Source organism: Nocardia sp. GP40, from assembly GCF_050434125.1.
Lineage (GTDB): Bacteria > Actinomycetota > Actinomycetes > Mycobacteriales > Mycobacteriaceae > Nocardia > Nocardia albiluteola.
Genome location: NZ_JBNPVW010000023.1, coordinates 1 through 55,718 on the forward strand (window position 1 = coordinate 1; position 55,718 = coordinate 55,718).

The 55,718-nt window shown below is 69.5% G+C and carries 58 protein-coding genes and 3 tRNA genes; 32 read left to right on the forward strand and 29 right to left on the reverse strand.

Features of this window, described 5'->3' with window-relative positions:
• Positions 1–119 precede the first annotated feature (119 nt).
• Positions 120–401 carry a hypothetical protein gene (locus ABH933_RS41885; RefSeq protein ID WP_429428127.1) on the reverse strand — a complete coding sequence of 94 codons (282 nt, stop codon included), beginning with the start codon at positions 399–401 and terminating at the stop codon, positions 120–122.
• A 204-nt stretch (positions 402–605) separates the two neighbouring features.
• Between ABH933_RS41885 and hemB the strand changes: the two genes are divergently transcribed.
• The 5 genes from hemB to ABH933_RS41910 all read left to right on the forward strand — a co-directional run bounded on the left by hemB (position 606) and on the right by ABH933_RS41910 (position 3,676).
• Positions 606–1,586 carry a porphobilinogen synthase gene (hemB, locus tag ABH933_RS41890; protein WP_429428129.1) on the forward strand — a complete coding sequence of 327 codons (981 nt, stop codon included), beginning with the start codon at positions 606–608 and terminating at the stop codon, positions 1,584–1,586.
• 43 nt (positions 1,587–1,629) lie between these two features.
• Positions 1,630–2,163, forward strand: a complete 534-nt coding sequence (locus ABH933_RS41895) for a hypothetical protein (protein WP_429428131.1) — start codon at positions 1,630–1,632, stop codon at positions 2,161–2,163.
• A 411-nt stretch (positions 2,164–2,574) separates the two neighbouring features.
• Positions 2,575–3,111 carry a hypothetical protein gene (locus tag ABH933_RS41900; RefSeq protein ID WP_429428132.1) on the forward strand — a complete coding sequence of 179 codons (537 nt, stop codon included), beginning with the start codon at positions 2,575–2,577 and terminating at the stop codon, positions 3,109–3,111.
• Complete coding sequence (locus tag ABH933_RS41905) at positions 3,108–3,347, forward strand: hypothetical protein (protein ID WP_215915613.1); 240 nt, start codon at positions 3,108–3,110, stop codon at positions 3,345–3,347. Before ABH933_RS41900 ends, ABH933_RS41905 begins: the two co-directional genes overlap by 4 nt.
• Positions 3,348–3,454: 107 nt before the next feature.
• Positions 3,455–3,676, forward strand: a complete 222-nt coding sequence (locus tag ABH933_RS41910) for a hypothetical protein (protein WP_215915614.1) — start codon at positions 3,455–3,457, stop codon at positions 3,674–3,676.
• Positions 3,677–3,682: 6 nt separating this feature from the next.
• Here the strand turns inward: ABH933_RS41910 and ABH933_RS41915 are convergent, their stop codons facing one another.
• A complete protein-coding gene (locus ABH933_RS41915; protein WP_429428134.1) occupies positions 3,683–4,102 on the reverse strand; it encodes a hypothetical protein in 420 nt (139 codons plus the stop codon).
• Between the two features lie 262 nt (positions 4,103–4,364).
• Here ABH933_RS41915 and hemL point away from each other — a divergent pair, with 262 nt between their 5' ends.
• The 6 genes from hemL to ccsB all read left to right on the forward strand — a co-directional run bounded on the left by hemL (position 4,365) and on the right by ccsB (position 10,899).
• Positions 4,365–5,702 carry a glutamate-1-semialdehyde 2,1-aminomutase gene (gene hemL / locus ABH933_RS41920; protein WP_429428136.1) on the forward strand — a complete coding sequence of 446 codons (1,338 nt, stop codon included), beginning with the start codon at positions 4,365–4,367 and terminating at the stop codon, positions 5,700–5,702.
• A 278-nt stretch (positions 5,703–5,980) separates the two neighbouring features.
• Positions 5,981–6,586 (forward strand): histidine phosphatase family protein, encoded by a 606-nt coding sequence (locus ABH933_RS41925; RefSeq protein ID WP_215915962.1) that lies wholly within the window; start codon positions 5,981–5,983, stop codon positions 6,584–6,586.
• An 83-nt stretch (positions 6,587–6,669) separates the two neighbouring features.
• On the forward strand, positions 6,670–7,251 hold the full coding sequence (locus tag ABH933_RS41930; protein WP_429428138.1) for a TlpA disulfide reductase family protein: 582 nt from the start codon (positions 6,670–6,672) through the stop codon (positions 7,249–7,251).
• A gap of 193 nt (positions 7,252–7,444) precedes the next feature.
• Positions 7,445–8,290, forward strand: a complete 846-nt coding sequence (locus ABH933_RS41935) for a cytochrome c biogenesis CcdA family protein (RefSeq protein ID WP_429428140.1) — start codon at positions 7,445–7,447, stop codon at positions 8,288–8,290.
• A 3-nt stretch (positions 8,291–8,293) separates the two neighbouring features.
• A complete protein-coding gene (gene resB / locus ABH933_RS41940; RefSeq protein ID WP_429428142.1) occupies positions 8,294–9,925 on the forward strand; it encodes a cytochrome c biogenesis protein ResB in 1,632 nt (543 codons plus the stop codon).
• Between the two features lie 2 nt (positions 9,926–9,927).
• The gene (gene ccsB, locus ABH933_RS41945) at positions 9,928–10,899 is read left to right on the forward strand and encodes a c-type cytochrome biogenesis protein CcsB (RefSeq protein WP_429428144.1); all 972 of its coding nucleotides are present in this window, start codon (positions 9,928–9,930) and stop codon (positions 10,897–10,899) included.
• 19 nt (positions 10,900–10,918) lie between these two features.
• Here the strand turns inward: ccsB and ABH933_RS41950 are convergent, their stop codons facing one another.
• Both ABH933_RS41950 and ABH933_RS41955 read right to left on the reverse strand, forming a co-directional pair.
• Positions 10,919–11,332 (reverse strand): type II toxin-antitoxin system VapC family toxin, encoded by a 414-nt coding sequence (locus tag ABH933_RS41950; protein ID WP_429428146.1) that lies wholly within the window; start codon positions 11,330–11,332, stop codon positions 10,919–10,921.
• Entirely contained in the window at positions 11,329–11,565 is a 237-nt protein-coding gene (locus ABH933_RS41955; protein ID WP_429428148.1) for a hypothetical protein, read from the reverse strand. Before ABH933_RS41955 ends, ABH933_RS41950 begins: the two co-directional genes overlap by 4 nt.
• A 74-nt stretch (positions 11,566–11,639) precedes the next feature.
• On the opposite strand from ABH933_RS41955, the gene ABH933_RS41960 reads away from it, so the two are divergent.
• Complete coding sequence (locus tag ABH933_RS41960; protein ID WP_429428150.1) at positions 11,640–11,840, forward strand: hypothetical protein; 201 nt, start codon at positions 11,640–11,642, stop codon at positions 11,838–11,840.
• Between the two features lie 7 nt (positions 11,841–11,847).
• Entirely contained in the window at positions 11,848–12,507 is a 660-nt protein-coding gene (locus ABH933_RS41965; protein ID WP_429428152.1) for a histone deacetylase, read from the forward strand.
• A 20-nt stretch (positions 12,508–12,527) separates the two neighbouring features.
• Here ABH933_RS41965 and ABH933_RS41970 read toward each other — a convergent pair whose 3' ends face one another.
• A complete protein-coding gene (locus ABH933_RS41970; RefSeq protein WP_429428154.1) occupies positions 12,528–13,475 on the reverse strand; it encodes a LysR substrate-binding domain-containing protein in 948 nt (315 codons plus the stop codon).
• Positions 13,476–13,545: 70 nt separating this feature from the next.
• Between ABH933_RS41970 and dapA the strand changes: the two genes are divergently transcribed.
• Positions 13,546–14,439, forward strand: coding sequence for a 4-hydroxy-tetrahydrodipicolinate synthase (gene dapA, locus ABH933_RS41975; RefSeq protein ID WP_429428156.1), 894 nt, complete (start codon positions 13,546–13,548; stop codon positions 14,437–14,439).
• 34 nt (positions 14,440–14,473) lie between these two features.
• Here dapA and ABH933_RS41980 read toward each other — a convergent pair whose 3' ends face one another.
• Positions 14,474–14,677 carry a hypothetical protein gene (locus ABH933_RS41980; protein WP_429428158.1) on the reverse strand — a complete coding sequence of 68 codons (204 nt, stop codon included), beginning with the start codon at positions 14,675–14,677 and terminating at the stop codon, positions 14,474–14,476.
• Between the two features lie 70 nt (positions 14,678–14,747).
• Entirely contained in the window at positions 14,748–14,981 is a 234-nt protein-coding gene (locus tag ABH933_RS41985) for a BldC family transcriptional regulator (RefSeq protein WP_040828156.1), read from the reverse strand.
• Between the two features lie 236 nt (positions 14,982–15,217).
• On the opposite strand from ABH933_RS41985, the gene ABH933_RS41990 reads away from it, so the two are divergent.
• From ABH933_RS41990 to ABH933_RS42005, 4 genes are all read left to right on the forward strand, one after another.
• On the forward strand, positions 15,218–15,547 hold the full coding sequence (locus tag ABH933_RS41990; protein ID WP_429428160.1) for a DUF4229 domain-containing protein: 330 nt from the start codon (positions 15,218–15,220) through the stop codon (positions 15,545–15,547).
• A 93-nt stretch (positions 15,548–15,640) separates the two neighbouring features.
• Entirely contained in the window at positions 15,641–15,862 is a 222-nt protein-coding gene (locus ABH933_RS41995; RefSeq protein ID WP_215915637.1) for a helix-turn-helix domain-containing protein, read from the forward strand.
• Complete coding sequence (locus tag ABH933_RS42000; protein ID WP_429428162.1) at positions 15,862–16,446, forward strand: Clp protease N-terminal domain-containing protein; 585 nt, start codon at positions 15,862–15,864, stop codon at positions 16,444–16,446. Before ABH933_RS41995 ends, ABH933_RS42000 begins: the two co-directional genes overlap by 1 nt.
• Before the next feature lie 63 nt (positions 16,447–16,509).
• Entirely contained in the window at positions 16,510–16,899 is a 390-nt protein-coding gene (locus ABH933_RS42005; protein WP_215915639.1) for a phage holin family protein, read from the forward strand.
• A gap of 5 nt (positions 16,900–16,904) precedes the next feature.
• Here the strand turns inward: ABH933_RS42005 and ABH933_RS42010 are convergent, their stop codons facing one another.
• Complete coding sequence (locus ABH933_RS42010; RefSeq protein WP_429428164.1) at positions 16,905–17,774, reverse strand: 1,4-dihydroxy-2-naphthoate polyprenyltransferase; 870 nt, start codon at positions 17,772–17,774, stop codon at positions 16,905–16,907.
• 176 nt (positions 17,775–17,950) lie between these two features.
• Between ABH933_RS42010 and ABH933_RS42015 the strand changes: the two genes are divergently transcribed.
• The gene (locus ABH933_RS42015; RefSeq protein ID WP_429428166.1) at positions 17,951–21,685 is read left to right on the forward strand and encodes an AfsR/SARP family transcriptional regulator; all 3,735 of its coding nucleotides are present in this window, start codon (positions 17,951–17,953) and stop codon (positions 21,683–21,685) included.
• A gap of 106 nt (positions 21,686–21,791) precedes the next feature.
• Here the strand turns inward: ABH933_RS42015 and ABH933_RS42020 are convergent, their stop codons facing one another.
• The 8 genes from ABH933_RS42020 to ABH933_RS42055 all read right to left on the reverse strand — a co-directional run bounded on the left by ABH933_RS42020 (position 21,792) and on the right by ABH933_RS42055 (position 28,432).
• Entirely contained in the window at positions 21,792–22,634 is an 843-nt protein-coding gene (locus ABH933_RS42020) for an ABC transporter permease (protein ID WP_429428168.1), read from the reverse strand.
• Positions 22,631–23,644, reverse strand: coding sequence for an ATP-binding cassette domain-containing protein (locus ABH933_RS42025; protein WP_429428170.1), 1,014 nt, complete (start codon positions 23,642–23,644; stop codon positions 22,631–22,633). The genes ABH933_RS42020 and ABH933_RS42025 overlap by 4 nt, the downstream gene beginning before the upstream one ends.
• A 69-nt stretch (positions 23,645–23,713) precedes the next feature.
• Complete coding sequence (gene menE / locus ABH933_RS42030; protein WP_429428306.1) at positions 23,714–24,844, reverse strand: o-succinylbenzoate--CoA ligase; 1,131 nt, start codon at positions 24,842–24,844, stop codon at positions 23,714–23,716.
• 184 nt (positions 24,845–25,028) lie between these two features.
• The gene (locus tag ABH933_RS42035; protein ID WP_429428308.1) at positions 25,029–25,319 is read right to left on the reverse strand and encodes a DUF3349 domain-containing protein; all 291 of its coding nucleotides are present in this window, start codon (positions 25,317–25,319) and stop codon (positions 25,029–25,031) included.
• Positions 25,320–25,409: 90 nt separating this feature from the next.
• A complete protein-coding gene (locus ABH933_RS42040; protein ID WP_429428172.1) occupies positions 25,410–25,676 on the reverse strand; it encodes a hypothetical protein in 267 nt (88 codons plus the stop codon).
• A complete protein-coding gene (locus ABH933_RS42045) occupies positions 25,676–26,950 on the reverse strand; it encodes an inorganic phosphate transporter (protein ID WP_429428174.1) in 1,275 nt (424 codons plus the stop codon). Before ABH933_RS42045 ends, ABH933_RS42040 begins: the two co-directional genes overlap by 1 nt.
• 99 nt (positions 26,951–27,049) lie before the next feature.
• Complete coding sequence (locus tag ABH933_RS42050; protein ID WP_429428176.1) at positions 27,050–27,433, reverse strand: VOC family protein; 384 nt, start codon at positions 27,431–27,433, stop codon at positions 27,050–27,052.
• 87 nt (positions 27,434–27,520) lie between these two features.
• A complete protein-coding gene (locus ABH933_RS42055; protein ID WP_429428178.1) occupies positions 27,521–28,432 on the reverse strand; it encodes a 1,4-dihydroxy-2-naphthoyl-CoA synthase in 912 nt (303 codons plus the stop codon).
• Between the two features lie 166 nt (positions 28,433–28,598).
• Between ABH933_RS42055 and ABH933_RS42060 the strand changes: the two genes are divergently transcribed.
• The 3 genes from ABH933_RS42060 (at position 28,599) to menD (ending at position 32,101) form a co-directional block, all read left to right on the forward strand.
• On the forward strand, positions 28,599–29,255 hold the full coding sequence (locus ABH933_RS42060; RefSeq protein WP_429428180.1) for a PaaI family thioesterase: 657 nt from the start codon (positions 28,599–28,601) through the stop codon (positions 29,253–29,255).
• An 86-nt stretch (positions 29,256–29,341) separates the two neighbouring features.
• Positions 29,342–29,788, forward strand: coding sequence for a DUF6918 family protein (locus tag ABH933_RS42065; protein ID WP_429428182.1), 447 nt, complete (start codon positions 29,342–29,344; stop codon positions 29,786–29,788).
• Positions 29,789–30,475: 687 nt separating this feature from the next.
• Positions 30,476–32,101 (forward strand): 2-succinyl-5-enolpyruvyl-6-hydroxy-3-cyclohexene-1-carboxylic-acid synthase, encoded by a 1,626-nt coding sequence (gene menD / locus ABH933_RS42070; RefSeq protein WP_429428184.1) that lies wholly within the window; start codon positions 30,476–30,478, stop codon positions 32,099–32,101.
• Between the two features lie 22 nt (positions 32,102–32,123).
• On the opposite strand, the gene ABH933_RS42075 is transcribed toward menD, so the two are convergent.
• Together ABH933_RS42075 and ABH933_RS42080 are read right to left on the reverse strand one after the other, a co-directional pair.
• On the reverse strand, positions 32,124–32,363 hold the full coding sequence (locus ABH933_RS42075) for a hypothetical protein (protein WP_429428186.1): 240 nt from the start codon (positions 32,361–32,363) through the stop codon (positions 32,124–32,126).
• Positions 32,364–32,579: 216 nt separating this feature from the next.
• Entirely contained in the window at positions 32,580–32,798 is a 219-nt protein-coding gene (locus ABH933_RS42080; protein WP_308166318.1) for a hypothetical protein, read from the reverse strand.
• 179 nt (positions 32,799–32,977) lie between these two features.
• Between ABH933_RS42080 and ABH933_RS42085 the strand changes: the two genes are divergently transcribed.
• Positions 32,978–33,556: a TIGR03086 family metal-binding protein gene (locus ABH933_RS42085; protein WP_429428188.1), complete on the forward strand. Its 579-nt coding sequence runs from the start codon at positions 32,978–32,980 to the stop codon at positions 33,554–33,556.
• A 68-nt stretch (positions 33,557–33,624) separates the two neighbouring features.
• Here ABH933_RS42085 and ABH933_RS42090 read toward each other — a convergent pair whose 3' ends face one another.
• Both ABH933_RS42090 and ABH933_RS42095 read right to left on the reverse strand, forming a co-directional pair.
• On the reverse strand, positions 33,625–34,224 hold the full coding sequence (locus tag ABH933_RS42090) for a TetR/AcrR family transcriptional regulator (RefSeq protein WP_429428190.1): 600 nt from the start codon (positions 34,222–34,224) through the stop codon (positions 33,625–33,627).
• A 191-nt stretch (positions 34,225–34,415) separates the two neighbouring features.
• Positions 34,416–35,033: a TetR/AcrR family transcriptional regulator gene (locus tag ABH933_RS42095; protein WP_429428192.1), complete on the reverse strand. Its 618-nt coding sequence runs from the start codon at positions 35,031–35,033 to the stop codon at positions 34,416–34,418.
• 82 nt (positions 35,034–35,115) lie between these two features.
• Here ABH933_RS42095 and ABH933_RS42100 point away from each other — a divergent pair, with 82 nt between their 5' ends.
• Positions 35,116–36,150: an aldo/keto reductase gene (locus ABH933_RS42100; protein WP_429428194.1), complete on the forward strand. Its 1,035-nt coding sequence runs from the start codon at positions 35,116–35,118 to the stop codon at positions 36,148–36,150.
• A 127-nt stretch (positions 36,151–36,277) separates the two neighbouring features.
• Here the strand turns inward: ABH933_RS42100 and ABH933_RS42105 are convergent, their stop codons facing one another.
• Positions 36,278–40,612: a molybdopterin-dependent oxidoreductase gene (locus tag ABH933_RS42105; protein ID WP_429428196.1), complete on the reverse strand. Its 4,335-nt coding sequence runs from the start codon at positions 40,610–40,612 to the stop codon at positions 36,278–36,280.
• A 162-nt stretch (positions 40,613–40,774) separates the two neighbouring features.
• A complete protein-coding gene (locus ABH933_RS42110; protein WP_429428198.1) occupies positions 40,775–41,479 on the reverse strand; it encodes a demethylmenaquinone methyltransferase in 705 nt (234 codons plus the stop codon).
• A 90-nt stretch (positions 41,480–41,569) separates the two neighbouring features.
• On the opposite strand from ABH933_RS42110, the gene ABH933_RS42115 reads away from it, so the two are divergent.
• Positions 41,570–44,740, forward strand: coding sequence for a BTAD domain-containing putative transcriptional regulator (locus ABH933_RS42115; RefSeq protein ID WP_429428199.1), 3,171 nt, complete (start codon positions 41,570–41,572; stop codon positions 44,738–44,740).
• A gap of 237 nt (positions 44,741–44,977) precedes the next feature.
• On the opposite strand, the gene ABH933_RS42120 is transcribed toward ABH933_RS42115, so the two are convergent.
• The 3 genes from ABH933_RS42120 to ABH933_RS42130 form a co-directional block, all read right to left on the reverse strand.
• Positions 44,978–46,387 (reverse strand): serine hydrolase domain-containing protein, encoded by a 1,410-nt coding sequence (locus ABH933_RS42120; RefSeq protein WP_429428201.1) that lies wholly within the window; start codon positions 46,385–46,387, stop codon positions 44,978–44,980.
• A 207-nt stretch (positions 46,388–46,594) separates the two neighbouring features.
• A complete protein-coding gene (locus ABH933_RS42125; protein ID WP_429428203.1) occupies positions 46,595–47,734 on the reverse strand; it encodes a glycosyltransferase family 4 protein in 1,140 nt (379 codons plus the stop codon).
• 114 nt (positions 47,735–47,848) lie between these two features.
• The gene (locus ABH933_RS42130; protein ID WP_429428205.1) at positions 47,849–48,325 is read right to left on the reverse strand and encodes a DUF3592 domain-containing protein; all 477 of its coding nucleotides are present in this window, start codon (positions 48,323–48,325) and stop codon (positions 47,849–47,851) included.
• 39 nt (positions 48,326–48,364) lie between these two features.
• Between ABH933_RS42130 and ABH933_RS42135 the strand changes: the two genes are divergently transcribed.
• Entirely contained in the window at positions 48,365–48,871 is a 507-nt protein-coding gene (locus tag ABH933_RS42135) for a DUF2505 domain-containing protein (RefSeq protein ID WP_429428207.1), read from the forward strand.
• Positions 48,872–48,949: 78 nt separating this feature from the next.
• Here ABH933_RS42135 and ABH933_RS42140 read toward each other — a convergent pair whose 3' ends face one another.
• The 3 genes from ABH933_RS42140 to ABH933_RS42150 form a co-directional block, all read right to left on the reverse strand.
• A complete protein-coding gene (locus ABH933_RS42140; RefSeq protein ID WP_215915665.1) occupies positions 48,950–49,399 on the reverse strand; it encodes a VOC family protein in 450 nt (149 codons plus the stop codon).
• Between the two features lie 54 nt (positions 49,400–49,453).
• Positions 49,454–49,894, reverse strand: coding sequence for a helix-turn-helix transcriptional regulator (locus ABH933_RS42145; RefSeq protein WP_429428211.1), 441 nt, complete (start codon positions 49,892–49,894; stop codon positions 49,454–49,456).
• Positions 49,895–50,080: 186 nt separating this feature from the next.
• Entirely contained in the window at positions 50,081–51,418 is a 1,338-nt protein-coding gene (locus ABH933_RS42150) for a geranylgeranyl reductase family protein (RefSeq protein ID WP_429428213.1), read from the reverse strand.
• A gap of 388 nt (positions 51,419–51,806) precedes the next feature.
• On the opposite strand from ABH933_RS42150, the gene ABH933_RS42155 reads away from it, so the two are divergent.
• Together ABH933_RS42155 and htpX are read left to right on the forward strand one after the other, a co-directional pair.
• Complete coding sequence (locus tag ABH933_RS42155) at positions 51,807–52,823, forward strand: polyprenyl synthetase family protein (RefSeq protein ID WP_429428215.1); 1,017 nt, start codon at positions 51,807–51,809, stop codon at positions 52,821–52,823.
• A 259-nt stretch (positions 52,824–53,082) separates the two neighbouring features.
• Positions 53,083–53,961: a zinc metalloprotease HtpX gene (gene htpX, locus ABH933_RS42160; protein WP_429428217.1), complete on the forward strand. Its 879-nt coding sequence runs from the start codon at positions 53,083–53,085 to the stop codon at positions 53,959–53,961.
• Between the two features lie 184 nt (positions 53,962–54,145).
• Here htpX and ABH933_RS42165 read toward each other — a convergent pair whose 3' ends face one another.
• Entirely contained in the window at positions 54,146–54,637 is a 492-nt protein-coding gene (locus ABH933_RS42165) for a YajQ family cyclic di-GMP-binding protein (RefSeq protein WP_429428219.1), read from the reverse strand.
• A 172-nt stretch (positions 54,638–54,809) separates the two neighbouring features.
• Between ABH933_RS42165 and ABH933_RS42170 the strand changes: the two genes are divergently transcribed.
• The 4 genes from ABH933_RS42170 (at position 54,810) to rpmG (ending at position 55,671) form a co-directional block, all read left to right on the forward strand.
• Positions 54,810–54,890 (forward strand) — tRNA-Tyr (locus ABH933_RS42170).
• 352 nt (positions 54,891–55,242) lie between these two features.
• Positions 55,243–55,315, forward strand: a tRNA-Thr gene (locus tag ABH933_RS42175).
• A 67-nt stretch (positions 55,316–55,382) separates the two neighbouring features.
• Positions 55,383–55,455, forward strand: a tRNA-Met gene (locus ABH933_RS42180).
• 45 nt (positions 55,456–55,500) lie between these two features.
• Positions 55,501–55,671, forward strand: coding sequence for a 50S ribosomal protein L33 (rpmG, locus tag ABH933_RS42185; RefSeq protein WP_011211653.1), 171 nt, complete (start codon positions 55,501–55,503; stop codon positions 55,669–55,671).
• Positions 55,672–55,718: the final 47 nt, after the last annotated feature.

Genomic DNA, 55,718 nt, shown 5'->3' on the forward strand with positions numbered 1-55,718 from the left:
GCCCCCGCCCCCCCCCGCTCGCCCCGCGGGCGGCGGGGGGCCCCCCCCCCCGCCCCCCCCCCCCGCGCCCCCCGGGGCGCCCCCCGCCGGCGGGGCCCCCCCCCACGACGGGTGTGCGCTCAGCGGCGGGTCCGCATCATGTCGCGGACGAGGCGGCAGGTCTTGTCCGAGGGCGGGCGAATGCCGACGAGATCGGCTGTGCGCCTGATCTTTTCGTTGTCGGCCAGGCTTGCGCGGTAGACGCCCGAATCCAGCAGCGCGATGGCCAGCCGCATCGCCTTGAGCCGGCGGTTGTGTGTGACGTACCAGGACCGCGGCCGCCCGGGCGGCAGTCGCCGCTTGGCCAGCGGCACGTACGGCCCCTCGATGAGCGCGAGCTGGATTGCCGAATCTGTGGCCACGAGAACCTCCCCTTGCCGAGCGAAACCGTGCCGAGCGGATACGAAGATCGTTCGAACACATCTTCGATTCTACCTCGTGGCACCGACAAAAACCGCTGCCCAGAACCGCTTTCGCGGCATCGCGCCGGGGTGCTGCGCGGTTGCTCGCGGATGTGACCCGATCCGATGCGGCACGGCCCGGGAGCGCGGCGTATCGTGCGGATCATGACCGGAATGGACCGCCCGCGGCGGTTGCGTCGTACCCCCGCCCTGCGTCGCCTCGTCGCCGAAACCACACTCGAACCAAGGCATTTGGTGCTTCCGATGTTCGTCGCCGACGGGCTCGACGAAGCGCGCGAGATCGGCTCGATGCCCGGGGTGTACCAGCATTCGATGGATTCGCTGCGCAAGGCGGCCGTCGAGGCCGTCACCGCCGGGGTGGGCGGGCTGATGCTGTTCGGGGTGCCGCGTCCGGAGGACAAGGATCCGACCGGCAGCCTGGCCAGCGATCCCAAGGGCATCCTGAACCGCGGCCTGCGCGCGCTGGCCGACGAGGTGGGCGATGCGACCGTGGTCATGGCCGACACGTGCCTGGACGAATTCACCGACCACGGGCACTGCGGCGTGCTGGCCGCGGACGGCTCGGTCGACAACGATGCGACCCTCGAGCGCTACATCGCGATGAGCCTGGCTCAGGCCGAGGCGGGCGCGGACCTGCTGGGCACCAGCGGCATGATGGACGGTCAGGTGGGCGCCATCCGGGCCGGCCTGGACGCCGCCGGGCGGGTGGACACCGCCATCCTGGCGTACGCCGCGAAATACGCCTCCGCGTTCTACGGCCCCTTCCGCGAGGCGGTGGCCTCCTCGCTGCAGGGCGATCGCCGCACCTACCAGCAGGATCCGGCGAACCGCCGGGAGGCCGCCCGCGAGCTGGACCTGGACCTGGCGGAGGGCGCCGACATCGTCATGGTCAAGCCGGCCATGTCGTACCTGGACATCCTGCGCGAGGTCGCCGACCGCTCGACCGTGCCGGTGGCCGCCTACCAAATCTCCGGCGAGTACTCGATGATCACCGCCGCGGCCCAGAACGGCTGGATCGATCGCCGCGGCGCGATCCTGGAGTCGCTCATGGGCATCCGCCGCGCGGGTGCGGACATCGTGCTGACGTACTGGGCGACCGAAGCCGCGCATTGGTTGTCCTCGTGAGTACGGAAATCGTGGCCGCGCGTAAGGCAGCACACTGGCCGTCGTGAATCAGTGGACTCCCCGGGGGCAGCCGATCCCCGATGAGGCGACGCCGGTCGACGTCCGCACCGCATGGCAGTTGTGGTGGGGCGTGGTCGTCCTGGGCGTGCTGCGGCTGATCGTCGGGTCGGTGGGCCGGTACGGGCATCGGCACACCATCGCGCGGAACATCTACGACCAGCTGCACGCCCAGCAGCCCCGGACGCCGCTGTCGACCTACGAGCTGATGGTCACGCTGCTGGTCGTGCTCAGCGTCGTGTTCGGGCTGGGGATCGCGGCCGCGGCGGTGGCCGTGGCGTATCAGCTGCGCCGCGGAAGACTGTGGGCGCGTACGTTGTTCGACGTCGCGACCGTGGTGCTGGTGCTGGGCGGGGTCAATGCCATGTTCGGGCTGGGCATGGTCGCGGGCACCTGGGACATGCTCGCCGGTGCGGCCGCGATCCTGCAGGCGGTGCTCGCCGGGTTTGCGGTATTCCTCTGTCACAGGGCGGAATCCACCATGTACTTCCGAATGAACGGAAATCGGCTGCCGCGGTGAATTTGTCGCGGACAGCCCAGGATGTATGGTGAGGGTTGTCACAGAGGATTTGGGAACCGGGGTTGTTGGTTCGGCGTTCCGCTTCGGATCGCGGGAATCGTTCCGGTGGAGCGGAGGCATAGATGCGAGTCGTGATTCAACAACCGCAAAGCCTTCGGCGCGACGTGCTGGTGCTGAGCCTGTTGCTGCTGTTCGGCCTGCTCACCCTCGCGGTGCTGCTGCTGCCAGGAAAGGTCGGCTGAATCCCGCACACGATCCCCGGATACGCTGCATCTGCTTCGCGCTGATGCGGTGTATGGGCTGTGCGCGGCACGCGAGACGGCTCGCGGCGCGCCCGGTGGGCCCGGAGGAGCCAGCTTGCGTAACCGCGCAGGGCCCTCGGAAGCGCCGCCGATGAGACAGAGGTTCGTGGTGACTGATACCGAAGCCGCACCCACCGTGCGGTTTTCCGAGCCCGGCGCGCGTTGGCGCTCGGTCTCCTACGGGCCCCTGCTGTGTCTGGCCATTCTCGTTGTCGAGCTGGTCATCAGGCGCGGTCCGGTGCACTGGTTCGGGCTCGTGTTCTGCGCCGCGCTGCTGGCGGGCTTCGTAGCGCTGCAGGTGGTAGCCGGTAAGCGGCATGTCAGCGTCGAACTCACCGACACGTCGCTGCGCGCGGGCACCGAGACCGTGTCGCTCGACGCGATCGCGACGGTCTTTCCGGAGCCCGACGAGGAGTCCTGGGACGACGAGGACTGGCAGTCCGCGCGGGCGCTGGGCGAGCTGACCGGGGTGCCGCGACGGCGCAAGGGCATCGGGCTGAAGCTGCGCGACGGCCACCTGCTGCAGGCCTGGGCCCGGGATCACCAGCGCCTGCGCGCGGAGCTGACCGCGGCCCTGGAACGGCTGCCCGAGCGCGGTGCGGATTCCGGCGACGCGACCCCCGACGGCGAGGAGAGTTCACGATGATGCGGCGGATGTGGATAGTCCTGGACGTCGTCGCACTGCTCGTGTGCATCGGCGCGGCCGTCCCGAGCTGGCGCACCGGTGTCGAATCGATCGGATTCGCCGCGTCCGCCGATCAACCCGCCTTCGAGGCGACCCGCTATTCGGGGCCGTGGCTGGGGCTGGCCGCCGTGCTGGTCGCGGTGGCCGGGCTGGCGGTCATCGATCTGGTGGCGCGCTGCGCGGGCCGGGCGCACTGACCCGCGGGATTCGGGCGCACCGGTTAGGCCAACTTTCGGCAACCATCGCAAAAACTGCAACCACAATCGGTATGTCATCGGACGCCGAACGCGCTCACACTGGTGAGATGACCCGCACGCATCCTGTGCGCAGCACCATGATCGCGGTGCTCACCACGGGGGTCATCGGTACCGCCACCGCGGCCCTGGACGTCATGACGGCGAAGGATGCCGGCCCCGCACCCGCGCCCATTGTGCACGCGCCCGTGCTCGAGCTCGTCCCGGCTCCGCTGGATTGCCTGCTGACCAGCGGTTTTGCGCTGTCCTGCCTGGGTGGATCGCGGTCCTGAGGCGGCTCAGTGCCAGTGCTCGTAGATATCGAGCACCCGCGACCCGTGCGTGCCCGGGGCATCCAGGTAGACGATCACGTTGCCGTCCGGGTGGTCGGCCGATTCGAGCAGCAGATCCCGCAGCGAGGCGTGCACGCCGCCGTGCTCGTCGCGGTAGAGGCGGCTGTCCGGCCGCAGCCCCGCACCCATCAGGCTCACCGGCAGGACCTTGCTGACCAGCGCCGGAACCGGCCCGTCGGCCAGGGTGGCGGTCTCGTCGTGCGACAGGCTCACCCCGAGGCGGCCCCGATCGGGCTGGACCAGCGGCAGTGCGACCGCCCGGCCCTGGTCGACCGGCGTGGCCGCCGCGGCCGTCGCGGTCAGCGCGGTCAGCGCGGCGCCGCTCAGGGCGCCGGCAAGGACTGCGCCGAACATCAGGATTCGCATGAGATCTCTCCCGGCCAGGTGTGGTTGACGGACCGAGGGTACGCAGCAGCAATCATCTAGCGATCGATATTGGGCGAAAGGGCATTCCGGCGTGTTGCGGCATTTCGGGCGCCCGGATGTGGGGTGGCTCACCCCACTACACCCTGTCGTCGACGAGGGCGGGCGCTGCTGCGACACTGGTGGTCGTGAGTGAGCGTGCGAGCGAACCAGTGACACAGCGTGCGGAGCTCACGACGGAGCCGAGCGCCAGCGAGGTGCAGTCGTGAGTTCTTCTCCGCGCGCCACTCAGGTCAATGTCCCGATCTCGGCGCAGCTCTTCGACCGCGCCGCCGCGATCATCCCCGGCGGCGTGAACTCGCCCGTCCGCGCGTTCCATTCGGTCGGGGGCACACCGCGATTCATCGCCTCGGCGCGCGGCTACACGCTCACCGACGCCGACGGCAACGACTATGTCGACCTGGTCTGCTCGTGGGGCCCGATGATCCTGGGCCACGCCCATCCGGCCGTCGTCGAGGCGGTGCGGCGGGTCGCGACCGACGGTCTGTCGTTCGGGGCGCCGACCGAGGCGGAGATCGAGCTGGCCGAGGCGATCGCCGGGCGGGTCGAGCCCGTGGAGCGGGTGCGGCTGGTCAACTCGGGCACCGAGGCGACCATGAGCGCGGTGCGGCTGGCCCGCGGCTTCACCGGCCGCAGCAAGATCATCAAATTCTCGGGCTGCTACCACGGGCACGTGGACGCGCTGCTGGCCGACGCGGGCTCGGGCGTGGCGACGCTCGGCCTGCCGACCTCACCCGGCGTCACCGGCGCCCAGGCCGCCGACACGCTGGTGCTGCCGTACAACGATCTGGATGCGGTGGCCGCGGCCTTTGCCGCGCATCCCGGCCAGATCGCCTGCGTGATCACCGAGGCCGCGGCCGGGAACATGGGCACGGTCGCGCCGCTGCCGGGATACAACGCGGGCCTGCGCCGGCTCACCCAGGAGCACGGCGCGCTGCTGATCATGGACGAGGTGATGACCGGATTCCGGGTCAGCCCGTCCGGGTGGTTCGGCCGCGACGGCGTCGCCGGCGATCTGTACACCTTCGGCAAGGTGATGAGCGGTGGCCTGCCCGCCGCGGCGTTCGGCGGGCGCGCCGAGATCATGAACCGGCTCGCGCCGATCGGGCCCGTGTACCAGGCCGGCACGCTGTCGGGCAATCCGGTCGCCGTCGCGGCCGGGCTGGCCACGCTGCGTGCCGCGGACGCCGAGGTGTACGCCGCCCTGGACCGGAACGCCGAGCGGCTGGGCGGGCTGATGTCCGACGCACTGAGCGCGGCCGGAGTCGCCCATCAGGTGCAGTTCGCGGGCAATATGGTGAACGTGTTCTTCGCCGACCAGCCGGTCACCGACTACGCCGCCGCGAAGGCCAGTCAGACCTGGCGTTTCCCGGCGTTCTTCCACGCGCTGCTCGACCGCGGCGTCTACCCGCCGCCCAGTGCGTTCGAGACCTGGTTCGTCTCCGCCGCGCTCGACGACGACGCATTCGACCGGATCGCCGCGGCGATGCCCGCCGCCGCTGCTGCCGCAGCGGCCGCCACACCCGAAGGAACCGACGCGTGAACGAGAGCGCCCAGGATCAGTACGAATCCCCCTCCGCCCCAGCTCTTTCCACCGCTCCGGAAGCGGCCGCGGTAATCGATCGGCCCACTGTGTCCGGCGCAGGCGACCCGCGGCCCGCGACCGGGGCGGCGTTGTCCGGCGCCGTGACGCAGCCCGACGGCCCGTCGGCGTTCTCCGGCGGTGCGGCGGAGAACGCTGGTATCGCGGGTGCGGGCGCCGACCCCGCGACGATCCTGCCCGGTGAGGTCGCCTCGGACACCGAGACGATCGTGCACGTCATGCGGCACGGCGAGGTGCACAACCCGAAGGGCATCCTGTACGGCCGTCTGCCCGGGTTCAGCCTGTCGGTGACCGGACGCGCGCAGGCCGTGACGGTCGGGCGGGCGCTGGCCGACCACGACATCTCGCTGGTGGTGGCCTCGCCGCTGCAGCGCGCGCAGGAGACCGCGGCGCCGATCGCCGCACCGCACGGGCTGATCGTGCGTACCGACGACAACCTCATCGAGGCCGGCAACACCTTCGAGGGCCTGCGGGTCTCGGTCGGCGACGGCGCGCTGCGCAAGCCGCGGCACTGGTGGAAGCTGCGCGATCCGTTCACCCCGTCGTGGGGCGAGCCGTATCTGCAGATCGCGCACCGCATGCTGGCCGCGGTGAACAAGGCACGGGTGGAGGCCGCCGGTCACGAGGCGGTGGTGGTGTCGCACCAGCTGCCCGTCTGGACGCTGCGCCGATTCCTCGAGGGCAAGCGACTGTGGCACGATCCGCGCAACCGGCAGTGCTCGCTGGCCTCGCTGACTTCCCTTGTGTATCAGGGGGATACGTTGATCGACATCGTCTATTCCGAGCCTGCGGGGGAGTCGGACCCACGGGTGACGGGAGCGTGACCGGCACGGAATTCGATGCGACCGCGGGCGATTGCGCCCGCGGCGTGCGAGCGACTGTGTCTCGCAGGCCGATCCGGTGGGTAATGCCGGTCTTGCTGGCCTGTGTGGCACTGGTTGCCGCGCTCGCGGGCTGCTCGACCGGCAGCGATGCCGTCGCGACGGGCGGCACCTTCCAGTTCGTCTCGCCCGGCGGCAAGACCGATATCTTCTACGATCCGCCCGCCAAGCGCGGCACCATCGGCAATCTGTCGGGCCCGGATCTGCTGACGAACAAGACCGTTTCGGTGTCGGACTTCCCGAATCAGGTTGTGGTGCTGAATCTCTGGGGTCAGTGGTGCGGGCCCTGCCGGGCCGAGGCGCCCGAGCTGGAGAAGGTCTACGAGGCGTCCAAGTCGCGCGGCGTGGCCTTCCTGGGGATCAATGTGCGTGATCCGCAGCAGGACAAGGCACAGGACTTCGTCACCTCCAGCCACGTCGGCTACCCGTCGATCTACGACCCCGAGATGCGTAGTCTGCTGGCCCTCGGCGGCAAGTTCCCCACCAGCGTCATCCCGACCACCCTGGTCCTGGACCGGCACCACCGGGTGGCCGCGGTCTTCCTGCGTTCGCTGCTGGCCACCGACCTGCAGCCGGTCGTCGACCGCGTCGCCGCGGAGCCGCAGTGAGCACCTGCCCGGCCGCCCGCCGGGATCGCCGCACTCGGGCGGGCGCCTCCGTCCCGCGCGCGCTCCCGTCGTTCCGGCGTGCTTGCGGCCGGAATCTCGCGGGATCTCTGTGCGGACCCCCGGCGTGCCGGGACGAGCAGACGCCCGGCCGGGATGCCGAGGTGGTTCGGGGGCGCAGCCGAGGTGAGTGGCGATGAGCGTGACTGTGCTTGCGTCCGTGGGGGATTCGTTCCAGCAGGCCGCCGCGACGGGTCCGCTGCTCGTGGCGCTCGGCGCGTGCCTGCTGGCGGGGCTGGTGTCGTTCGCCTCGCCGTGCGTGGTGCCGCTGGTGCCCGGATATCTGTCGTATCTGGCGGGTCTGGTCGGGGCCGAGGCGCCGCCGGTGACCGTGGCCGAGGCGACGGGCAGCAAGCGGGCCCGACGCTCGGGGACCGCGACCGCCGAACGCGGCGGCCGGGCGCGCGTGGCCGGGGCGGCGGGCCTGTTCGTGGCCGGATTCACGGTCGTGTTCGTGCTGGCCTCGGTGACCGTCTTCGGCGTCATTCAGACGCTCAACGTGAATCGTGAACTGCTGCAACGCATCGGCGGCGTGGTCACCATCCTGATGGGGCTGGTGTTCCTGGGCCTGGTGCCCGCGCTGCAGCGCGACACCCGGATACATCCCCGGCGCCTGACCGGCCTGGTCGGCGCGCCGCTGCTGGGCGCGGTCTTCGCGCTGGGCTGGACGCCCTGCCTCGGGCCCACGCTGTCCGGGGTGATGGCGGTCTCCGCCGGGACCGCGGGCGCCACCGCCGTGCGCGGGGTGGTGCTGACCATCGCCTACTGCCTGGGCCTGGGCCTGCCGTTCGTGATCCTGGCGTTCGGCTCGGCCAGTGCGCTGCGCGGGGTGGGCTGGCTGCGCCGCAATTCGCGCACCATCCAGGTGATCGGCGGAATCCTGCTCGTCGCCGTCGGCATTGCCCTGGTCACCGGCATGTGGGACCAGTTCGTGGGATGGGTCCGCAATGTCTTCGTCTCCCAAGCGACCCTCCCGATCTGACTTATGACTGCAACCATCACCGCCCCCGAGGCCCCCGCCCGCCCGCCCCGCCAATCGCCTGTGCGCCGCATCCTGGCGATGCTCCGCAACACCTGGCGCGGGCTGACCAGCATGCGCACCGCGCTGATCCTGCTGTTCCTGCTGGCGCTCGCGGCGATTCCGGGCGCCCTGCTACCGCAGCGCAGCCTGAACGCGCAGAAGGTCGACAAGTACATCGCGGACCGCCCGACGCTGGGGCACCTGATGGACCGGGTGCAGCTGTTCGACGTGTTCTCCAGCTTCTGGTTCACCGCGATCTATGCGCTGCTGTTCATCTCGCTGGTCGGCTGCATCGTGCCGCGTGTATTCGATCACTACAGGGCGCTGCGTACGCCCCCGGTCGCGGTGCCGCGCAACCTGTCCCGGCTGCCGCACCACGCCTCGACGGCCGTCACCGAGTCGCCCGTGGAACGGATTGCCAAGGCGCGCAAGCAGCTTCGCGGTTGGCGCGCGGTCGAGCGGGTCAACGGCGACGAGGTCACGCTGTCCGCAGAGAAGGGCTATTTCCGCGAATTCGGCAATCTGGTCTTCCATCTGGCGTTGGTCGGGCTGCTGGTCTCGGTCGCGATCGGAAAGCTGCTCGGCTACGAGGGCAACGTCGTCGTCATCGCGGACGACGGCCCGGGCTTCTGCACGAGCTCGATCGCGGCCTTCGACTCCTTCAAGGCGGGCAATCTCATCGACGGTACCGGGCTGGCCCCGCTGTGCGTGCGCGTCAAGGACTTCCGGGCCGATTACCTGCCCAGCGGCGAGGCGCAGATGTTCACCGCGGACCTTTCGTACCAGACCGGCAAGGATCTGACGACGAACACCTGGCGCGACACCGCCATCCAGGTGAATCACCCGCTGCGGGTGTCCGGGGATCGGGTGTACGTGCAGGGCCACGGCTACGCGCCGACCTTCACGGTCACCTACCCCAACGGCCAGACCCGCACCGAATCCCAGCAGTGGCGCCCGGACGACGGCGCGACCTTCCTGTCCAGCGGCGCCATGCGCTTCGATCCGCCGGCGGGCATGTATTCCTCCGATGCCGAGCAGCGCCAGCATCAGATCGCGATCGAGGGGCTGTTCGCGCCCACCGCGTTCCTGCACGGGAGCCTGCTGACCTCGTCGTATCCGGCGCTGACCGATCCGGCGGTCGCGGTCGACATCTATCAGGGTGAGACCGGCCTGGATACCGGCCGCCCCCAGTCGCTGTTCTCGCTGGATCCGGAGATGATCAAGCAGGGGCGGCTGATGAAGCAGGCGCGGGTGAATCTGAAGCCCGGTCAGTCCACGACGCTGGCCGACGGCACCAAGATCACCTTCGACGGCGCCAAGCAGTTCGCGAACCTGCAGGTGTCCCACGACCCCGCGCAGGGTTGGGTGCTGGTGTTCGCGGTGACGATGATGGCGGGGCTGCTGGTATCGCTGCTCGTGAAGCGGCGGCGCATCTGGCTGCGCGCCTATCCGGACCCCGACGAGACCGCGGACGATAAACGACGTACCGTAGTAGAGATGGGTGGTCTGGCCCGAACCGATCAGGCCGGATGGGGCGGCGAGTTCGACCGCCTGCGCGCCCGCCTGCTTGGCGACTCCGAGAACCCGGGAGAGTAGCAATGCCGATCGACGAGACCATCGCGTCCTACAGTGATCTCGCGTTCAAGTCGGCGATCGTGGTGTACGCCTTGGTCTTCGTGATGCTGCTGGTGCAGTACGCCTCGGCCTACACCCGCAAGGCCGAACAACGCGAGCCGGTCCTGGTGGGCGCGGGCGCCGGTACGCCGCCGGACGTTCCGGGCCGCGTGACGCTGCCGCCGGGCAAGCCGATGTCCGAGCGCGTCGGAAATATGGCCTTCGCCGTGCTTTTCGTGGCGCTGGGGCTGCACATTCTCTCGATCGTGTTGCGCGGCTTCGCGACTCACCGCTTCCCGCTGGGCAACATGTACGAATTCGTGACGATGGCCACCGGCGCCGCCGTCGCGCTGGGCGTGGTGCTGCTGCGGAACGAGCGCTACCGCGGCATGTGGGCCTTCCTGCTGGTGCCCGTGCTGATCCTGATGTTCCTGGCCGGGACCGTGCTGTATGCCGATGCGGCCCCGGTGGTTCCGGCGCTGAAGTCGTACTGGCTGCCCATTCACGTGACGGTCGTCAGCATCGGCAGTGGCGTGTTCCTGGTGGCCGGCGTCGCGAGCCTGCTGTTCCTGCTGCGCCTGGTGCAGCCCGCCGGCGCGGAGTCGGACAACATCCTCGGCGCCGTCGCCCGTCGCCTGCCCGACGCCCGCACCCTGGACCGCCTGGCCTACCGCACCACCATCATCGGCTTCCCGATCTTCGGCACCGGCATCATCCTGGGCGCGATCTGGGCCGAATCGGCCTGGGGTCGCTTCTGGGGCTGGGACCCGAAGGAAACGGTCTCCTTCATCGCCTGGGTCATCTACGCCGCCTACCTCCACGCCCGCGCCACCTCCGGCTGGCGCGAAACCAAGGCCGCCTGGATCAACATCGCAGGCTTCGTCGCGATGCTGTTCAACCTCTTCATCATCAACATCGTGGTGAGCGGCCTGCACTCGTACGCCGGGCTGAACTGAGGGCTTCGACCGTTGTGAGCTAGCCGATCAAGTGAAGGTCCAAGTCCGGTATGGCGAGCATCTTGCACGCCCGCGCGAGCTTGGCATCGCCGGTCACGACGCACGCTTCATGTTCCAGTGCAACGGCCAGGTATGCGCCGTCATAGGGGTTCACATTGTGCCTCCATGCCCACACCATGGTGGACGGCGGCTCGTATGTGCGGATGTCCAGCTGGCGGAACGCCCCGTATGCCGCTTCGGCGACGCGTTGCGTGATCGCGCTGCGCAACGCTTCCCGGTGCAGCACGTGCATGACCTCTAACGGTGTATGCGTGGGTACCAGCAGGGCATCCGCGCTGCGAAGTTCGGCGCGGCAAGCTTCCGCCTGCCGTTCGTCCACGGGTCCTGTGAGTGCTCGGACGAATACGTTCGCGTCGGCGACAATCAGCCTCACTCGGGACGCGCCTCACGGGCGATGTCCGCAAGTTCTTGCAGTGTGGTCTGTGAACCGGCGCCAGCGACCGGGCCGGCGAGGATGTCACGGTTTCGACTCCGGCCGCCCTCCAGCTTGTCCAGCGTTTCCAGTGCGCGCCGGATGACATCCGTAGCGGTTTCCTGGTTATGGGTGAGGCGGGCGATCCGCTCGCCATCCACTCCGGTAGCCCGAAAACTGATCATCTTGCTCATGTCGGACAGCGTAGCGCGAGCGTATGACGTTGTCATACAGATGTCTGTCGGCCACCACGCCATAGACTGCGATCATGCACACCAGTCGCGAGGAACTCCTCGACTCGGTCACAGTCATACCCGAGAGTCGAATTCCGGCTGCGACGGAACTTCCGCCTCAGTTGGAAGGTTTGACCGTTCGTCGTGAGTTCCATTCTGCGGGGTTGTTCAGCGGGGAGCCGGACTTGGCGGTGCGGGCGAAATGGATTGTCCTGGAAGAACTGGCCCAGGACTGACGTCGAGATGTCAGGGGCGGGCGCGGCGCCAGCCGTCTGGTATGTGGCCTACGGGTCGAATCTGCTTGCGGGGCGGTTGAATTACTACGTCGAGGGTGGGCGTCCGGCGGGGGCGGCGCGGACGTATCCGGGGTTTCGGGATCGGACGCCGCCGCGGGATCGGCGGGCGCTGATGTTGCCGGGCACCGTGTATTTCGCGTGGGAGAGTCCGGTGTGGGGCGGGGCGGTGGCGTTCTATGCCGAACGGGCCGTGGATGATTGGCCGCGCGGGGCCGCGGCGCGCGGATATCTGTTGTCCGCGGGGCAGTTCGAGGATCTGCTGGCGCAGGAGATGTATCGAGTGCCCGGGGTCGGTACGGGGGTGGATCTGGACAGGGTGGTTCGCGAGGGCGTCGTGCGGTTGGGGGAGGGCCGGTACGAAACCCTCCGGTATGTCGGTGATGTGGATGGATTTCCCGCGGTGACATTTACCGCGCCGTGGGATCCGGCAACCGTCGAAATCCGCAGGCCCGGGCCGCGATACCTGGGCATGCTCGCGGCGGGACTTCGGGAGTCGCACGGGTGGTCGGCGAATCGGATTCACGCCTATCTCGCCGGACTGCCTGGCGTGCGGGGGTTTTGGGGAGAGATGGAGCTTCGGCAGCTGGTGCTCGCGGCCTTCTCCTGAAGGGTCTCGATCATTGACGCCTATCTCGCGGGCGGATCTGTCGCGCTCGGTTGTTCGGCTGCGGCGGCATGTAATGCGGCGCGGGCGGCAGCGACGATCGGATGATCGCCGCGCCCGCGGCGATAGGCCAGGTGGGTGCGGCGGCGCGCGGACAGGGGGACGAGGCGGACCGGGTCCGGGACCGACAGTGCGCCCAATTCCGGTACCAGCGCCACGCCCTGACCGGCGGCGACGAGCGCCAATACGGTGCCGAAGTCGTCGGCGTGGTGGCGGATGTGCGGCGTGAATCCCGCTGCCTGGCAGGCGCGCACGGTCATGCTGTGGCACAAAGTGCCCGGGGTTCCGGCGATCCAGGTCGAATCGCGGTGTGCGGTCAGGGGTTCGGTGTCCCGGGGATGGTGAGCCGGTGGAGCTTGCGGAGGCGGCGGGGTGGGTGAGCTCAGCGTTGCCAGGTAGACCGTTTCGGTGAGGAATTCCTCGGTGTCCAGGCCGGATTCGGGCTCGCGCGGTACGTAGTCGTATTCCTGTACCAGCGCGATGTCGAGGGCGTGGGCGCGCAGCGCGTCGGGAGCGTTCGCCGGATCGAGTTCGGTGACGAACAGTTCCAGCCGGGGATGGTCGCGGCTCAGGCGCACCAGCGCGGGGGACAGTACGGCGTGAACCGCGGTGGGGAAGGCCCCAATTCGCAGCGTGCCGGTGAGATCGGCACTGGCGGTGGCGAGTTCGGCCGCGGCCTGTTCGAGCACCGCCAGAATTGTGTCGGCATGCTCGGTCAGCCGCAGGGCAGCCGGGGTGAGCCCGACGCTGCGCCCGGTGCGCTCGAGCAACGGCACCCCGGCCTCGCGCTCGAGCGAGGCCAGCTGCTGCGAGACGGCCGAGGGGGTATAGGACAGGGCATCGGCGACCGCCGCGATGGTCCCGCGCCGGGCCAGTTCGCGCAGCAGCCGCAGTCGTCGCACATCGAGCATCAGATCAGCTTATGCTTCTCGGAAGAAACGTGAAATAGACGTAATGTATTCGAGCCCGCACTCTAGGAACATGACACTCCAGGGCCTCTACGTTCCGCTGATCACCCCCTTTACCCGATCCGGCGAACTCGCCGCCGACGACCTGGAGGGCCTGGCCCACCGGGTCCTGGATCGGGGGGCTGCGGGGATAGTCGCCCTCGGAACGACGGGGGAGCCCGCGACGCTGACCGGACCGGAGCGCGGGAGGGTACTGGAGATCTGCGCGGCGGTCTGCCGCGAGCGCGGGGCGGCGCTGATCGCCGGGACGGGCTCGAATTCGACCGCCGACTCCCAGCGGGCGCTGGCCGCCCTCGATGCCGGGGTGGTCGCTGCCGCGCTGGTGGTGGTCCCGTACTACACCCGCCCCTCGGAGGACGGCGTGGTCGAACACTTTCGCCGGCTCGCGGCAGCATCGCCGGTCCCGGTGCTGGTCTACAACGTTCCACAGCGCACGGGACGCCCGCTGAGCGCCGAGACACTGTGCCGACTGGCGGAACTGCCGAACGTGGCCGGATTCAAACACGCGGTGGGCGGGATAGACGAGGCCACGATCGCTTTCCTGGCCCGGGTCCCGGCCGATGTCGCGGTGCTGTCCGGCGACGATCTCTACGCGGCGCCGCTGCTCGCACTCGGCGCCGCCGGTGCGATTCTGGCCTGCGCGAATGTGGCGCCCGGGGCGTATGCCGAGCTGATCGAGGCCTGGCGCGGGGGTGCGATCGCGCGTGCTCGCGAACTTGGCAACCGACTGACACCCCTGGCCGCGGCGCTGTTCGCCGAGTCCAATCCTGTTGTGATCAAAGCAATTTTGGCCTCGCAGGGCCTGATTTCGAGCGCGGCTGTACGCCTGCCTCTACTGCCTGCCAGCGATACCGCGACAGAATCCGCGCTGGCGGCGTGGGACGGAATATCCCCAGCAAATCGTTGAAGTGGACGGTCTGCGGCCGGCACCGCAGGCCGGATCATTCACCGGCGCCGGGATCGCCGTCACGATGCTGGCGCGAGATGCGCCAGAGAAATTCCGGATCGTCGTCGGGGCCTTTGATGGGCCTGCGTTGCGATGCCGTACGACCGGCGCCGATCTTGTTCGGCCGCTGCGGCCCGAACGCCTTCCAGCACAGCATCGCAACGGCCACCACCGCGATGAGTGCCAACAGGTACGTCACGTCGCTCACCTCCTGTCTTCGAGGGTAATCCGTGTACGTACCTGCGGCACCGCCTACGCGGAAATAGGGACTACACCCGAGTTGCCTCGGTGGTCAGCGACCGGAGAAGCTGCATCACCTCGGTCTCACGGAACCGCCGGTGGCCGCCTGGGGTACGCAATGAGCCCAGTCGCCCGGCGTGTGCCCAGCGGGTGACTGTTTTGGGATCTACGTGGAACAACGCCGCTACTTGGCCGGGGGTCAGGAGGGCCTCCTGGCCGTTGACGGAACCAAACGTGCGGCTCGCCGCGGTGATCGCAGTCATTCGCAAACCTTTCCGTAATCGACAGTCCCTCATCAGATAGCGACATCGTTGCACCGGACCCCCCACGTACTCGAATGATCTAACAATGGTAAAGGGGAAGTAATAGACAAATCGGATAAGCGTACGGCTTCGTGACGTGCCCGAAAGCGCCCGCTGGCGAACATTCAGCGATCTTCGGGGGGTGGTGACTGGCGGCGGGTCGAGTCCGCCCGGGCGCGTCGCTTAGGCTGGTAGGCGTGAGTGAGGCATCCCGACCGGACGACGTTCCCGCTGCCGGGGTCACCGGCTCGGCGGGCCGGCGGCTGGCGCGCAACCTGATCCTGTACACCGTTGCCCGGCTGGCGCTGGTCGCGGTGATCGCCGCTGTCATCGTAGTGGTCGCGCATTTGCTGAATGTGCAGATCCCGGTGGTCGTGGCCCTGCTGTTCGCGCTGATCGTCGCGTTGCCGCTGTCTCTGGTGCTGTTCAAGCGCCTGCGGTCCCGGGTGAACCGGGACATTGCCGCGGTGGACGAGAAGCGTCGCACCAACAAGGCGCAGCTGCGCGCGCGGATGCGCGGCGAGTAGCCGCCGAGATCAATTTTCGCCCGCGGTGAACCCGTGCGGCCATGATGTCAATTTTTGTTGACGACCCGTCGATGTCAACGTAAATTGACATGCATGAGTGAAGCAACGACCCTGGCGGCCGCCGCCGGCAGTCCCGACCCCACGGTCGGCCTGCGCGCGGTGCTGGCACTGCGGCGGTTGCTCGAGCGTCTCGAGGCGATCCAGGTGGCCAATGCCCGCACGCAGGGCTGGTCCTGGCAGGCGATCGCCGATGCGCTCGAGGTCAGCCGGCAGGCGGTCCATCAGAAGTACAACCGGAGAGGCGGGATCCGCTGATGTTCGAGAGATTTGCCAAGGCGGCGCGTTACGCGATCGTGGTCGCGCAGGAGGAGGCCCGCGAATTGCGTTCGCCGGAAATAGATGTCGAGCACGTGCTGCTCGGTATCGCCGCGAGTCCGGACGAGAGCGTTCGGAAGATACTGCAGGACAACGGAATTACCGCCGCAGGCCTGCGTGAATCGCTGTCGGCCGGCCGGTCCGGGCAGCCGCTGGGTGACGACGATGCCGCGGCGCTGCGGTCCATCGGCATCGATCTGGACGCCGTGCGCGAGAGCCTGGAGGCCACGTTCGGCGCCGACGCCCTGGACCGGGCCGTGGCGCCGGAGAAGCCGCGCGGGCGGTTCGGATTCGGCGGCGGCATGAATTTCGGCCACGTCCCGTTCACCCGGGATGCCAAGAAGACCCTGGAATTATCGCTGCGTGAGGCGATTTCGCGCGGTGACGAACGCATCGAGGCCGCGCACGTGCTGCTCGGCGTGCTGCGCGCGGCCAATCCGCGGACCCTGGAGCTGCTCGGCGGCGACGCGGGCATCGAGGCACTGCGCCGATCGGCGCACGATTTGTTGGATCGCGCCGCCTGAATTCGGCGCGAACGGCGCACGTTATGTCCGGTGCCGGGGCGTGGTGACGGTTACCATGACGCCATGGCCTTCCTGCTACGCCTGATCATCAACGCCGTCGCGATCTGGCTCGCCTCGCACTGGGTGCACCACATCGAGCTGATCAGCCCTGCCGATAAGGGCAACACCGGGAAGATCATCGTGGTGCTGGTCGTCGCGCTGATCTTCGGCCTGGTGAACGCGCTGGTCAAGCCGCTGGTCAAGATGCTGTCGCTGCCGCTGGTGGTGCTGACCCTGGGGCTGTTCCTGCTGGTCATCAACGCCCTGATGCTGTGGCTGACCGCCGTGATCACCGAGACCACCTCCTATGGTCTGCGGGTCCACGGCTTCGGCGCCGCGGTGCTCGGCGCCATCATCATCACCGTCGTCAACTGGGTACTGGGCATCTTCGTGCCCGAGGGCGGCCGGAAGTAGCCGGCTCAGAACAGGGTCAGGGCCAGGCCGGTCAGCAGCGACCAGAGCAGCATCGCCAGGCCCGTATCGCGCAGCGACGGAATCAATCCCGGCCCCTGCTGCCCGCCGCGCACCGGCGTGTTCGAGCGCGCGGCGAGCGGGATGGCCAGCAGGGCGAGCAGCGTCCACGGGGTGCGAGCGGCCAGGGCCAGCGTGGCCACGAACGGCACCACCATCAGCACCAGATGCAGTGTGCGGGTACGGGCGTCGCCGAGGCGGACGGCCAGCGTGGTCTTGCCGGTCACCGAATCGGTGGGGATATCGCGCAGATTGTTGGTCACCAGCACCGCGCTGGAGAACGCGCCGACCGCCACCGCGCCGGCCAGGCCGACCCAGTCGATCCGCCGCGCCTGCACGAATTCGGTGCCGAGCACCGCGATCAGCCCGAAGAAGACGAAGACCGCGACCTCACCGAAACCGCTGTAGCCGTACGGCTTACTGCCGCCGGTGTAGAACCAGGCCCCGGCCAGGCACAGGACGCCGACCAGCAGCAGCCACCACGCGGTCGTGATCGCCAGCACCAGGCCGAAGACGGCGCCGAGGCCCAGGCAGGCGAACGCCGCGGCGCGCACCGCCTTCGGCGAGGCCGTCCCGGAGCCGACGAGGCGCAACGGCCCGACCCGCTCGTCGTCGGTGCCTCGGATGCCGTCGGAATAGTCGTTCGCGTAGTTGACCCCGATGATCAGGGCCAGCGAGACCAGCAGCGACAACAGCGCTTTCCACCACACGGCGGCGCCGAGCGAGGCGGCCGCGCCGGTGCCGACGAGGATCGGGGCGATGGCATTGGGAAGGGTCCGCGGACGCGCGCCTTCGAGCCACTGTGCTGCACTAGCCATGCTCGAAGCCTAATGCTGTGCTCCACACTTCGCGTGGCCGGGACGGATCATTATCGGTAGCATTATGTCGATATATCGGAGTATTGTGTGGTGAACGTGACGCGGATCCGTGAGGGGTGGTCCGGGCGCCGCGTGCCCGATAATCAATGGACCGCTCACATACGATGGCGTACGGCATGATTCCTGATCACAGCGGTTCCGCGGGCGCCGGGACGACCGGCAAGCGGATGTCGCACGCCCGGTCGGCCGCGGACCAGGAGGCGGCGCCGTCCTCCCGGGCCGCGAGCTCGTTCGCGGGCCCGCCGTCCGGGGCCGAAAATCCCGTCGGTGCAACGGTGTGCGTGTCGCTGCTGGGTGAGATCGCGCTGAGTCGCGACGGCGTCGCGGGGCGTGCGGCGGTGCCCGGCGCTCGGGCCCGGCTGCTGATCGCGGCCCTCGCCACCCATCCCGGCCGCAGCCGCAGCGCCCAGGCGCTCATCGGGGACGTCTGGGGCGAGCAGCCGCCGCGCGTACCGATGAACGCCCTGCACACCCAGGTCTCGCGGTTGCGTTCGGCGCTGCCGGAGGGCGCGCTCGAGGCCGGTCCGGCCGGGTATCGCCTGATCCTGGCCGAAGAGCAGATCGACCTGACGCTGGCCCGCCGCCTCGAACGCCGGGCCCGCGAGCTGCACGCCGCCGGCGACGACCGGGCCTGCCTGGACCTGGTGGACCGCGCCCGATCGCTGTGGCGCGGCGAGCCCGCCGCCGATCTGCCGCCCGGCCCGGTCGCCGAGGAACTGGCCGACCTGGCCGCGACCCGCTGGGCCGCGCTGGACGAACTGGAGCTGGCCTCCCGCGAGGCGTCCGGCGATCTGGACGGCGCGCTGCGGATGGCGCGCCGTATCGCCGCGGCGCGGCCGCTGGACGAGCCGGCGCACGGCCTGCTGATGCGGCTGCTCGCGGCCTCCGGGCGCGGCAACGAGGCGCTGGAGATCTTCGCGGCCATGCGGGCACGGTTGGCCGATGAACTCGGCGCGGACCCCGGGCCGGCGCTGATCGAGCTCAACGCCGCGATCCTGCGCGGCGAGCCGATGACCGCGCCGCGACCCCCGGGGACCACGCATCGGGCGGCGTCCGAGCCCCCGCGGCCGGGATTCCCGCACGCTGGACTGTCGAATGCCGGATCTCGACAGGCTGCGGCGTCGAGTCCCGGTCCTGTGCAAGGAGGGGCCGCGAATCCCGAGGCCCAGCAGGGTGGATCGTCGAACACCGGTTCCGCCCAGGGCGGGTCCACGAGTGCTGAGACCTGGCAGACCTGGGCCCCGAATACCGGTGCCGCGCACGGTAGCGCCGCCGATGCCGAGGTGTGGCAAACGGGCGGGCCCTGGCACGGCGGGACCACGAGCTCCGCAGCGCCATCCCCGAATACCCTGTCCACCAACGTTTCCGCGCCAGCGGTGATCGGCCTGCGGGCCGCACCCAATCCGCTACTGGGTCGCGATGCGGATCTGGGCGCGCTGCTGGATCTGCTGCACGCCTCCCGGGTGACGACCGTGCTGGGACCGGGCGGCACCGGAAAGACCAGGGTGGCAAACGAATTGGGGCTGCGGGCGGCGGCCGGGGCGGCGGTGGCGCTGATCGAGCTGGCGTCGGTGCGCGCCGCGCCCGAGGATGCTCGCGCCGAGGTGGAGGCCGCCATCAGTGCCGCGCTGGGCGTCGCCGAGGTGGTTCGCGACGCCACCGGCCTGCGGTCTCGCAAGATCGACGGGCGCCAGCGCCTGCGTGATGCCGTGGCCGCGCGCCCCATGCTGCTGATCCTGGACAACTGCGAGCACCTCATCGACGGCGTCGCCGAGGTGGTCGCCGATCTCATCGGAGCCTGCGACCGGCTGACGGTGCTCACGACCAGCCGCGCGCCGCTCGAGATCACTGCGGAGACGGTATATCCGTTGCCGCCGTTGGCGATCGACGCGCACGGGTCGCCCGCCACTGAACTGTTCGAATCGCGGGCCCGCGCGGTGCGGCCCTCGGTGCGCCTGGACCCGGCGGTGGTGGCCCGGCTGTGCCGCACCCTGGACGGGTTGCCGCTGGCGATCGAACTGGCGGCGGCGCGGGCGCGCACCATGAGCGTAGAGGAGATCGACGCGCGCCTCGAGCATCGATTCACGTTGCTGCGCAGCGGGGATCGCACGTCCCCACAGCGTCACCGCACGCTGCACGCCGTGATCGAGTGGAGCTGGAATCTGCTCGGCGAACCGCAGCGCATCGCGCTGCGGCGGCTGTGTCGTTTCCCGGCCGGATTCACCTTCGCCGCCGCGCAGATCGTGGCCGCCGGGCCGGAGGTCGGTGATATCGCCGCCGCCGTGGACGGATTGGTGAGCCAGTCGCTGCTGTCGGTGCTCGAGGACGAGCTCGGCGGCACCCGCTACCGAATGCTGGAAACCGTGCGGGAATTCGGCGAGGAGCAGCTGGCCGCCGCCGGTGAGGCGGAGCTGGTGATGGACCGGATGGCCCGGTGGGCCAGGGATTTCGCCGTCGACGCGTACCGCCGGTATACCGCGCGGGAACAGGTCGGGGTCGTGTTTTCGGTGGCCACCGAGCTGGACAACCTGCTCGCGGTGCTGCGGCGGGCCTGCGACACCGGCGACGCCGAGACCGTCTACACGCTCTTCCCGCTGCCCGCGGTGCTGTGGGCCATCCGTGGGGCGCACGCGGAGCTGATCGGCTGGCTGCCAAGGGTTTCCGCGGTGCCTCCGCCGCCCGCGTGCGCCGTCGAGCCCTTCGACAACCTGCAACTGGGCGCGCACGCCATGCTGGGTCTGCATCTGATGTTCGCCAACGCCGGCATCCGTGAACTCGCCACGCTTCGGGTCCGGCTGCGGCGGCTGCTGCGCACATCGACGACGCTGTCGCGGGGATCGCGCTTCGTCGGCGAGTTGATGTGCGCCGAGCCGACCCCGGCGCGGGTGACGCGCAAGCTCGCCGAGGGCGTCCGATCCGACGACCACGACATCCGGTGGACCGCACTGCTGTTGCGCGCCAACATCCGCGAGAACGGTGGCGACGTGCGCGGTTCGATGCGAGATGCGCAGTCCGCCATGCGCGAACTGGATCCCGGCGACGTCTGGGGTACCGCGATGCTGTTCCAGCACATGGCTCAGCTGACCTCGCAGATCGCGCACTATCGCGAGGCGGCAGCGCACTACCGGCGGGCGGTGGATGCCCTGCAGCAGCTGCGCTCCTTCGACGAGGTTTCCGAATTCGCCGCGTTCATGGCCGTTTCGCTGATCGGGGCGGGCGATCTGGAGCAGGCGCGGTGGGAACTCGAGATGGCCGCAGGATACATCGATGGCGATGCGGGACCGGACGATCCGGTGCTGCGCCCGAACCATCGACGGGCCGCGGTGCAGGTCGGCTGGTTCGAACTCGCGCTGGCGCAGGGGGAGATCGAGGCCGGGTTGCGGCGCGCGCGCCAGGTGCTCGAGCTGTATGGGTGGCCGAGCCGGGCGCAGTTCGCCGGTCCGGGCACGGTCATGGTCGCCGCCGGGGTGCTGGATTCGCATGTGCTGTACGACGGTCTGGACGCGGTGCCGTCGCTGCCGCAGGAACTCGTCGACATCACCCGCGATCAGCTCGGCCAGTTCGTCGACCTGCCGCAGATCGGTTCGGTCGCCGTGGCGATCGGCTCGTATCTGCTTGCTACCGACCGCTTTCCGGATGTTGCCCGCGAACTGATCGCGCTCGCGCCCAAGACGACCGCCCGGCAGGACAGTCCGTCGATGCGGATCGAACGGCATCTGGCGCATCACGGCGCGGTGGTCGCGGACGAGCTGATGGCCGAGCCCCGCCGACGTGCGGCGAAGATCGGCCGTCGCGCAGCCGGAAGGCGAATCATGGCTCTCCTGGAACAGATTTCGGGGCAGGTCCAATAGGCTGGCGCCCCGCTGTGACGACGAGGCAGCCGGGAGTGAACGGCAGAGCCCGCCGGACCGGTTGTCCGACGGGCTCTGTCTGCGGAAATCACAGTGCGGGAGCGAGTTACGCCCGGCGCATGTAGGCCCGGATGGCCAGCGGCGCGAAGATCGCGATCACGACGGCCGAACCGATCAGGCACCACGCGATATTGCTGGTGTAGACGTTGCCGTTCATCAGCTCGCGGCACGAATTCACCATGTAGTACACGGGATTGGCCTTGTCGATCGCCTGCATCCAGCCCGGCATCGTCTTCACCAGGGCGAACGCGCCGGACATGAACGTCAGCGGGAACATGATCATCATCGAGATGCCCTGCACCGACGCGGCGCTCTTGCCGGTGACGCCGACCAGCGCCCAGATCCAGCTGATAGCGAACGAACAGAACACCACGATCAGGCCCGCGGCGACCACGCCCACGACACCGCCGCCCGGCCGGTAGCCCAGGATCAGGCCCACGACGACGGTCAGCGTCGTGGCGATGCCGTAGCGGACCATGTCGGCGAGCAGCGCACCCGCCAGGGCCGAAACACGGGCGATGGGAAGGGATTTGAAGCGGTCGAACACGCCCTTGTCCATGTCCTCGCGCAGCTGGGTGCCGGTGACGACCGAGGTCAGCACGACGGTCTGCACCAGGATGCCGGGAATCAGCACGGGCAGGTAGTTGTGCACGCTGCCGCCGATCGCGCCGCCGAAGATGTAGGCGAACAGCGCGGTGAACAGTACCGGCTGGATCGTCACGTCGAACAGCTGCTCGGGATTGTGCTTGATCTTCAGAATCCCGCGGTAGGCCATGGTGAGCGAATTCGCCACGGCCTGGCGGAGTCCGATGTGATTGCTCACCTCGGGGATCGCGGCCCTGGCCGCGTGCCGCCCGCTGGTCGCGGGCGCGGTGATGGTGGTGGTCATGCCGCACTCTCCTGAGAGTCGGTGGGGGAATCGGATTCGGCGCCGTGCCCGGTGAGTGCGAAGAACACCTCGTCCAGGCTGGGCTTGCTGACATTGATCTCATCGATCCGGATGTCGCTGTCGCGCAATCGGATCAGCAGATCGACGGTGAGGCTCGGATCGTCCAGCGGCACGGTGACCCGGCCCGCCTCCGGAGTGATGGTCGCCTCGATCAGGCGGCCGGCCGCGCGGGAGAGGAATTCGCCGATCAGGGTGCGGGCCTGCTCGAGGCGGTCGCGATCGGCGACGGTGAGCTGCAGGGCGGACAGGCCCACCGAGGACTTCAGCTCATCGGAGGTGCCGTCGGCGATGACCCTGCCGTTGTCGATGACCGCGATCCGGTCGGCCAGCTGATCGGCCTCGTCGAGGTACTGCGTGGTCAGCAGCACCGTCGCGCCCTCGCGGACCAGGCGGCGGATCGTCTCCCACATCTGGGCGCGGGTGCGCGGGTCCAGGCCGGTGGTGGGCTCGTCCAGGAACAGCAGCGGCGGCGTGGCGATCAGGCTGGCGGCCAGGTCGAGGCGCCGGCGCATGCCGCCGGAGAAGTTCTCCAGCGCCTTGTTCGCGGCCTCGGTCAGCCCGAACTCCTCGAGCAGTTCGCCGGCCTTGCGCCGGGACTCGGCCCGGCTCAGGCCCAGCAGGCGCGAGAAGATCACGAGATTCTCGGTGGCGGTGAGCTTTTCGTCGACCGACGCGTACTGTCCGGTGACCCCGATGAGGGATCGCACGGCGGTGGGCTCGGCGACCACGTCGTGGCCGAAGATCCGGGCGCTGCCGCCGTCCGGGCGCAGCAGGGTGGCGAGCATGCGGATGGTGGTGGTCTTACCGGCTCCGTTGGGGCCCAGCACGCCGTAGACGGCGCCCCGCGGCACCGTCAGGCTCACGCCGTCGACGGCCCGCTGCTCCCCGAAGACCTTGACCAGCCCGTCCGCCTCGATCGCGAGGGCATCGGCGGGTGTGTAAGAAGTCATGCCGCTACTGTGCGGCGCCCGTCTTGCACGCCCCTTGCGCCGTCGTTGCGTCGCGGCGCAAGACCGGCGTCAGGGGGTGGCGGTGAGAAAGTACTCGCGCAGGGCGGTGCGGTTGGGCTTGCCGGGGCCGCGGAGCGGTATCTCCTCGACGAGGGCCAGTTCGCGCGGTGCCGCGGTGGAATCGAGCTCCGTGGTGACGTAGGCGCGTAGCTCGTCCAGGGTCGGCTTCGCGCCGGCGACCGGGACGACGGCGGCCACGACGCGCTGGCCCAGGCGCTCGTCGGGCAGGCCCAGTACGGCGCACTCCTGCACCGCCGGGTGCTCGATCAGCACGGCCTCCACGACCTGCGGGAGCACCAGCAGCCCGCCGGTGGTGATGGCCTCGTCGAGGCGACCGGTGATCCTGAGCACACCGTCCTCGAACACGCCGGCGTCGTCGGTGCGGAACCAGCCCGGCTCGGCGAAGGCCGGATGATCGGGCAGGCCGCGATAGCCGCGGGCGAGCATGGCGCCGCCGAGCAGGACCCGGCCGTCCTCGATGCGCACGGTGGTCCCGGTCAGCGGCACCCCGTCGTAGACCGAGCCGCCGCAGGTCTCGCTCATGCCGTAGGTGCGCACGACGGTGATTCCGGCCGCGCGGGCCCGCTCGAGCACCGGCGGGGGAGTGGCGGCGCCGCCGACCAGCACCGCGTCCAGTGACGCCAGGGCCTCGGCGCAGGCCGGGTCGTCCAGCGATTTGATCAGCTGGGTCGGGACCAGCGAGGTGTACCGTCGCGGGCCGGTCATACCGGTGATCGCGCTGGTCAGGCCGCTGGTCAGGAAGCCGTCCGAGACGTCGAGCACGGCCGGTTCGGTGCCGGCGAGGATGCCGCGCATGAGCACCTGCAGACCCGCGATGTGATAGGTCGGCAGCGCCAGCAGCCACTGGCCGGGGCCACCCAGGCGCTCGTGGGTGGCATTGCCGCTGGCGCGCAACGCGGCCGCGGTGAGCATGGCGCCCTTGGGCACGCCGGTGGTGCCGGAGGTGGTCACGACCAGGACGATGTCGTCGTCGATCGGTTCGCCGGGGCGCAGGGCGCTGGAGAGCCGGTGCGATTCGCGGCGGTCGCCGCCGGGTACCGGCAGCCAGGCCGGACCGCTGCCCTCGAGGGCGCCGCGCAGGTGCGGCAGCACATCGCCCACCGATGCGCCGGTCGGCATGGGGAGGGTGCGCAGAGTGGTCACGACTCCACCTCGCCGACGCTCGGATCCGTCGTGCGCGAAGCGCGCCGTACCAGCGGTTCGCTCAGCTTCGCTCCACTCACAGTTCGCGATCGTGTCATGTCCGCGCCGACGACCCGCGAACGGGTCCCCGCGCCTCCTTCGGTCAACTCGGGGGTCGGGGTCAATCGGACGTCGGTGTCGCCAGTGGCCAGCCACCAGCCGCGAGCCGGGAGGTCACTCGAGCGATATCGTCCTCGCCCGGCAGCTCTTTGGCAACTCGGCTGATCGCCTCCTCGATCTCGTGGCGGGCGATCTCGTCGTCACCCGTACGCTCGCGTACCAGCTCGTCGACGACGATGCGCACCTCGTAGTCGGTGAGCCGGCGGTGCAGCACCGCCAGCAGCGCGACGTAGTCCGATTGCGGCACGCCCTGCGGGTAGCCCGCCCGGAGCCAGCCGAGCACTGTGCGCAGTATCGATTGCGACGCCGCGGAGTCGGCGGCGGTTGTCGCCGGGGTGGCGGCGGTTGTGTCACGGGTCGTCCTTTCGGCGGCGCGGGCTGGTCAGAACAGGTGGATGCCGAGACGGGTGGCGAGAAAATCCTTGGCGACATACAGCACTCCGGCCACGACAACGGCCAGCACGATGGCGTAGCACAGTGCGGCGATCGCGAGTGCGGTGCGCCGCCGGGTGAGCGATAGCGTCCCGGCGCGTCCGGCGGACTGGTAGCGGACGCCGACGGCGAAGGTCAGCGGCAGCCCGGCGCCGAAGACGAGGGCGGCCAGCGTGACCCGCCACAGCTGCTGCACATCCATGATCACGGTGTGCATCAGGCCCTCCCCGCCGATTTCGGATCGCGCACCGCAGGGTCGTCCACCGGTTCGATGATGAATGGCGATTTCGCACCCGTGGTGGTGTGTCCCGAGTCGACACCGACCGGCGGGCCCGCAGCCACGGTGCCGCGCGGCTCGTCCCACGCGTCGTTGACATTGCTCGCGCTCACCGGAGTCCGGCGCGAGCGCAGATACATGTACCCCGACAGCGCGATCAGCACGGCGAACACCACGAGCACTCCCGGCAGCCCGCCGATCGCGTGTGCGAGCGCCCAGCAACCCGCACCGACGAGTCCGGCCAGCGGCAGGGTGACCAGCCATGCCACGGTCATCCGGCCCAGTACGCTCCACCGCACCGCGGCGCCCGGACGGCCCAGGCCGGTGCCCAGGATCGCGCCGGTCACCGTCTGCGTCGTCGAGAGCGGCAGGCCGAAGTGGGCGGAGGTGAGGATGATTGCGGCACTGGTGGATTCGGCGGCCAGGCCCTGCGGCGGGGTGATGCCGACCAGGCCCTTGCCCAGGGTGCGGATGATGCGCCAGCCGCCGAGCGCGGTGCCGGTCGCCATGGCCAGCGCACAGGCCACGATCACCCACAGCGGGATCTCCTGGCCCGGCTTGCTGGTGCCGTGGGCGATCAGGGCCAGGAAGATGATGCCCATCGTCTTCTGCGCGTCGTTGGTGCCGTGCGCGAGCGAGACCAGCGAGGCCGAGCCGATCTGGCCCCAGCGGAATCCGCGGTCGACCACGCGTTGCTCGCTGCCGCGGGTGATGCGATACACCAGCCAGGTGCCGATCGCCGCGACCAGCGCGGCCACCACGGGCGCCACCACGGCCGGCACCACGATCTTGGTCAGCACGCCCTGCTTGCCGGCGGTCCAGATCACCCCGTTCCAGCCCAGGGCGGCGATGGTGGCGCCGATGACGCCGCCGAACAGCGCGTGCGAGGAACTCGACGGCAACCCGAGCAGCCAGGTCAGTAGATTCCACAGGATGCCGCCGACCAGGCCGGCGAACACGATGGCCAGCAGTTCGCTGCCGCTCACGCTGTTGAGCCGGACAATCCCCTCGGCCACGGTCGCGGCCACCTGGACGCTCAGGAACGCACCGAGCAGATTCAGCACGCCCGACAGTGCGACGGCGGTGCGGGGTCCGAGGGCGCCGGTGGCGATGGAGGTGGCCATCGCGTTGGCGGTGTCGTGAAAACCGTTGGTGAAGTCGAAGACCAGTGCGGTGACGATAACGATGAGCAGAACGGCTAGTTCGGCGGTCACATCCTCAGTGTGCGTGATGGACCCGTAAAACAGACCGGTAGGTCGCCGCATGGCGCGAGTGCGCCGAGTGGTAAGGCGCGTCGTGTCCCGGGGCGACGCTCAGCGGAGATCGCGCCGGATCGGATGGTTCGCGGGAACCTCGACCAGCACGATCGGCACCCCGTCGGGATCGCGCAGCCACATCTCGATCAGCCCCCAGGGCTCGCGCACCGGCGGCCGATCGATCGGGATGCCGCGCGAGGTCAGCTCGGCCGCGGCGGCCGCGGCATCGCGTACCTGCAGCCACAGCGCGCCGGAGAATCCCGCGGGCGCATCGTCGCCGCGGCCGTGCCCGGCGACCTCGAGCAGTGCCTGCCCGGCGAAGAACACGGTGCCGCCCGGATATTCGCGGGCGATCGCCAACCCCAGCCCGTCGCGATAGAACGCCAGCGTGCGCTCGTAGTCCACGGGGCGCAGCAGGGTTCGGGCGCTCAGGATCTCCACCCGGCACAGGGTAGTCGCCGCGCTTCCCTCACTCCGGCGCGCTCATGGCCGGAACCCGCGCCGCCGGTTCCGGCCACCAGCACCGCGTCAGAAGTACCAGGGGTACGGGCTCCAGTCCGGCGCGCGCTTCTCCAGGAACGCGTCGCGGCCCTCGACGGCCTCGTCGGTCATGTACGCCAGGCGCGTGGCCTCCCCGGCGAACAGCTGCTGGCCGACCAGGCCGTCGTCGGTCAGGTTGAACGCGTACTTCAGCATGCGTTGCGCCTGCGGCGATTTGCCGAGGATGTCGGCGGTCCACTCCAGCGCCTCGTCCTCGAGCCGGTCGTGGTCGACGACGGCGTTCACCGCACCCATCGCGTGCATCTGCTCGGCGGTGTAGGGGCGGCCGAGGAAGAAGATCTCGCGGGCGAACTTCTGCCCGACCATCTTGGCCAGGTAGGCGCTGCCGTAGCCGGCGTCGAAGCTGCCCACATCGGCGTCGGTCTGCTTGAAGCGCGCGTGCTCGCGGCTGGCGAGGGTGAGATCGCACACCACGTGCAGGCTGTGCCCGCCGCCCGCGGCCCAGCCGTTCACCAGCGCGATGACCACCTTGGGCATGAACCGGATCAGCCGCTGCACCTCGAGGATGTGCAGCCGCCCCGCGCGGGCCTTGTCGACGGTCTCGACGGTCTCGGCGGTCTCCCCGGACGCGTACTGGTAGCCGCTGCGCCCGCGAATGCGCTGATCGCCACCCGAGCAGAACGCCCACCCGCCGTCCTTGGGGCTCGGCCCGTTGCCGGTGAGCAGGACCGCGCCGACATCGGAGGTCATCCGCGCGTGGTCGAGGGCGCGATACAGCTCGTCGACGGTGTGCGGGCGGAACGCGTTGCGCACCTCGGGCCGGTCGAACGCCACCCGCACGGTGCCCTGCTCGAGGTGCCGGTGATAGGTGATGTCGGTCAGGTCCTCGAAACCCGCCACGGGCTCCCACAGTTTCGGATTGAACGTCACCCGAGCCATCTTCCCCGTCCTTCATTCCCACCCGTGTGCGGGTGCGTGATACCACGCGAATGCCACCTTCGCCCAACGGATCCGGTGCAGCGTGATATTCGCGTGACGGGCCGGTGACGCTCGGCTACCGGCCGGTTGGGTTTGACGGCGTAAGAACCCGAGTTAACGTGCAGGGATGAGCGAGAGTGCGGAGCCCGTCATCGATCGGAGTGCGATCGACGAGGATCGATACGACAAGCATGGCGGATTTCCCAAGGCCGAGGATGCCGTGCCCGGTCCGGACTTCGCGCCGTTCGTCGAGGCCATGCGCACCCTGCAGGACCTGACGGTGTCGGTGGACTGCCCCGACGAGGTGTTCGGGCGGGCGCTGGCGCAGGCCCGGGGACTGATCGAGCTGCTCGAGTCGTACCGGGCGCCGGAGATGCAGGGCCCCGCGGGACGGGTGCCGACGCTGCCGGGCCGCGGCAGCCTGCTGATGCCGCCATGGCGAACCGTGACCGCGGGGCCGACCGGTGTGACGATGCGTGGCGAATTCCGCCGCTATCACCTCGGCGGCAACGGGGCGGTGCACGGCGGGGTGCTGCCGCTGCTGTTCGACGATCTGTTCGGCTCGCTGGTGCATTACTCCGGCCGGCCGATCAGCCGCACCGCGTTTCTGCACGTCAACTACCGTCGGATCACTCCGCTGCACACTCCGCTCGTGGTCGACGGCACCGTCGATCGCGTCGAGGGACGCAAGACTTTCGTAAGTGCAAGGCTGCGTGATGAATCCGAAACACTGCTCGCCGAATGTGAAGGGCTTATGGTGCAATTACTGCCTTGGCAGCCCTAGTTGTGCCAGCGACGTGTGCCGGTATCGTCCGGTGCGTATAGTTGCGTCCGCTCGCTCATCGAAAATCTATCCGGAGGAACCTGAAAGTGGTTGCAGCACTGTCTGAATCCCTGCTCGACGATACCAAGCGGGAGGCCTTCCTGGCCGATGCCCAGAAGGTTCTGGATGCAGAGGTGTCGGATAAGGGGGGTGCGTCGGGCCTGGCCGTGAAGGGCGGTTACGCCGCGGTGAAGAAGGTCAGCCCGACGATCATCGCCGACGCGCTGTCCTCGTTCGTGCCCAAGTTCGTCGACAAGCTCGAGCCGTACTGGAACGAGTTCAAGGGCTCGGGTCAGGGCAGCTTCGCGGACGTTCTGACCGCCAAGCAGGACGAGGTCGCCGAGGCGCTGCTGTCGGTTACCGACGCCCGGGCCGAGAGCTCCTCTCGTCCCGCCCTGCAGAAGGTCTACTCCTCGCTGCGCTCCTCGGCCAAGAAGCATGTCGCCGAGGCCCTTCCCCGGGTCGCCGACCTGGTCCAGCGCCACGCGGAGTAAGAGGTTCGACGTTCGGCGGCCGGGTCGTGATTCGGCCGCCGAACGAATTCGGTTCCGGGCGAATTCAGCCCTGCGCCTTGCCGACTCGCCGGTAACCGGTGAAAGTCACATCGCCCGTCGCGATTCCGCGCTCGGTGACCGGATGGCGCAGGCCCGCGGCGAGTTTCTGCTCGCCGGCGACGAAGGCATGGACCCCGCGGCGGGAAGTTCGGCCGCGCGCACCGCATTCGGAGCCAGGCTCCCGATCTGATGGTCCGCGCGCGTGAGCCGGTGCGCCGGCATGCCGTCGGGCTGTCCCAGCTCCTGCGCAGAGCCGGATGCGCGACCTCCAGGAATGCCGCACCACGCAGATCCCTTGGGGTCGAACGCAGGACGCCCGCGACGGCGCCCAGCGCGCGCTCGTCGGCCGCCAGCAGCGACCGCGAACTGTGTTGTGGCGCTTGATACATGATCCTCTCGTCCAGCAGGCCGACCGTAGACTCCGGCGGCTCGGAAGTCGTGGACGAAGCTCGGGCCGATCCGCAGGGTGGCCACGACCTCGGCGGTGCGGATCTGTCGTTCGACGGGTTCGGCGAATTTCGCGCGCCCGGCCACGCGGGTTTGGTTAGTAAACCCTAAGTTGATGTGCTTGCGGAGTGTGAGCGGGGCGACGCCCCACTGCCTCCCGCTGTCTGACAGGGTGGGGGTGTGAATCCTTCGACAGCACAGGCGCACGTCGTCGTCGACGAGCTGGCGCGCGGGGGTGTGCAGGACGTCGTCCTGTGTCCGGGCTCGCGTAATGCGCCCCTGGCGTTCGCGCTGCAGGCCGCCGATGCCGCGGGCCGGTTGCGGCTGCACATGCGGGTCGACGAGCGCACCGCGGGCTTCCTGGCGATCGGCCTGGCCGTCGCCAGCGGGCGGCCCGTGCCCGTGGTCATGACCTCGGGCACCGCCGTGGCCAACCTGGGCCCGGCCGTGCTGGAAGCGAACTACGCGCGGCAGCCGCTGATCGTGCTGAGTGCGAACCGGCCCTACGAGATGCTGGGCAGCGGCGCCAATCAGACCGTCGAGCAGTTCGGCCTGTTCGGCAGCCAGGTGCGGCTCGCCAACAGCCTGGGCCTGGCCGAGCGGGAGGATGGCTACCGGCGCCAGAACAGCGTCTGGCGGGCGGCGGTGTGCCGGGTGCTGGCCGCGGCGCGCGGCACCCGGTCCGGGAATGCCGGGCCGGTGCAGCTGGATATCCCGCTGCGCGAGCCGCTCGTGCCCGATCTCGCGGCGGGGGAGCATATCCCGGCCGGGCGTGAGGGTGGAATGCCTTGGACCGCAAGCCAATACGCGACGCTGGACGTGCCGCTGGAGATCGATCTGACCCTCGACACCGTGGTCGTGTCCGGGCACGGCGCCGGGCATCGGCCCGAGCTCGCCGCGCTGCCGACCGTGGCCGAGCCGACCGCGCCGATGCACGGCCCGGCGCTGCACCCGCTGGCGCTGCCGCTGCTGAAGCCGCGCCAGGCCATCATTACCGGACGGCCCACCCTGCACCGTCAGGTGTCCAGCGTGCTCGCCGATCCCGAGGTGACCGTCTACGCGCTGACGACCGGTCCGCGCTGGCCCGACGTCTCGGGCAACGTCGTCGGCACCGGCACCCGCGCGATCGTCAGCGGCGCCCCGCGCGCCGAATGGCTCGAGCACTGCGCCGAGATGAACGCCAAGGCCACCCGCGTCGTGCGCGACGAGCTGGCCCGGCACCCCAAGCCGACCGGCCTGCACGTCGCCGCGGTGGTCATGGACGCGCTGGGCGAGGGCGATCAGCTGCTGCTGGGCGCGTCGAATCCGGTGCGGGACGCGGCACTGGTGTCCCATCCGCGCCCCGGAATCAGGGTGCTGTCCAATCGCGGCGTCGCCGGTATCGACGGCACGGTGTCCTCCGCGGTCGGCGCCGCGCTGAGCCATCCGGGTCGCACCGTCGCGCTGATCGGCGACCTGACCTTCCTGCACGACGCGTCCGGGCTGCTGATCGGCCCGGGCGAGCCGCGTCCGGAGAACCTGACCATCGTGGTCGCCAACGACGACGGCGGCGGGATCTTCGAGCTGCTGGAACAGGGCGATCCGCAGTACGCCGGGGTGTTCGAGCGGGTGTTCGGCACACCGCACGGCATGGACCTGGCCGCCATGTGCGCGGCCTACCGGGTGCCGCACCGCCAGGTCGATCCGGCCGAACTCGCGCGGGAGCTGGGCAGGGACGCGCACGGCATGCGGGTGCTCGAGGTCGCCACCGAGCGTTCGAGCCTGCGTGAGCTGCACGGCACGGTCCGGGCGGGGATTACCGGGTAGGGGAATCGGCCGGCGAGCCGGTTCAGTAGCCGGTGGGCTCGGCGTAGTCGTCGGTCACTGTGGCGCCCGCAGTGTCGGCGTAGTCGTCCTCGTAGGGGACGGCGATGGACTGTTCGAGCACGTCGGCCTCGGCGGCCTCACGATCCGCCGCGATGGGGAGTTCCGGCTCGAGCTCGTCGTCGGTGGGGTAGGCGGCTATGGACTGTTCCGCGAGATCGGCTTCCGGGACCGCGTCGATGGTGACGATGGTGTTGTCGGACATCCGGTGCACTCCTCCGCCTCCCCGCGCCTCAGCGTGCCGTTGAGTGCCGGAAGGCTTGCGTTTCGGGCCGGCGGTTGACGGCGCGTCCAGTTGTGGGCGTACCCGGTGAGTTACCCATGTGCTAGCGAAATCAGTTGTCGCGGTGGCATCGCACCAGAAAGTGCCGAGACTCGAATCGGCGGCCTGCGGTTCGCTGACACTTCCTGGAGCCAATTTTCATTCGCCCGCAAGTGGGCCCTTATCTGCCGGGAATTCTACCAGCGCGAGCGTCCGACCGGCCATGAAGCGAGCCGTGCGCACGGCGGTGCCCGACCTCGTGACCTCGCTGACCTCGACCACGCCGCGCGCGATGCGGACCTCGACCCGGCGCCCCGCCCGGGTCGCGGCAATTTCGTAATTTCGCGAGCCGCCGCCGATATCGACGACGATCTCCACACGATCACCCTTCATCCCCCAATTATCCTTGCTGCCAGCGCTTTCCGCCGCTAACGAGTGGGTTGCGGAACCACGCTGCACGTGCAGCGGCAAGCGCGGCGATGAATTCGGCAGGCCCGGATCGTCTGCATTCGCAGGGGCCCGGGTGCGTTCCGGACCATGGATTTTCGAGGAGAGCCGTGACCGCATCGATGTTCGATCTCGAGCATGCCGCGACGTTGCTGGAGGAGGTGGTCGCCGGGATCTCCGACGATCAGCTCGCCGCCCCCACGCCCACCGGCATGACGGTGGGCGTGCTGGTGGGGCATGTGCTCGGCTTCACCGAGGCGTTCCGGCAGGGCGCCACCAAGGAGTCGATCGGCCGCTCGGTGCCGCCCGCCGCGCCCGCGCCCGACGCCGTGCCGGGCGACTGGCGGTCTCGTACGGCGGTGCAATCGAAGGCGCTGGTCGAGGCCTGGCGGGAACCCGCGGCCTGGGAGGGCGAGACCGAGGTCGGCGGCGCGACCGGCCCGGCCCCGCAGATGGCGCGGTTCGCGCTCGACGAGGTGATCGTGCACGGCTGGGATCTGGCTCGCGCGACCGGGCAATCATTCGCACCCCGCGAGGAGGACCTGGTGATCCTGCTGGAGATGCTCGCCGTCACTCCCGCGGAGGGGGTTCCGGGCCTGTTCGGTCCCCGGGTCGCCGTCGCCGCCGATGCGCCCGCGCTGGATCGTGTGCTGGGTCTCACCGGCCGTGACCCCGCCTGGCGGCCCTGACCGATCGCGGCCGTTACCAGCACTTTCCACTGCTGACCAGTGGGTTGCGGACCGCGCGTGCATGTGCATCAGCGGGGGCCGTCGGCCGTTTCGCGCCCGCACAGCGAATCGGTAAGGCGGGCGGCGACCTGCGTGTCCAGCGGGGTGTGGGCCACGGCGAGGCGGTACCACAGCAGGCCGAATGCCTGGTCGGTCAGCAGGTCCAGGTCGGCGTCGGCCGGTAGTTCGCCGCGTTCGCGGCCGCGCTCGAGGATGCGATACAGAATCGCGTGGCGGTCGGCGGTGAAGGCGGCTAGCAGCTCGGCCGTGGCCGCATCGGTCTGGGCCTCGGCCAGCACCGCGCGCAGCAGCGAGCCCGAGGACGATCCCGACGCGGCGGTAAACGTCGCGGTCAGGAAGATCCGCAGATCCTCGCGAACCGCGCCGGTATCGCGATCGGGTGCGGTGCTGCGCGCCCACTCGGTCATCGTCTCCAGCAGCACCGCGCCCTTGGACGGCCACCAGCGGTAGATCGTCTGCTTGCTCACACCGGCGGCAGCGGCGATGTCGGCGACCGTGACGGTGGGGCCCGCCCGGCCCAGGAGTTCGGCGGTCACGTCCAGGATTGCCCGGCGGGCGGCGTCGTTACGGCGGCGGCCGGTGTGTGGGCGGGGCAGCGGATTCGGCACGGGTCAACACTAACGGTTGACGGAACCGACGGTACGGATAAAACTTATCGAGACTGTTGGTACTCACAAGGTGGTGGCACGAATGACTTCGAAGACCGCGGATTCGGCGGCGGCCAAGCGGCGGCGCGTGAGCTGGAATGTGCGCATGCTCGGCACCGACCTGATGACGATCCGCATCGACCTCGAGTGAATCAGGCGTTGCGGGTGAACAATCCGGCCCGGGCGCCCAGGGCGGCCGCCTCGGCGGCGGTGACCGCGGTGTCGTCGTCGATGAGGTCGCCAGTGGCGAGCAGGCGGTAGTAGAGCGGGGCCGAAACCGCGGAAAGAACTGCGCGGGCATCGGTTTCGGGCGCAAGCTCGCCCCGGGTCACCGCCGCGTCGATGCACGGCGCCCATTCGGTGAGCCGGACGTCGTAGAAGTGGTGCAGGGCCGCGGTGGCGGCGGGATCCGAGACGGCCGCCGCGAGCAGGGATTTGAACAGCGGGCCCTGGCGGGGATCGTTGAGCGTGCGCGCGACGAGGCGCGCGTTGTCCACCAGATCGCCGCGCAGGGAACCGGTGTCGGAGTGCGGCAGCGACGTCTCGGCCATCTCCGCGAGCAGGTCCGCGACCAGTCCGGCCGGGGTGCGCCAGCGGCGGTAGACCGTCGTCTTGCCCACGCCCGCGCGGGCCGCGACCTCGGCCGGGTCCAGCCCGGCGAGGCCGTATTCGGCGAGCAGATCGCCCGCCGCGCGCAGGACGGATTCGCGCACGCGGGCGGTGCGCCCGCCGGGGCGCGCCAGGCCCGGTGCGGCTGCGTCCGGATTCATAACGGGCCTCCAGTTCCGTTAATGCTCGGATGAGTGTAGCGTGTCGGATGTTAATGAAACTGTGGTTCCGTTAGGGGTTGTTATGGAATATCGTCGGCTGGGCGCCTCGGGTCTGATGGTTCCGGCGTTGAGCTTCGGTGCGGGCACGTTCGGCGGCCGCGGCGAGCTGTTCGGCGCGTGGGGCGATACCGACGCGCGCGCCGCGCGCGGGCTGGTCGACATCGCACTCGAGGCGGGCGTCACGATGTTCGACACCGCGGACGTGTACTCCGACGGCGCCTCGGAAGAGGTACTGGGCGAGGCGATCCGGGGGCGGCGCGATCGAGTGCTGTTGTCCACCAAGGCCGCCCTGCCCGTGGGCGACGGTCCGAACGATGCCGGATCGGGCCGGTCCCGGTTGATCACCGCGGTCGAGGCCGCGCTGCGTCGGCTGGGCACCGACTACATCGACCTGTTCCAGCTGCACGCCTTCGATGCCCGGACCCCGGTTCAGGAGGTGCTTTCGGCCCTGGACGAGCTGGTGCGCGCGGGCAAGATCCGATACGTCGGCGCCTCCAACTTCTCCGGCTGGCAGCTGATGAAATCCCTTGCGGCCGCGGATCGGCAGGGGCTGCCGCGCTATGTCGCGCACCAGGTGTACTACTCGCTCGTGGGCCGCGACTACGAGTGGGAGCTGATGCCCCTGGGCATCGATCAGGGCGTCGGCGCGGTGGTGTGGAGCCCGCTGGGCTGGGGCCGGCTCACCGGGAAGATCCGTCGCGGACAGCCGATTCCGGACGGCAGCCGTCTGCACAAGACGGCCGAGGCGGGCCCGCCGGTCGAGGACGAATTGCTGTACACGGTGGTCGACGCGCTCGACGAGATCGCCGCCGAGACCGGCCGGACCGTCCCGCAGATCGCCCTGAACTGGCTGCTGCGACGGCCCACGGTCGCCACGGTCATCGTCGGCGCCCGCAACGAGGATCAGCTGCGCCAGAACCTCGGCGCGGTCGGCTGGGAACTCGACGCGAACCAGATCGCCCGGCTGGACAAGGCGAGTGCCCTCACCCCGCCCTACCCGTACTACGCCTACTACCGCCTGCCGGGCTTCACCCAGCTCAACCCGCCCGCGGTCTGATCACACACCGGTGCGAGGGCTTCGAAGCTGCGGCGGACGTCACGGGTCGCCGTCGGCTTGGTAGCCGTGGGGTTCGGCCGGGTGGTGGCTCGGTCCGGGTGACGGGCCGGTCCCGGGGCGATGCGGCTCAGTAGATGTCGCGGACGTAGCGCTTCTCGGCGACCAGTTGCTTGCGGTAGGCGGTGGCGGCCTCCGGGGAGAGGTTGCCGTGGATCCGGGCGACGGTCAGCAGGGTCTCGTCGACGTCGCGGGCCATGCGGGTCGCGTCGCCGCACACGTACAGGTGGGCGCCGGATTGCAGCCACGACCACAGTTCGGCGCCGTGTTCGAGCATCCGGTGCTGCACGTAGATCCGCTCGCGCTGGTCGCGGGAGAACGCCACGTCCAGACGGGTGAGGAAGCCGTCGCGGAACAGCTCCTCGAGTTCGGCTCGATAGTAGAAATTGTCCGCGGCGTGCTGATCGCCGAACAGCAGCCAGTTGCGGCCGCGGCAGCCCAGCGCGCGCCGCTCGTGCAGGAATCCGCGGAACGGGGCGATACCGGTGCCCGGACCGACCATGATCATCGGCGCGTTCGGATCCAGCGGCGGCCGGAAATGCGGTGCGCGCTGCAGGAATACCGGCACCGGCGCCTCGTGGCCACGGTCTGCCAGGAAGGTCGAGCAGACCCCGCCGCGCCGCGCGCCCGATCCGCCGTAGCGCACCACCCCGACGGTCAACTGCACCTCGTGCGGGCTGACCTTCGGACTCGACGAGATCGAATACTGGCGCGGCTGAAGCCTTTTCAGCGTGCCCAGCCAGTCGACCAGATCCGTGTGCACCGGGAAGTCGCGCAGCACGTCCACGGCCTGCCGATCCCAGAGGTAGCGGTCGAGCTCGAGCCGGTTGTCACGGCGCTGCAGCTTGGCCAGCTGCTGGCTCGGATTGTGTGTGGCAATGAAATTCAGTAGGTCGGTGCTGACCCGGGTGATGTCGTAGCGGGTGCGCAGCGCGTGGGCCAGCGGCAATTCCCGATCGTCGAGGTCCACGATGCGGTCCCCGTCCAGGCCGGTGACCTCCAGCCATTCGCGCACCAGCGCCTCGTCGTTCGAGGGCCAGACGCCGAGCGAATCACCGGCCTCGTAGGTCGCTTCGGCATCGCGCAGGTCGAATCCGAACTGTCGCACCTCCTTCGCGGCGCCGGGGCGGGACAGTAGCTCGTTGCGCACGAGCGGGGCGGGGGTGGGGGCGTTGCGGGTGAAGGCGGGGACGGTCGCCTGTCGGCGATTGGCGCGAGCGGCGCCGGTGGAAACCGGTTGGGGCCGAGGGGCGACCGTCAGCGGGGACCCGACAGCCGGGCGAACGGTTGCGCCGGATGAGCCGAATCCGTTGCCCGGCAGTGTGATGCCGGGTCGAGAGGTTGCATAGGCGGATACGGACACTCGGCCGGGTTCGGCACCGGCTCGGCCGTTGGAGCCCACTGTGGAATCGTTCCCGCCCCCGCCATCGCTCCGATCGGGCTGTGGCCCACCGCCGTTGCCCTCCGCAAGTGCGGTCAGCACCTCGTCGAGCCATTCATCCGACCGTGGCGAATGGTCGGGCTCGCTGTCGACCCGCGGGAGCAGTCGGGTGGCGCCGGATTTCGCGAGCAGCTCGTCGAGCTTGCGGCCGTGACCGCAGAAGTCGTCGTAGGACGAGTCGCCGAGGGCGAAGACCGCGTACCGCAGCGAATTCAACCGGATCTCGCTGTCCGACAGGCGCTCCCAGAAATCCGCGCCGCCGTCCGGGGGACCGCCGTCGCCGAATGTGCTGGTGACGACCAGCGCGTCGCCGGTCAGCTCCGTGAGCTCACACGAGTTCATCTCCACCAGCCGTGGTGCGTAACCGGATTCGGTGAGGCGTTGTGCGGCCGCCGCCGCGAACTCCTCCGTGGTGCCGGTCTGCGAGGCCCACAGCACGGTGATCGCGCGCGGGGCCGGAGCTGGTGTCTCACAGAGGAAGTCGGCCGCTGGGGCCGCGCTGCCGGAGCGGGAGTACATCCCCGCGAGCATCCCGTCGACCCACAATCGGCTCTGCGGGGACAGTGGCGCGGACTCCGGCATCACCGGCTGCCCCTCCACCGGAAGCGTGACCAGCGCCGCTAGATAGCCGCCGAGGTAGATGCGCTCGATGTCGCTCAGCATCGGCGCGGCGAAGGTGTCCAGGCCGAGCATGCGGGCCAGCGGATGCGTCCCGCCCTCACCCAGCGCTGCAGGCCGCGGCACTCGGCCGGGTTGTGGGTCCTGCCCGGCCGCGGCGGGCTCGACCGCGATGCGCCGCAACGCGACCGCGCACGCCTTGAATTCGGGCTGCAGCGAATCAGCATCGACCGCATCGTTGGTGACGGCGTTGATCGTCAGATATTCACCGTGCTCGTCGTTCCAGTGGAACGGTGCGAAACACATTCCAGGCAGCACCCGATCGGTGATCCGCACGGGCAGCACCGCACGCCCACGGCGCGAGGTGATTTCGAGCTGATCCGGCGGCCGCAGACCGAGCCGTTCCGCGTCGTCGGGATGCACCTCGACGAACGGATCACCCGTCAGCTTGGCCAGTTTCGCGATCTTGCCGGTCTTGGTCATGGTGTGCCACTGATGCTGCAGGCGGCCGGTGTTCAGCACGAACGGGTAATCGTCGTCCGGCATTTCGGCGGGCATCAGGTGCGGGCGCGGCCAGAACACCGCCCGCCGGCTCGGTGTCGCGAACGCCAGCTCGGGCCGGTGCCCGGACTCGTCGGCGAACGGATGCTGGCTGATCCCGTCGTTGCGGTAGCGAATCGGGTTGCGCCGCTGGGCCGGATCGGGGCACGGCCACTGCACGGGTCCCTCGCGCAGCCCGTCGTAGGTGATGCCGCGCAGGTCGTATCCGGTGGCGGGGTTCGCGAACCGGCGGATCTCGTCGAATACCTCGGCGCTCGAGGCGAAATCGAATCCCGGGAATCCCATCGCGGTGGCCACCTGCGCGATCAGCTGCCAGTCCGGTCGTGCGTCGCCGACCGGTGGCACCGAGCGCTGCAGCAGGCTCACGCTCCGTTCCGAATTCACCATCACCCCGTCTGCCTCGGCCCACAGCGTGGCGGGCAGCTGCAGGTCGGCGTAGGCGTTGGTGGCCGTCTGCGCATACACATCCTGCGTGATCACCAGCTCGGCGGCCTCCAGCCCGGCGATCACCGTCTTGCGATTCGCCACCGAGGCAACGGGATTGCTGCAGATGATCCAGCAGGCCCGGATCCGTCCGTCGGCCAGGCCCCGGAACATCTCGATCGTGCCGGGCCCGACGTCGGGCCGGATGGCGCCCGGTTCGAGGTCCCAGGCGGTTTCGACGAAGGTGCGATCGGCCTCGGACAGCACGGTGCGCTGACCGGGCAGTCCGGGACCCATGTAGCCCATTTCCCGGCCGCCCATGGCATTCGGCTGCCCGGTCAGCGAGAACGGCCCGCTGCCCGGTCGGCAGATGGCGCCGGTGGCCAGGTGCAGATTGCACAGGGCATTGGTGTTCCAGGTGCCGTGCGTGGACTGGTTCAGGCCCATCGTCCACAGCGACATCCACTCGCCCGCCTCGCCGATCCACCGTGCGGCCGTGCGGATGTCGTCCTCGGGCAGGCCGGTGATCTCCGAAACCCGTTCCGGCGGATAGTCGGCGAGAAGTTCCGCCATCGCCTCCCAGCCCCGGGTGTGCGCGGCGATGAATTCGGCGTCGATGTCGCCGTTGTCGACCAGCAGCCGCAGCAGGCCGTTCAGCAGCGCCAGGTCGGTGCCCGGGGCGATCTGCAGGAAGAGGTCTGCGCCCTCGGCGGTTTCGGTGCGGCGCGGGTCGACGACGATGAGTTTGGCGCCGCCGCTCTTGCGGCGGTCGGCCATGCGCAGATGCAGAATCGGGTGGCAGTCGGCCATATTCGCGCCGATCACGAGGAACAGATCGGCCCGATCCAGGTCGTCGTAGGATCCGGGCGGCCCGTCAGCGCCGAGGGACTGCTTGTATCCGGTGCCCGCGCTGGCCATGCACAGCCGCGAGTTGGATTCGATGTGAACGGTGCGCAGGTACCCCTTGGCCAGCTTGGTCGCCAGGTATTGCGCCTCGAGCGTCATCTGCCCGGACACATAGAGCGCGATCGCGTCGGGTCCGTGCTCGTCCAGGATCGCCCGCAGCCGGGCGGCGGCCTCGCGCACGGCCGCGTCGACGTCGACCGCCTCGGGCCCCGCGCCTCGTTCGGCGCGCCGCAGGGCAGTGGTCATCCGGCCGGAGGCCCGCATGAGTTCGGCGTGGGTGGCGCCCTTGGTGCACAGCCGTCCGGCATTGACCGGGTGCGGCTTGGTCCCGCGGACCTTCGCGATTATCAGCGCGCCGTCCGGGCCGGGGGTGGTCTCGACGGTGATTCCACAGCCCACGCCGCAGTACGAGCACGTGGTGCCGACGGTCGCCGGTGCCGCGGGTAGTTCCGTCATGAGCCGATCATCTAGGCTCGCGATTTCGCAGGATTTACCGGACGTTATCGCCAGGTGACGAATCTCCGCACCGCCGCCAATTCGGGCTGTGAGGAGTGATGGAGATCACCTAAAACCCGTCGTAGCAGCGCAAACAGTGCTCGAAGTCCGCGCGCGAGCGTGCTAGTCGAGCTTGTAGCCCCGGTGTAGCGCGACGACGCCGCCGGTCAGATTCCGCCACTTCACCGCGGACCAGCCCGCGTCCGCGACCCGCAGCGCCAGCTGCGGCTGGTTGGGCCAGGCGCGGACGGACTCGGCCAGATAGACGTAGGCGTCCGGATTGCTGCTGACCGCGCGCGCCACCCGCGGCAGCGCCCGCATCAGGTACTCCATGTACAGGGTGCGGAACGGCCCGAAGACCGGCGTGGAGAACTCCGCCACCACCAGCCGCCCGCCCGGCTTGGTCACCCGATACAGCTCCCGCAGCGCCAGATCGGGATCGGAAATGTTGCGCAGCCCATAGGAAATGGTCACCGCGTCGAAGGAGTCGTCGGCGAAGGGCAGCGCCATGCCGTCCGCGGCGACCATCGGCACCCGGCGGAACCGCCCCTCGCTCAGCATGCCGCGGGAGAAGTCCGCGGCCACGCACCAGGCGCCGGACTTGGCGAACTCCAGGGTCGACACCCCCGTCCCGGCCGCCAGATCGAGCACCCGCTCGCCCGGCCGCAGCGCCAGCGCCTTGCGGGTGGCCCACCGCCAGTACCTGTCCTGCCCGCCGGAGATCACGGTGTTGGTCAGGTCGTACCGCTTAGCGACCCCGTCGAACATCGACGCGACCTCCTGCGGCTGCTTGTCCAACGAGGCCCGAAACGACTCTGTCTTCGCCACGCCTGCACATTAGCGCGCACCCGGTGCCGGGTAGCGCCGGGTGGGAGGGGCCGGTGGCGCGCGGGTGCCGGGTCCGGGAGGATTCCTCTGGTGCAGGTGAGTGTGCTGGGGCCGGTGCGGGTCCGTTCCGAGGACGGGACGGTCGTGGATATCGGAGGCGTGCGGCTGCGGATGCTGCTGGCGCGGCTCGCGCTGGAACATCGGCGCGCGGTCTCGGTGGATTCGCTGATCGACGGTCTGTGGGGCGAGGATCCACCCGCGGAGGCTCCCGGCGCGCTGCAGGCGCTCGTCTCGCGACTGCGGCGGGCGCTGGGTGCGGTGGGGGCCGTCGAACGGGTCGGCGGGGGATACCGGCTCGGGGCGGGCCCCGAAGACACGGGCGGCGCCGTCGAGCTCGATGCCGAGCGCTTCGAGGACCTGGTCCGCCGGGGCCGCCGCGAGCTGGCCGCGGATGACCATGCCGCCGCGGCGGCGAATCTCGATGCCGCACTGCGGTTGTGGCAGGGCCCGGCGCTGGCAGATGTGCGCGAGGCGCCGTTCGCGCGCGACGCCGCCACCCGGCTGGACGAGCTGCGCGCGGCGGCGGCCGCGGACCGCTTCGATGCCGAACTGCGCCTGGGCCACCACGACGAGGTGCTGCCGGATCTCGAGGCGGCCGCGGCCGAGCAGCCGTTGAGCGAGCGCCTGGCGGCCCTGCGGATGCGTGCGCTGGCCGCGGCCGGGCGTCAGGCCGACGCCCTGGAGGCCTACGAGGCGATCCGCGCCCGGCTCGGCGACGAGCTGGGCATCGATCCCTCGGCCGAGCTGCGCGAGACCCATATGGCGCTGCTGCGCGGCGAATTCGAGCGCCCGCGGGCCCGCGTCGAGCCGCCCGCCCGCAGGCTCCCGGCGCAGCGGACCAGCTTCGTCGGCCGATCGGACGAATTGCGCCGTCTGGCAACGCAGCTGGCGGACTCGCGGCTGGTGACGATCGTAGGGCCCGGCGGTGCCGGGAAGACGCGCCTGTCCCTGGAGGCGATCTCCCGATCCGGCCACGACCGGGTCTGGTTCGTGCCGCTCGCCGGGGTGAGCGCGCCCGAGCAGCTGACCGACGCCGTCGCGGGCGCGCTGCACAGCCTGTCCGGCGCACCGGCGGGCGCGGCCGACCCGATCGACCGGCTGGCCGGGCTCTTGGACGTCGGGGCGGCAATTCTGTTGCTGGACAACTGCGAACACCTGATCCAGCCGGTCGCCGAGCTGGCCGAGGAACTGCTCGACCGGCTGCCGCTGTTGCGGATCCTCGCGACCAGCCGCGAGCCGTTGGCCATCGGCGGCGAGGTGCTGTGCCACCTGGGTCCGCTCGAGGTGCCGGCGGACACCGCGGATCTCGCGCAGGCGGCGCAGAACCCTGCGGTGCGGCTGTTCCTCGACCGGGCCGCGGCCGTACGCCCGGACTTCGTCCTGGATGCGCGCACCCTGGCTCCCGTCGCAGAGATCTGCCGCCAGCTCGACGGCATACCGCTGGCCCTCGAGCTCGCCGCGGCGCGGCTGCGGGGGATGAGTGTCGAGCAGATCGCCCAGCGGCTCGGCGATCGATTCCGGCTGCTCACGTCCGGTAGCCGCACCGCGCTGCCGCGGCAGCGCACGCTCGAGGCGCTGGTCGAATGGAGCTGGGACCTGCTCACCGAGCCCGAGGCCACGCTGGCCCGCCGCCTCTCGGCCTTTCCGGGCGGGGCGAATCTCGAGGCGCTGGAGGCGATCTGCGCCGACGACTCGCTGCCCGCCGACGATATCCTCGATCTCGCCGGCACCCTGGTCGAGAAGTCCCTCGTGCGGTCCACCGGCGGCGAGTCGCCCCGGTACGGGATGCTGGAGACGATCCGTGCCTATGCGGCCGACCGGCTCGAACGGTCCGGCGACGAGCTGTCGGATCGATTTGCCGCACACTACCTTTCGGTGGCACAACGCTACGAGCCGAAGCTGCGCGCCGGCGAACAGCTCGGCGCCATAGCGGTATTCGACGCCGAGCACGAGAACATGGTTGCCGCCCTGCGGGCGCAGTCGGTCGCACAGGATCCGGCACTGCTGTCCCGGTTCGTCGGCGCGATGTTCTGGTACTGGGGAATTCGCGGTATGAGCGGCCAGTTCGAGACCTTCGTCGATGCCGCTCTGGCGGCGGGCGACGCACTGCCCGAGGGCGACCGCAACGCGCTGCGTGTGGTCCGGCTGATGGCCGGCAGCCCCGTCGTCGAATCCGATTCGGCCCGGACGCTGCTGGAGGACTGCCTGTCCGGGCGAGCTCAGGAATTCCATCCCGTCGTGCCGGTGTGGGTACTGCTGCTGGCGTTTCGCACCGGCAATTCCGATCTGGCGCAGGCCCAGGTCGAGCGCGCCCTGAGCCTGCCCGATCCCTGGGCGCGGGCCAGCGTATATCTGATGCAGGATTTCGCGCTCACCGAGGACGGCGAACAGCCGGTCGGCGCGCACGCGCGGCAGGAGGCATTGCGCGAGTTCGGGATCGTGGGCGATCGCTGGGGCCTGCGCATGGCCCTGCTCGCGATCGGCGTGGACCACTCGCTCGAGGGCGACCATGCCAACGCCACAGCGGTATTCGAGCGCGCGGCGCGCGTGGCGGCCGAACTCGGCACCGAGGACGACATCACCGAGGCCCGCACCGCGGTCGTGCACGAGCGGATGCGCGCTGGCGAGAACGACCGCGCTGCAGCCGATATCGAGGACATCCGGGGGCAGGCGGCCGAGCGCGGAATGCCCCGGTTGGGGGCGGGCGTGCTGCTGAGCCTGACCGAATTACACCGCCGCCGAGGCGATTTCCCCGGGGCCGAGGAGGCCCTCGACCTGCTGACGACGCAGGTCCGGCGGCTGCCCTACCCCGAGCCGATCGGCATGGACCTGATTGCCGCGGCCCGCATGACGATCCGCCTGGCGCAGCGCGACGCTCCCGGTGCCCGCGAACTCCTGCCGCTCGCGGCCCGCGGCGCCTTCGCCCAGGGCCACGCCGCGACACTAGCGGAAACCGCCGAGCACATAGCCGAATTGCATGCGCTGGAAGTGGATCCGGAGGGTGCGGCCGCCGCCCTCGGCATGAGCGAGGTAATCCGCGGCCGCTTCGACGACGGTGAGCCGATCCTGCGCACCCTGATCGCCACACTGAGAGGACAACTCGGCGACGCGGACTACCTTGCCGCCTACGGTCGCGGGCGAGATCTTCCCCGAGCCGAGGCCTTGCGCCGACTGGCCGAAATAGCGGGCCAGCCCGCATAATTCGGTGTCCCACGCATCCTCGCGCGGCCGCCGATCTTTCGCCCCGCCGGGCCGCGTTCTGTCGTGAGCGATCTGCCACGGGCCGAGGCCCTGCGCGGTCTGGCTGAATCGACCGGTCACCCCTCGTTATTCGCTGTCCGTCACACGGGATAACAAGCGGTCGACCCAATGCAATGCACCGGCTGTCCGAGATCTCGGACAGCCGGTGCAGTGTGCGAATTAAATTGTGGGGGTGAATCAATCGGCGATCCGGGTGAAGATGCGGCCCGCGAGGTCGACGCCCTTGATCGCGCCCGACTCGGCGCGGCTGAAGAAGCCGCGCTGGCCGACGAATGCCCCGCTGGTGATGATGTAGTTCTCGCCCTCGCCCGGCAGCAGGCCGAACTCGAAGGCCGGGTAGTCCGCCGGGATCTCCTTCTCCGACGCGGCGCGGATCTCGGGCTTGAGCGTGACCTTCAGCAGCAGGCCGGACTCGCCGACGGTGATGTCCAGGTCCATCACGTCGACCTCGTAATGCCCGACGTACTGCTGATCGGATTCCGCGTCGTAGGGCAGCGGCTCGGGATCGCGGTCGATCACGCCCAGGTAGTGCTCGAGCGCCCAGCGGATGATGGCCTGGTCGCAGGCGATGCTGTCCGGGCCGTTGGACATCACGGCGATCGCGAAGTTGCGCTCGGGCACCAGCAGCAGGTCCGCGAACTGGCCGTTGGTCGAGCCGCCGTGTGCGACGGTGCGGACCGGGCCGCCGCCGTCGGTGGCGGGGATGTCGCGCAGGAACCAGCACAGGCCGAATCCGTCGCCGAGTGAGCTGCCGACGAGCTCGACGGTCTGCTGCTTCATCAGCTCCAGCTCTTTCGCGGGCAGTGCCTGCACGCCGTCGTCGTTGCGCCCGTTGCGCAGATGCATACGCCCCCAGCGCAGGAGATCGGTGGCGGTGGAGGCGATGTCGCCGCCCGGGTTGTTGCCGCGGGTGTCCTTCCACTGCCGGGCCACGACCAGCTCGCCCTCCTGCTCACCCGGGTTGTGCCCCACGGCGAAGCGCCGGCTGATGACGTGATCGAGCGAGTAGAAGGTCTGCCGCAGGCCGGCGGGCTCCAGCGCGAGGGTGCGCACGGCCTCCTCGAAGGTCAGCCCGGTTACCTTCTCCACGACCCGGCCGAGCAGGTTGTACGCGGCCTGGCTGTAGGAGGCGCGCTCGCCGACCGGCGCGATCTGCTCCAGCTCCGGCATCCGGGCCACGAATCCGGCTAGCGCGTCGTCGCCGTCGCCGGTCTCCACGACCAGCCGGACACCCAGCCCGGAGGTGTGGTTGAGCAGGTTCTTCACCGTCATCGTCGCGGCGGCCTGCGCATCGGCAAGCACCAGCTCGGGCACGTAGCGGCGCACCGGCGCGTCCAGGTCGATCTTGCCCTGCGCGACCAGGTGCATCACGGTGGTCGAGGTGAACGTCTTGGCGATCGAGCCCAGGCAGAACAGCGTGTTCTCGGTGACCGGCAGCGGGTTCTCGATGCTGGTCACGCCGTGCGCGGCGAAGATCTCCCGGCCGTCGGCCCAGATGCCGACCGATACGCCGGGAATGTTGTATTCGGTGGCGGTGCGGGCGACGAAGTCGGAGAGTGCGGCGTCGGTGTGGGCGGTGTTCGACATGGTCTTTGCCTTCCAAGTTCCTGCACGGTCCGGGGGTTTCCGGTTCCTCGTGCATCCGGTATGGCAATGACTTTGTCGGGCGCCGCTGACAGCTCACCGACAGTTCACCGACAGCCCGCCCGCGAGATTGTCGGCGACTGCCGGTACACGGAAAAGCCTTGGTCAGGCGACTATTACCCGGGCGGACCGCACGGCGACGGCATCACCTCAGGCGGTGCGGGAGATCTGCCCCGAGCTCCCGATGACGTCCGCGTAGTGCCCCATCAGCTCGGTGCAGATGGCGGGCCAGGTCCGGTGCTGGACCGATTTGCGTGCGGCGGCGGCGAATTTGGACCGATGCGCCGGATCCTGCAGGGAGGCAACGGCACTGGGCAGCAGTTCGCTGAAGCGATCCACCGGCAGCAGATATCCGTTGCGGCAGTGCGAGATCAGATCGCGCGGACCGCCCGCGGCGGGGCCGATCACCGGCACCCCGCTGGCCAGGGCCTCCTGCACACCCTGACAGAACGTCTCGTGCTCCCCGGCGTGCACCATCACATCGAGGCTGGCATACGCCCGGGCCAGGTCCTGGCCGCCCAGTTCGCCGGTGAAGACGGCCGAGGGCATCAGCCGGGCCAGCGCGTCGCGCTGCGGACCGTCACCCACGATGACCAGCTGCACATCCGGGTCGGCATCCAGCACCGCGAGCCGCTCCACGTGCTTCTCCGGCGCCAACCGGCCGACGAAGCCGACCACCAGCTTGCGCTCCGCCGACCAGTCCGCGTGCAGCTCCGCATCTCGCGCCGCGGGGTCGAAGCGGGCCAGATCCACCCCGCGCGCCCACCGGTGCACCCGGGGAATCCCGTGCCGCGCAAGATCTTCCACGGCCGCCGAGGAGGGTGCCAGGGTGCGCGCCGCGCGCTCGTGAATCTTGCGGGTCCAGGCCCATGCCGCGCGCCGCGCGGGACCCAGGCCGTAGCTCTGTGCGAAGCCGGCGACATCGGTCTGGTACACCGCCACCGCGGGCAGATCCAGCCGCAGCGCCGCGGCCATGCCGCCCGCCCCCAGCAGGAACGGCGAGGCCAGGTGGACGACGTCGGCATCGAATCGCTCGATCGCGGCGGTGATGCCCGGCTGCGGCAGCCCGACCGGCAGTGAGCTGATCTTGGGCACCATCACCGCCGGCACCCGCAGCACCGGAAAGCGGCCATGGATGCGGGGGGCCGACGGCTGACCGCGCGGGGTGTCGGGGGCAATGATCAGCGCGTCGTGACCGTGCCGGTCCAGATGCCCCAGCACCTGCAGCACGGAGTTCACGACGCCGTTCATATTCGGGAGAAACGACTCCGAGACGATCGCTACGCGCACACTTCGAGTGTGATCAACGCGCGGCGCGAGGCCGTCACGCACACATGACATGGATACGAAGTTCGAGCGAACATTTCCGTTCGCTGCTGCTCCCCACCGGCTCGGTGGGTGAACTCAGGCCGATTGCGGGGTCTTGTCCGCCGTGCGCGGCCCGCGCAGGCGCATGCGGCGTAGCAACCACAGGATCGGCAGCGCGACCGCCCACACCACCACGATCACCGACAGCGCCGGGACGATCGCGACCCGCGCATCGCGCCCGGCCACCCGTACCAGATCCGGATCGGCGCGCTGATACTCGACGTTGATGTGCTCGCCCACCGTCAGCCTGGTCGGATACAGGATGCCGAGGCGAGGGTTGTGCGTCACGCCGTCGGGGGTGACGAAGGTCACTGCGGAGCGCAGCCGCCCGGCCGAGAGCACCTCGGCGCTGGTCGCACCCATATCCGAATTGATCGTCATATCGTCGCGCCAGGCCGCCAGCACCAGCAGCACCGCCAGCACACTCAGCGCCGTCGCGGTGACGAGGACACCGATCCGGGTCCGCCGCAGGCGGATCGAACGCCGGTGGTCAGACTGGCTGGCTTCCGACATCGCTTCAGGCTATTGCATCGGTCCGATAGCGTTGCGTCCATGTCCCGAAAATTCAGCTTCACCGTGTCTTACAGTGTCCCGGTCGAGGAGCTCCACCGGGCGTTCACCAACGACGAGCTGTGGCAGTCGCGCTTCTCCGGCGCGCAGACCGCCACCCTGGACCTGACCCATCCCGCCGGTCCCGGCACCATCCGCATTCACATGAGCGAAAAGGCAAGGCCGGAAAAGATTCCCGCGCTCGTGCGCAAGGTCCTCAAGAACGATCTGGTGCTCGAGCGCACCGACGACTGGGGCCCGCTCGAGGGTGACGTGGCCCGGGGTGAATTCACCGGGTCCTCCCAGGGCATCACCAGCGCCATGTCGGGCACCTACGAAATGCGTTCGACCGCGGAGGGTTCGCAGATCGAGGTGGCCGGCACCGTCTCGGTCAAGGTGCCGCTGGTGGGCGGGGCCATCGAAACGATAGCCGAGCAACTGCAGCATCGGGTGGTCGAGAGCGAGCGCAAGTTCATCGAGAAGTGGCTGGCCGCCAAGGCCGAGGCCTAGCCCGAATCCGACGAATGCCTTGCGCGTGAGCCGAATTCGCGGCTCGCGCGCAAGGTCTCGCCGCCGTGCCGCGGGGCGCTATTGCGCGCCCGGACCGAAATCGCCCCCCTCGTACGGCTTCTGCTGGACCAGGACCAGCCAGTTCCCGGAATTGTCCCGCATGATCGCCTCCACCCCGTAGGGCCGATCCGACGGTGGCTGCACGAATTCCACGCCCTTGGCGGTGAGCTCCTCGTAGCTCTTGCGGCAGTCGTCGGTCTGCAGCCCCAGCGCCCCGTGCGTGCCATTGGCCAGCGAGCGGCGAATCGCCTCGGCCAGTGTCTCGTCGAGCGGCGGCCCGGGCACCATGAGGGTGATATTCAGCTCCATGTGGTCCGGATGGGCGACCGTCACCCAGCGGAATCCGTTCTCGCCCATGGTGACATCGGCCGTCTCGACGAAGCCCAGCTTCTCGACGTACCAGTTCTTGGACTCGGTCTGATCGGTCACGAACACGGTGACCAGGGAGATGTTTGTGATTGTCGTCATGTGACAAGGCTATGAGACCGAGGTCCGGACGCGCTTCTCCGAAATTGCGGGAAATCAGAGGCGATCGGACAGTCCGTGCATGAACACGTAGCAGCCGGGGATGTGCGGCGCCCCCTCGGCAACGAACTTCGCCTGATACGCCGACGGCGACATGCCGACCAGCTCGGTGAACTTGCGGCTGAACGACCCCAGGCTCGTGTACCCGACCAGCATGCACGCCTCGGTGACCGTGACGTTGGTCGCCCGCAGCAGGTCCTGCGCCCGCTCGATGCGGCGCTCGGCCAGGTACAGCGCCGGTGTCTTGCCGTAGGTCGCCGCGAAGCACCGCAGGAAGTGATACTTCGACACCCCTGCTTCCGCTGCGAGCCCGTCCAGGTCGAGGGGCTCGGAGTAATGACGATCGGCCAGGTCCTTGGCCCGCCTCAGGTGCGGAAGCAGGTTCTCGGGAACCTGCGTCCGCTCGCGCCGCGACCCTCCTCCGGTGCGTTTACTCACCAGGGTGCCTGGCCTGCGTTCGGCGTTGGCCCGAGTGAGTGCCCGGCTCGGTCCCGTGGTCGGCGCATCGCCCGGGGCGCATCGGCGACGACCGTGCGATGCGGCCCGGCCCGGCTGCTCCGGCCGGTCTGCGCGCGGCCGTGACGGTGCTACATCGACTGTCGGGGGCTCGGCGGGGCGCGTTCATCAGCTGAACGGCACGAGTTCGTCGAATCGCATCGAGGTCCTGCCCGCCGCGCGCCACAGGCGGGCGGTGAGATCCTCGTCCTCCTCGGTGACCAGATTCCCCATAACGCGAACGGCGGTGTGCTGCAACAGCTTCGAGCGCATCATCGGCGGCCCGCCGGTCGGCACCATGCGCGGGTGGGTGGCCATACCGGCGATCCGGCGGGCGACGGAGAAGGTGCGGCCGTAGCGGGCCCGCAGCAGATCCGGCCACAGCGTCGTCAGATCCGGCTCGTCGAGCAGTGCGGCGAGCAGATGCCCGCCCTCGAGGCCGTAGTCGATGCCCTCGCCGTTGAGCGGGTTCACGCAGCCCGCGGCGTCGCCCACCAGCGCCCAGTTGCGCCCGGCCACATTCGAGACCGCGCCGCCCATCGGCAGCAGCGCCGAGGCCACCGCGCGGGCCGAACCCTGGAACTGCCATTCCGCGCTTCGCTGCGAAATGTAATGTTGCAGCAGCGGTTTCAGTGAGATGTGCGAGGGCCGCGCCTCGGTGGCCAGGGAGCCGACGCCGATGTTCACCTCGCCATTGCCGAGCGGGAACACCCAGCCGTACCCGGGCACCAGCGTGCCCTCGGCATCGCGCAGCTCCAGATGCGAGGTGATCCATTCGTCGTCGCTGCGCGCCGAGGTCATGTAAGCCCGGGCGGCGACGCCGTACGCGTAACGCCGATGCCAGGTGCGGCCCAGTAGCTTTCCGACCGGCGAGCGCACGCCGTCGGCGACGATCAGTGTGCGGCAGGTGATCTCGTGCACACCGTCGCCGGTCTTCACGCTCACCCCGGTGACCCGGTCTCCGTCGCGGGCCACGTCCACCACGCGCGTTCCCTCGGCCATCCGCGCGCCCCACTTCACGGCCGTCTCGCGCAGCTTGTCATCGAGTTCCATGCGCGGCACCGCGCTTCCGTACGCCGGGAACGACCCGCCCGGCCACGGCAGCAGCGCTTCGCGGCCGAACCCGGCCATCCGCAGCCCGCGATTGACCGTGTGCGCTCGCAGCCACTCGCCCAGGCCGAGATGCTCCATCTCCGCGGTGGCGCGCGGGGTCAGCCCGTCGCCGCAGGTCTTGTCGCGCGGGAAGACCGCGGCATCGGTGAGCAGCACATCGCGCCCGGACTTGGCTGCCCACGCGGCAGCCGCCGAACCCGCGGGGCCCGCGCCCACGATCAGCACGTCCGCATGTGCCGGGGGGCGCCGGGCGCCGCGCCCGGGTGCGTCCGGGGACGCGGCGGCATCGCTCGGCGCCTCGCGAACGTCGCCGGCGTGCTCGGGCGGGAGCGGTGAGGCGTCGGGTGAACCCATGCGCTCAATACTGGCAGTCCCGTTCGGACGGTGTCGACGCGGCGGGCACGGCCGCCCATCGCGGCGCTCGGTCCCGATGTGGTTCGGCGCGTCGCCGGGCCGCCGGCGCGGCGACCTCTCGGGCCGCGGTGCGGCGGGGCCGGGCCGCGGCCCCGCCGCCCTTGCGAGACGGTCGATTCGGCGGCCGTGGCCACGATCGCGCCGCGGGTTCGGGGCTGCTCGGGTGCGGCGCCCCGGGGTGCGGACGGGTGCTGCGCCGACCTGCTCCGACACGTGCTCGAGTGTCTGATTCGTCCCACAATGGCGATGTTGTGACGGTGTTCATGGGAGCCGGAGACCCGACAGGCTAGGTTCTTGGGGTGTGGGGACAGACGCGGCAGTGGGAGAGATGATGACGGCTAGGGACGAGAGCACGGTGGTTGCCGGGGTCGACCTCGGTGAACCCGAGCTCGCTTCGACCGTGCGCAACGGCCTGGCCGAGGTCGAGAAGCTACTGATCGCCGAACTGTCCGACGGGGAGGAATTTCTTCAGGAGGCGGCGCTGCACCTCGCGCGCGCCGGCGGTAAGCGGTTCCGGCCGCTGTTCACCATCCTCACCGGGCAGTTGGGCCCGCGCCCGGCCGATCCCGATCTGATCACCGCGGGCACCGTCATCGAGCTCGTCCACCTCGCCACGCTGTACCACGACGACGTGATGGACGAGGCGCCGATGCGCCGCGGCGCGGTGAGCGTGAACTCGCGCTGGGGCAACAGCGTCGCCATTCTGTCCGGCGACTACCTGTTCGCGCACGCCTCCCGGCTGGTGTCCACCCTGGGCCCGGACGCGGTGCGGATCATTGCCGAGACCTTCGCCGAGCTCGTCACCGGGCAGATGCGAGAGACGCTGGGCGCCAAGCAATCCCAGGATCCCGTCGAGCACTACCTGCGGGTGGTGTGGGAGAAGACCGGATCGCTGATCGCGGCCTCGGGCCGGTTCGGCGGCACGTTCTCCGGCGGCGATCGCGACCACGTGGAGCGGCTGGCTCGCCTCGGCGACGCGGTCGGCACGGCCTTCCAGATCTCCGACGACATCATCGATATCTCCTCGGCGTCCGAGCAGTCCGGCAAGACCCCGGGCACCGATCTGCGCGAGGGCGTGCACACCCTGCCGGTGCTGTACGCGCTGCGCGACGAGGGCGCCGAGGGCGACCGCCTGCGCAAGCTCCTGGCGCATCCACTCGAGTCCGACGACGAGGTCACCGAGGCCCTGGATCTGCTCTCGCGCTCGCGCGGCATGGTGCTGGCCAAGGAGAAGCTGCAGGGCTATGCGGACATCGCGCACGCCGAACTCTCGGCCCTGCCGCCCGGCCCAGCGAACGAGGCCCTCGAGCGCCTGGTGCGATACACCATCGAACGCGTCGGATAGGTTCGCCGCCGACTCGAATCTCGCTGCACTCTCCTGCGCGATGCCACCGTGACAACTGATTTCCTGTGCACATGGGTAACTTGCCGGGGACGGGCCCACCTGAAGCGGGCCCTCATCCGCCGGCCCGACGAGCAAGTCTCCGGGCAAGCAGCGGCACGCTGAAGTCCCGGAGAGGCGGAACAGCGGAACCTTTTCCGCTGCTTCCTACGTTGACCTGGTGTAATAGTCGAACGGGGCGTGGAGAGGCGGTCGGGGACAGATGCACGGTGGGTACGCGAACGGCCTGAAGACCTTCGGGCTCATGGTCGGCATGTCGGCGCTGATCGTGCTGATCGGCGCGCTGTTCCGCAACCCGGCGATCCTGGTCGTCGCTATCGTGCTGGCCGTCGGCATGAACGCCTACGCCTATTTCAGCAGCGATCGGCTCGCCTTGAAGGCCATGCACGCCCAGCCGGTGTCCGAGCTCGAGGCGCCGGTGATCTACCGGATCGTGCGTGAGCTGGCCACTGCCGCGCGCCAGCCGATGCCCCGGCTCTACATCAGCCCGACCGCGGCGCCGAACGCCTTCGCCACCGGCCGCAACCCGCGCCACGCCGCGGTCTGCTGCACCAGCGGCATCCTGCAGATCCTGGACGAGCGCGAGCTGCGCGCGGTGCTGGGGCACGAGCTGTCGCACGTGTACAACCGCGACATCCTGATCTCCTCGGTGGCCGGAGCGCTGGCCGCGGTGATCTCCGGCCTGGCCAATCTGGCCTTCTTCGCGGGCATGTTCGGCGGCGGCAGCGATCGCGACGAGGGCCCGAATATCATTGGCGTGCTGCTGGTTTCGCTGCTCGGTCCGATCGCGGCCTCGCTGATCAAGCTGGCCGTCTCGCGCTCGCGGGAGTACCAGGCCGACCAGGACGGCGCCGCGCTCACCGGCGACCCGCTGGCCCTGGCCTCGGCGCTGCGCAAGCTCGAGCGCGGCGTGGCCGCGGCCCCGCTGCCACCGGAGCCGCAGCTGACCGCGCAGTCGCACCTGATGATCGCCAACCCGTTCCGGGCCGGTGACCGCATGGCCCGCTGGTTCTCCACCCACCCGCCGATGGCGGACCGCATCGCCCGCCTGGAGGCCATGGCGGGCGGCCCGCGGCGCTAGCGGTAGTTCACAGCCCGCCTCCCCGCGACTTCAGCGTGCTCCCCCGCCTCCCCGGAACTTCAGCGTGCCGCTGCTTGCCCGGAGACTTGCTCGTCGGGCCGGCGGATGAGGGCCCGCTTCAGGTGGGCCCGTCCCCGGCAAGTTACCCATGTGCACAGGAAATCAGTTGTCGCCTGGGTATCTCTCAGCGGTAGTTCACGAACTGCAGGGCAATGTCGAGGTCACTGTTCTTGAGCAGTGCGATTACTGCTTGCAGGTCGTCGCGCTTCTTGCTGCTCACGCGCAGTTCCTCGCCCTGGATCTGGGCCTTGACGCCCTTGGGGCCCTCGTCGCGGATCTTCTTGGAGATCTTCTTCGCGTTCTCGGTGGAGATGCCCTGCACCAGTGAACCTGTGATCTTGTACACCTTGCCCGAGGCCTGCGGGTCGCCCGCGTCGAAGGCCTTCAGGGAGATGTCGCGGCGGATGAGCTTCTCCTTGAACACATCCAACGCGGCCTTGACCCGGTCTTCGGACTCGGCGGACAGCACGATCTTCTCCTCGCCCGACCATTCGATGCTCGCGCCGGTGCCGCGGAAGTCGTAGCGGGTCGTCAGCTCCTTGGCTGCCTGGTTGAGGGCATTGTCGACCTCCTGGTGATCAACCTTGCTGACGACATCGAATGAGGAATCGGCCACACTGTGCTCCTGTCTCGCTGGGGTTCGCCTCGACGCTACTGGCGTCTGCGGGTGCGGCGCTACCGCCTTCTTCGCTGCCGCCGGAGGTCCGACGCTACCCCTGTCACCTGCCGGTTTGCATTCAAGGGGTCCCCTCGTTGTATTCTGCTCTGCGCGCTGATCAAGCGTGTTTGGCGGATTGCCCGAGCGGCCAAAGGGAGCTGACTGTAAATCAGCCGCGCAAGCTTCGGAGGTTCGAATCCTTCATCCGCCACCTCACTCCCTCAGGGGAACCCTGTGCGCCGACAGCGCGCACAGGGTTCGGGAGCGATTTTGTGGGGGCACGGCCCCCACACCCCCACGCCGGAGGGGCTTCGCCCCCGGACCCCCCCATCTGAGGTGTGCACCCTCACATCGGCGAACCCCGCGGTAATCGGTCCGCGGGGTTCTTCCATTTGCATCCCCTGTGGTCTCGGTGACGGACCTCTGTTTGCGGTCAGCGATTGCGATCGAGGAAACCGGGCTTGACCTCACGGTTTGGTGAGATCGGGGTGTAGTGTGTAACCTCGTTCAAGGCTTCGGCGCCCCGGGTGCGAGCGATCGCAATCAGGAGCGCATGTAGTCATGCCCCCTTAGCTCAGTCGGCAGAGCGTTTCCATGGTAAGGAAAAGGTCAACGGTTCGATTCCGTTAGGGGGCTCGCCGGATTGCCGGTGGTGGCCGACGGCATCTCATAGGGCCCCGGCACCATCGCAAGCCGACCCTATGGCGGTGTAGCTCAGTCGGTAGAGCAAACGACTCATAATCGTTGTGTCGCCGGTTCAAGTCCGGCCATCGCTACAAAGACCGAAACCTCCGTCAGGTTGACCCGAAAGAAGGCATATCGTGGCCGCGAAGTCCACTGATGTCCGGCCAAAGATCACCTTGGCCTGCGAGCAGTGCAAGCACCGTAACTACATCACCAAGAAGAACCGGCGTAACGACCCGGATCGCCTGGAGCTGAAGAAGTTCTGCCCGAACTGCGGCACCCACCGGGCCCACCGCGAATCTCGCTAGTACTCCACGCGTGCTGCTGCCGCGCGCGACGTCACTGACGGACCGGG

Coding starts and splice junctions, on each gene's coding strand:
- ABH933_RS41925 (WP_215915962.1), top strand. CDS start 5,981: ATGCGGCACGGCGAGGTGCACAACCCGAAGGGCATCCTGTACGGCCGT.
- ABH933_RS42075 (WP_429428186.1), bottom strand. CDS start 32,363: ATGTCCGACAACACCATCGTCACCATCGACGCGGTCCCGGAAGCCGAT.
- ABH933_RS41910 (WP_215915614.1), top strand. CDS start 3,455: ATGACCCGCACGCATCCTGTGCGCAGCACCATGATCGCGGTGCTCACC.
- ABH933_RS42135 (WP_429428207.1), top strand. CDS start 48,365: ATGTCCCGAAAATTCAGCTTCACCGTGTCTTACAGTGTCCCGGTCGAG.
- hemB (WP_429428129.1), top strand. CDS start 606: ATGACCGGAATGGACCGCCCGCGGCGGTTGCGTCGTACCCCCGCCCTG.
- ABH933_RS41995 (WP_215915637.1), top strand. CDS start 15,641: ATGAGTGAAGCAACGACCCTGGCGGCCGCCGCCGGCAGTCCCGACCCC.
- ABH933_RS42040 (WP_429428172.1), bottom strand. CDS start 25,676: ATGCACACCGTGATCATGGATGTGCAGCAGCTGTGGCGGGTCACGCTG.
- ABH933_RS42100 (WP_429428194.1), top strand. CDS start 35,116: ATGGAATATCGTCGGCTGGGCGCCTCGGGTCTGATGGTTCCGGCGTTG.
- ABH933_RS42095 (WP_429428192.1), bottom strand. CDS start 35,033: ATGAATCCGGACGCAGCCGCACCGGGCCTGGCGCGCCCCGGCGGGCGC.
- ABH933_RS42150 (WP_429428213.1), bottom strand. CDS start 51,418: ATGGGTTCACCCGACGCCTCACCGCTCCCGCCCGAGCACGCCGGCGAC.
- ABH933_RS41985 (WP_040828156.1), bottom strand. CDS start 14,981: ATGACTGCGATCACCGCGGCGAGCCGCACGTTTGGTTCCGTCAACGGC.
- ABH933_RS41930 (WP_429428138.1), top strand. CDS start 6,670: ATGCCGGTCTTGCTGGCCTGTGTGGCACTGGTTGCCGCGCTCGCGGGC.
- ABH933_RS42005 (WP_215915639.1), top strand. CDS start 16,510: ATGGCCTTCCTGCTACGCCTGATCATCAACGCCGTCGCGATCTGGCTC.
- ABH933_RS42140 (WP_215915665.1), bottom strand. CDS start 49,399: ATGACGACAATCACAAACATCTCCCTGGTCACCGTGTTCGTGACCGAT.
- ABH933_RS42000 (WP_429428162.1), top strand. CDS start 15,862: ATGTTCGAGAGATTTGCCAAGGCGGCGCGTTACGCGATCGTGGTCGCG.
- ccsB (WP_429428144.1), top strand. CDS start 9,928: ATGCCGATCGACGAGACCATCGCGTCCTACAGTGATCTCGCGTTCAAG.
- ABH933_RS41905 (WP_215915613.1), top strand. CDS start 3,108: ATGATGCGGCGGATGTGGATAGTCCTGGACGTCGTCGCACTGCTCGTG.
- ABH933_RS42010 (WP_429428164.1), bottom strand. CDS start 17,774: ATGGCTAGTGCAGCACAGTGGCTCGAAGGCGCGCGTCCGCGGACCCTT.
- ABH933_RS42025 (WP_429428170.1), bottom strand. CDS start 23,644: ATGACTTCTTACACACCCGCCGATGCCCTCGCGATCGAGGCGGACGGG.
- ABH933_RS42055 (WP_429428178.1), bottom strand. CDS start 28,432: ATGGCTCGGGTGACGTTCAATCCGAAACTGTGGGAGCCCGTGGCGGGT.
- ABH933_RS41935 (WP_429428140.1), top strand. CDS start 7,445: ATGAGCGTGACTGTGCTTGCGTCCGTGGGGGATTCGTTCCAGCAGGCC.
- ABH933_RS42130 (WP_429428205.1), bottom strand. CDS start 48,325: ATGTCGGAAGCCAGCCAGTCTGACCACCGGCGTTCGATCCGCCTGCGG.
- ABH933_RS42020 (WP_429428168.1), bottom strand. CDS start 22,634: ATGACCACCACCATCACCGCGCCCGCGACCAGCGGGCGGCACGCGGCC.
- ABH933_RS42155 (WP_429428215.1), top strand. CDS start 51,807: ATGATGACGGCTAGGGACGAGAGCACGGTGGTTGCCGGGGTCGACCTC.
- dapA (WP_429428156.1), top strand. CDS start 13,546: ATGACACTCCAGGGCCTCTACGTTCCGCTGATCACCCCCTTTACCCGA.
- ABH933_RS42120 (WP_429428201.1), bottom strand. CDS start 46,387: ATGTCGAACACCGCCCACACCGACGCCGCACTCTCCGACTTCGTCGCC.
- ABH933_RS41965 (WP_429428152.1), top strand. CDS start 11,848: ATGTCAGGGGCGGGCGCGGCGCCAGCCGTCTGGTATGTGGCCTACGGG.
- ABH933_RS42105 (WP_429428196.1), bottom strand. CDS start 40,612: ATGACGGAACTACCCGCGGCACCGGCGACCGTCGGCACCACGTGCTCG.
- ABH933_RS41960 (WP_429428150.1), top strand. CDS start 11,640: ATGCACACCAGTCGCGAGGAACTCCTCGACTCGGTCACAGTCATACCC.
- htpX (WP_429428217.1), top strand. CDS start 53,083: ATGCACGGTGGGTACGCGAACGGCCTGAAGACCTTCGGGCTCATGGTC.
- ABH933_RS42015 (WP_429428166.1), top strand. CDS start 17,951: ATGATTCCTGATCACAGCGGTTCCGCGGGCGCCGGGACGACCGGCAAG.
- resB (WP_429428142.1), top strand. CDS start 8,294: ATGACTGCAACCATCACCGCCCCCGAGGCCCCCGCCCGCCCGCCCCGC.
- ABH933_RS41915 (WP_429428134.1), bottom strand. CDS start 4,102: ATGCGAATCCTGATGTTCGGCGCAGTCCTTGCCGGCGCCCTGAGCGGC.
- ABH933_RS41955 (WP_429428148.1), bottom strand. CDS start 11,565: ATGAGCAAGATGATCAGTTTTCGGGCTACCGGAGTGGATGGCGAGCGG.
- ABH933_RS41970 (WP_429428154.1), bottom strand. CDS start 13,475: ATGCTCGATGTGCGACGACTGCGGCTGCTGCGCGAACTGGCCCGGCGC.
- ABH933_RS42060 (WP_429428180.1), top strand. CDS start 28,599: ATGAGCGAGAGTGCGGAGCCCGTCATCGATCGGAGTGCGATCGACGAG.
- menE (WP_429428306.1), bottom strand. CDS start 24,844: ATGCCGACCGGCGCATCGGTGGGCGATGTGCTGCCGCACCTGCGCGGC.